The organism is Saccharopolyspora karakumensis (assembly GCF_004349225.1).
In the GTDB taxonomy this organism is placed as follows: Bacteria; Actinomycetota; Actinomycetes; order Mycobacteriales; family Pseudonocardiaceae; genus Saccharopolyspora; species Saccharopolyspora endophytica.
This window is the reverse complement of the sequence record NZ_SMLA01000043.1, coordinates 1-55,257: the sequence shown is the minus strand read 5'-3', so window position 1 is coordinate 55,257 and position 55,257 is coordinate 1. Positions and strand designations below refer to the sequence as shown.

Genomic DNA, 55,257 nt, shown 5'->3' with positions numbered 1-55,257 from the left:
CCGATGAGGATCAGGTCGACAACTGCCCCGGGTCGCCGTCAGCAGAGGGTGGGGTCGATGTGACGCCTGAGGGCGGTGTCGTCGAAGCCGGTGACCGACATCTCGCCGGGCACGGCGCGCTTCGCCGAGGAAGCCCATCGCGCCCTCTTCTGCAACAGCGACACGGAACCAGATGACCCGACTGCCGAACCATGGATACTCCCTCTGCAGGGTGCAGCCAGGGTTCAGCGCGTTTCCTCCGGAAACCAGCACAGCCGCCGCGCTCGACTTCCCGGGAATCATCGGGACGACGCCGAGGCCAACTCGCTTCGTTCTCGCCGGGTCACGGTTGTTCCAAGGACCGCAGCAGTGCTTGCAAGGACAGTTCGCCGAGCGGCTGGCACCGGAACACCGCGCGGCCGTCCTGGCTGATCAACAGCAGCGGCATCGCCGGGAGCTGTTCGAGCAACGGCACGACCACGTCGGGGCGACCGGGCGGCCCGACGTCGAGGACGACGATGTCTGCCCGCGTTCTGCGGATCTCGTCGATGACCGGTTCGTGTCATGCGCTTCGCCGACGATGAAGACATCCGATCGACGGGCGTCGGCCGTTTCGATGATCTCGCGCATCAGCTGGGTGAGTCTGTCCAGGCGGCGTTGCCCGGGTTCTGGTGATATTTGGTTTCGATCCAGGTGACGATCGCCGGCCGCAGTTCGTCACGGGTGTGCCAGAGTCTGGTGTCGAGAAGGTTCTTTCGTAGCAAGGAGTTGAACCCGTGTTGCGCAGCAGCCCGAAATCCTGGTTGTGCACCAGCTCGTGCTCCAGCGACTCGCGGATCTCCTCGATGGCGAGCCGGGCCTGGCCGATTCCACGGCACTGAGTTCCGCGCCAGTGCGGATGAATGTGTGACGTCCCCTCGTGGCGTCCACAGTGGTCGCTGATTGTTTCGTGCGTGCAGCTGCGCATTCTTCGGAGAAGCTGAACATGATGCAGTTCGGGCGAACTGAGGCCAGGCCATCCCGAACGGGCCGAATCCCACGAGGGTCCGGTGCCGACCATTGCACCCGGGTCATCAATGGGGCCGTGATGAGGTATTGGACGGCGAAGACGAGCCGGGGTGATGCTGGGGGACAGCGGGTCGACCCCAGGTGAGATGAGTGAAGCCCGGGGATTGCGAAGGCCGAACCAGCGAAAGGATGGCTATGAGTCGCCTGTGTCAAACCGAGGGTTTGAGCGAGGAGCAGGACGAGATCGTCAAGTCGGTGCGCACGTTCGTGGAGGAGCAGGTTCGCCCGGTGGCCACCGAGCTCGAGCACGCCGATGAGTACCCGACCGAGATCGTCGAGGGGCTCAAGGAGCTGGGTGTCTTCGGTCTGACGATCCCCGAGGAGTACGACGGGCTGGGTGAGTCGCTGCTGACCTACGCGTTGTGCGTGGAGGAGATCGCGCGCGGCTGGATGAGCGTCTCCGGCGTCATCAACACCCACTTCATCGTGGCCCACATGCTGATGAAGCACGGTACCGAGGAGCAGAAGCGCAGGTATCTGCCTCGGATGGCGACGGGCGAGGTGCGCGGCGCCTTCTCGATGTCCGAGCCGGGGCTGGGCTCGGACGTCTCCGCGGTCAAGACCAAGGCGACCCGCAACGGTGCCGGGTACGAGATCACCGGTCAGAAGATGTGGTTGACCAACGGCGGCTCCTCCAACCTGGTCGCGGTGTTGTGCAAGACCGACGATGGCGCCGAGTCGGTATACAAGAACATGACGACCTTCCTGGTCGAGAAGGAGCCGGGCTTCGGCGAGGTGGCGCAGGGCATCACGGTGCCCGGCAAGATCGACAAGATGGGCTACAAGGGCATCGACACCACCGAGATGGTGTTCGAGGGCCACCGGATCTCGGCCGGCCAGGTCCTCGGTGGCGAGCCCGGCAAGGGCTTCTACCAGATGATGGACGGCGTCGAGGTCGGCCGCGTCAATGTCGCGGCGCGCGCGTGCGGCATCGCCAACCGCGCCTTCGAGCTCGGGATCGGCTACTCGCAGCAGCGCGAGACGTTCGGCAAGCCGATCGCTCAGCACCAGGCCGTGCTCTTCCGCCTGGCCGAGATGGCGACCAAGGTCGAGGCCGCCCACACCATGATGGTGCGCGCGGCCCGGATGAAGGACTCCGGTCGGCGCATGGACGTCGAGGCCGGCATGGCCAAGATGCTCGCCTCGGAGTACTGCAACGAGGTCGTCGAGGCGTGTTTCCGGATCCACGGCGGCTACGGCTACGCCAAGGAGTACGAGATCGAGCGCCTCTACCGCGAGTCCGCGTTCATGCTGATCGGCGAGGGAACCTCCGACATCCAGAAGATGATCATCGGCCGGCGCCTGTTGGACGAGTACAAGCAGTGAAGGCGAGTCGCAGGCGGCGGCGACCTGCCGGGTGACCCCGCCTGATCGCTGGAGGAACCTCGCCTGGCACCGCGGGCAGGTGCGGTGCCGGGCGAGGCGGGTCAGCGGGTAGGTGTGGCCGCGTCCCCGGGCAGGGCCGCCTGGTCGGAGTGCGGCGTCTCTTCGGCCGCAGGGCGACCTAGCAGGGCGCGCGAGCACACGAGCGAGATGGCGGTGGTCACGATGCCGAATGCCACCGGGAGCGCCATGCTGCCGGAGCTGCTGTGGAGCCACTGCAGGATCATCGGGGTGGTGCCGCACAGGGCGCCCGAGAGCCCGTAGGTCAGCGAGATGCCCGTGTAGCGGACCCGAGTGGGGAAGCTCTGGGCCAGCATGCCCGCCATCACCGCGTAGAACATCACGTCGGGGATCGTCGCCAGGACGGCACCGATCATCGCGAGCGTCCAGTTGCCGGTGCCGATCAGCACGAACATCAGGGCGAGCGCTGGGATTTCGAGCCCGAGCAGCAGCGTGACCAGTGCGCGGGGGCTCCAGCGGGTGGCGAGGATGGCGCCGAAGGGCTGCACGAAGAACTGCACCACGCTGGCGATCAGGATGATGCTGAGGAAAGAGTCCTTGGAGAAGTCGAGGGACTTCGTGGCCCACGCGAGGGCGAAGGTGTCGCGGGCGTAGACGACGACGAAGACGCACAGGATGCCGAAGATGCCGAGCATGAGCTCGCGGGAGTTGCTGCGGAAGACCTCGACGACCGGGACCTTGACGACCTCGTTGCGCTCGTGCAGCTGTTTGACCGCGGGCGATTCCTCGAGCTTGAGGCGGATGACCAGGCCGACGACGACCAGCAGCGCGGAGGCGAGGAAGGGCAGGCGCCACGCCCACTCGAGCAGCGCCTCCTCCGGCAGCATGCCGGTCACCGCCAGGAAGCCCAGGGTGGCGAGGATCCGTCCGGCCGGCGAACCCTGCTGCGCGAAGGCGCCGAAGAGGAATCCGCGGTCGGGCCGGGTGTGCTCGGTGGCGATCAGCACCGCGCCACCCCACTCGCCGCCGACGGCCAATCCTTGCAGCATGCGCAGCACGATCAGCAGGACGGGCGCGGCGGCACCGATGGTGGCGTAGGTCGGGAGCAGGCCCACGCCGACGGTGGTGACGCCCATGAGAAGGAGGGTCGAGATCAACGCGCGCTTGCGGCCGATGCGGTCGCCCAGGTGGCCGAACACGGCCCCGCCCAGCGGCCGGGTCAGGAAGCCGACGGCGAAGGTGCCGAACGAGAGCAGCACCGCGACGGCGGGGTCGGCATTGCTGAAGAACAGCGGGCCGAACACCAGCGCGGAGGCCGTGCCGTAGATGTAGAAGTCGTACCACTCGATGGTGGTGCCGACGAAGGCGGCGATACCGGCTTTCCGCGCCATCCGCTCGTCGAGCTGGGGGGCTGTGGACATGGGGGGCTGCTCCTCAGGACGGATCAGGGAAATGCCTCTGCGCGCTGTGGTCGGCCTGTGACCGCACTCACGCTAAAGGCGCCCTTGTTGCCTGTCCAAGACCGAATCTGGACGTGATTGATATCCGGATTCGCAATAGTCGGCGCTCCCGGCGAGCAGGCCGAACGGCGCCGCCGACCGCGTGTTTCGCGTCAGCGGCGCCGAGGTCGGCTTGTGGTGCCGGGAGTCCTGGTCAGGGAACGACGAGCGTGATGCTTTCCGCCACGCAGAGGGGCTGCTCGACGCCGCCCGCTTCAACGGTCCACCTCACCACCACCTGGCTGCCGGCGGGGAGGTGCCGGACTTCTTGGATGCGGGGCGTGGCCCGGACCTTCGACCCCACGGGCACGGGGGCGGGGAACCGCACCTTGCCGAGCCCGTAGTTCAGGCGGGCGGAGCCGGTCTCGATCGCGTAGAGCCGGGCGGCGAACGCAGGCAGCATGGCCAGTGTGAGGTAGCCGTGGGCGATGGTGCCGCCGAACGCCGATGTCGCCGCCCGCTCGACGTCGACGTGGATCCACTGGGGGTCCCCGGCGACGTCGGCGAACTGTTTAAAGCGGACTGCGTGATCTCCGTCCATTCCGCGGTTCCCAGGTCTTCTCCGATGGCCGCCTCGATCGCCGAGAGGTCGGTGAACACGCGCGGCGGCATCAGGCGATCCGCTCGAAGACGGCGGCCAGGCCCTGACCGCCTCCGATGCACATGGTCTCGAGGCCGTAGCGCGCTTGACGGCGGTGGAGCTCACGCGCGAGGGTTCCGAGCATCCGCACACCCGTGGCTCCCACCGGGTGGCCGAGCGAGATGCCGGAGCCATGCACGTTGGTGCGCTCGTGGTCGGCGTCGGTGAACTTCCACTCCCGCATCACGGCCAGGGCTTGGGCGGCGAACGCCTCGTTGAGTTCGATCACCCCCATGTCGGCCAGGGAGAGCCCGGCGCGGGCCAGAGCCGCCTCGGTCGCCGGGACCGGGCCGATCCCCATGACGTCCGGGCGCACACCGGCGGCCGACCAGCTCACCAGCCGCACCAGCGGTCGCAGTCCCAGCTCCTCGGCCGTGTCCGCGGTCGTGACCAGGCACATCGCCGCAGCGTCGTTCTGGCCGCTGGCGTTGCCCGCGGTGACCGTGGCCTCGGGGTCGTCGGCGGACAGGAGCGGGCGCAACCGCGCCAGCGACTCCAGCGAGGTGTCGGCGCGGGGGTGCTCGTCGGTGTCGACGACCACCTCGCCGTTCCTGGAGGACATGGTCACCGGGACGATCTCCTCCACGAGAATGCCCGATTCCTGGGCGGCCACCGCGCGCTGGTGGGAGCTCACCGCGAGCCGGTCCTGCTCCTCGCGGCTGATCGCGTGCTCGCGACGCAGGTTCTCCGCGGTCTCCAGCATGCCGCCGGGAACCGGGTGGAAGCGGCCGCCTGGGGTCTGCCGGCCGCGGGTGAGGCCGTCGTGGATCCGCACGCCGGTCCGCGCACCGCCCCATCGCATGTCGAGGGAGTAGAAGGGCACGTTGCTCATCGACTCGGCGCCGCCGGCGACGACGACCTCGCTCGCGCCGCCGGCGACCTGCATGACGGCGTTGATGACGGCCTGGAGCCCGGAGCCGCAGCGGCGGTCGACCTGCTGACCGCCGACGGTCACCGGGAGCCCGGCGTCGAGACCGACGACGCGTCCGATGGCGGGTGCCTCGGCGTTGGGGTAGCAGTGCCCCAGGATGACGTCGTCGATGCGGTCGGGCTCGATGCCGGTGCGCGACAGCAGCCCCCTCAGCGCGGCCACGCCCAGGTCGACGGGACTGACGTCCTTGAACAAGCCGCCGTATCGTCCGATCGGGGTTCGGACGGGCTCGCAGATCACGACGTCGCGCGCGGTGTGGTTCATCGTTGGGTGCCTTTCGGGGTGTCAAGTGCGAGATCGGCCGACAAGACGACGAGCGTGGTGTCGCCCTTGCGGAGGTGGACCTCGGCGCGGTCATCGGCGGCGAGCGCCACGTTCGCGTGGGCGTTCTCGCCGCAGAACAACGGGGCTGTGTTGCGGTGGGCCAGGTGCCGCACCGAGCGGTCCGGGTGCTCCAGGCGGAGGCACTCGGCGAGCACCAGGGTCGAGAGCGGGCCGTGCACGACGAGTCCGGGATAGCCCTCGACGCGCGTGGTGTAGGGCCAGTCGTAGTGGATCCGGTGCGGGTTGGCGGTTGCGGCGCTGAACCGCATCAGCAGGGTCGGGTCGGTCCGGAAGCGCCAGCCCCCGTCCTCGGGGACGAGCGGTGCGCCGACCGGCTCGGCGTTGGCCGGGACTGTGGGATCGGGAAGGTCCCCCGGCGCGGGTACGGGGGTGGACTCCCGGTAGACGAGGTTCTGCTGTTCCTCGAGCAGCAGCTCGCCGCCGGGTTCGCGGAGACGGATCCCGATCCGGACGATCACCAGGGGCCCGCTCTTGCCGGCCTTCTCCTCGACCGAGTCGACCCGAGCCTCCCGGACCACCTGCGTGCCGACTCGCAGATCGCCGTGCAGCGTGACCTCTCCGCCGGCGAACATCCGGCGCGGAAGGCCTACCGGTGGCAGGAATTCTCCGCGGTGCGGGTGCCCGTCCGCGCCGATGGCCGACGAGTAGGGCCATCGCGGAAGCGCCACCCAATGCCACAGCGGGGGGAGCACATCGCCGGTACCGGGCACGGGTTCGTCGCCGTCCAGCAGTGCCCCGAGAGCGGCGACCGGTGTCGGGTCCAGCGTTTCAACCGCGGTCGTCTCGTGCGCTGTCCAGTCCCGGTAGACCACGGGCTCGTGCTCTGCGCTCACATGAACCGCCCGCCTGTCACCTCGGCCACGGTGCCGGTCATGTAGGACGACAGCGACGAGGCGTAGAAGAGAGCCACGTTCGCCACTTCGGCCGGCTCACCAGGGCGGGCCATCGGTATCTCGGCCATCTTCTGGTCCCAAGCCTTCTCGGGCATGGCCTCGGTCATCGCCGAGCGGATCAGGCCGGGCTGGATGGCGTTGACGCGGACGCCGTGGTGGGCCACCTCCTTGGCGGCTGCCTTGGTCATGCCGACGATCCCCGCCTTGGCGGCCGAGTAGTTGGTCTGTCCGACCATGCCGACCTTGCCGGACAGGGACGAGATGTTGACGATCGCGCCGGACTTCTGCTCCCGCATCCGGGCCGCGGCCAGCCGGGTGCCGTTCCAGCAGCCCTTCAGGTGCACGGCGATCACCTGGTCGAACTGCTCCTCGCTCATCGTGCGCATGGTCGCGTCGCGCGTGATGCCCGCGTTGTTGACGACGACGTCCAGGGAGCCGAAGGTGCTGCGGGCCGTTTCCAACGCCCGTTCCACGTCGGCGGCCGACACCACATCGCACGCCACGCCGAGGGCGTTGTCCGGGTCGAGCCCCTTGGCAGCCGCGTCGGCGGCGCTCCCGTCCAGGTCGGCGATCACGACGCGGGCGCCCTCGGCCGCGAAGCGCTCCGCAATGGCCAGGCCGATGCCCTGGGCTCCGCCGGTGATCAGTGCCGTCTTGTCGTCGAGAAGTGCCATCAGCTGCTCCGATCGTTGCTCGTCGCGGTCCGGTCGCGGGCCACCGTCTGGCTTGCGAACACGTTCTTCTGGATTTCGTTGGTGCCCTCGCCGACGATCACCAGCGGGGCGTCGCGGAAGTAGCGTTCGACGTCGAACTCGCGCGAGTAGCGACGACGACGGGCCGGTTCTGGCGAGGGCCGCGATGTCGTCCTCGTACCAGGGTGTGCCGACCGCGTTGACCCGAACGGCGCAGGGTGCGTCGTGACCGGACCACCAGTCGACGACGTTGCGACGGGCGCCCGGCTTGCGGGTGGGTGCGACGGCGTCCTCGAGGTCGAGCACGACCAGGTCGGCTCGGGCGGCCGCGGCCTTCGAGAAGCGCTCCGGGCGATCCCGGGGAGCGAAGAGCCAGGTTCCCGCGGTTTCGGCGGTCGTGAGCGCGCTTATCGTTGCACCGTCCGTACTTCGCGGGTGGCGATCACGCCGCGGTCGGCGAGGTCGGTGAGCGCCTCGGCGTCGAGGCCGAGGGCGTCGGCGAGCACTGAGCCGGTGTCCTGCCCGACGACGGGTGCCGGTTCCGGGATGGTCCGCCGACCGTCGACGACCAGGGGCGACCCGGGTGCGACGAGACGGCCGACCCCCGGCTGGTCCACAGTGGAGAAGAGCGGGTGCTCGCGCAGCAACCGCGCGTCATCGGCGGCCAGGTCGTTGAAGGTGCGGTACGGCGACCACAGGATGCGGGTGTCCGCGAGGGCCTCGGTCACGTGCGTCGTCGGGTGCTGCTCGAACCACGCGGCGACCAGGCCCGCGAGCACCGTGCGGTGCCGGTAGCGCTCCCCCTCGTCGGAGAAGTCCGCCCCCAATGCCCGGGCCAGCGCGGACACGGCGTCTTCGAGGCCGGTGACCCGGAGCAGGTCGTGCCACTGGCGCGGGGTCAGGGCCACGATCATGAACCGGTCGCCGTCGGCGGTGGTGAAGTCGCGGCCGAACGTGCCGTAGACGTAGTTGCCGGTCGGCTCGCGCCGCACGGACGGCTGGAGCTGCGCCTCGGCGAGGTAGCCCAGGTTCCCCGCGCCTGCGAGGGCGACGTCCTCGAGGGCGACTCGGACCTCTGATCCCTCACCGGTGAGCATCCGCCGTCGTTCGGCGGCGAGCAGGCCGGTGGCGAGGTGGAAGCCAGCGGTGAGATCCCAGGCCGGGACCAGGCTGTTGACCGGTCCGTCGTGGTCTTCGGGCCCGGTGACGAGGGGGAAACCGCTGGACGCCTGGACGGTGTAGTCGACGGCGGTGCCGCCGTCGTGCCTTCCGGTGAGCAGCGCGTGGACGACGTCGGAGCGACGCGTCCGCAGCGCCTGGTACCCGAACTCCGGCCAGCGCTCGCTGTTGGTGACCAGGATGCCGCCCGACGAGCCGCCCGAGACCACCAGATCGGACACGAGTTCGCGGCCCTCGGGCCGGGTGAGGTCGACGGCGATCGCCTTCTTGCCCGGGTTGAGGCCGTTCCAGTAAAGGCTGACGCCTTCATCCGTGAGCGGCCAGCGGGACCGGTCCGGGGCGCCTTCGAGGGGCTCGACGCGGATGACCTCGGCGCCCAGCTGCGCCAGCATGGTGCCGCACAGGGGAGTAGCTACGAAGCTCGAAACCTCGACGACCCGGAGTCCGGCGAGCGGGCCGGTCCCGGGCGCGGCCGACGGGGAGGACGCCTCGACAGGGCTCATGGAATCAGCCTTTCGGAAGTGGGCGGAATGGGATCAGCGGACGCGGGCCGTGTGCTCTTGCGGGCCAAGAGCGAGGTCGCGGTGGCGAGGACGACCGGCACGCCGAAGACGAGGGCGAGCAGCCCGGTCGGGTAGGCGATCGCCACCCAGGAGTAGCCGACGGCCAGTCCGGCGAACCGGAGCGTGTTGTGCAGGCCGAGCGCGACACCGCTCCCGGCGGCGGGGGAGCTCATCAGGCCGTGCCCCGCCGCGGCCTGCACGACTCCGATCGCCGAGCCGGTGAGGGCCAGCGCGACGACCGTGGCCGGCACGGCGAGGTGGCGCGGCACCGTTTCGACGGCGAGGAGGAGGGAGACGAAACCGGCGCCCAGGAGCAGCAATCCGCCGAGCAGGCTGCGCTCGGTCGAGAACCGCTCGGTGATCCGGGAGGACAGGGGCGCGGCCAGGGTCATGGCCAGGGCGAGCGTCAGCATGACCGCACCGATCGAGCCGGGCCCCAGACCCAGGTCGCGACCGAGGTGCAGCGGGGTGGCCACGATGGCCACGCCCAGGCAGCCCATGACCGCGCAGGCGGCGGCGGTGCTGGCGACGTACCGGCGCTCGGTGACCAGACCGGCGGGGATGAACGGCCCGGTCTCGGTGCGACCGAGCAGGCGGTGCCACACCAGCGCGCCCACGCCCACGGCGGCGAAACCGACCGCCACCCAGGCGGATCCCCACTGGCCGAGCCAGCTGACGGCGCCCACGAGGGCGCCGATGCCGATCGTCAAGGTGGCCATGCCCGACGCGTGGAGCGCTGCCGTTGCGCCGGGGACCGCCGGCACGACTGTCAGGCAGAGCACCAGCAGCACGAGGCTGAGGGCCGCGTGTGTGAGGAAGACCCACCGCCACCCGAGCGCGTCGGCGACCAGCCCGCCCAGCGGCGGACCGAGGGACTGCCCCACCCCCATGGCGGCGGCCCAGCCCGCCATCGCCCGGGCCCGGTGCTGGGCCCAGTGGCGGCCGAGCACCTGCTGCACCGCCGGCGGCACCGCGGAGCAGGCGACCCCCTGCAGGGCACGCATCACGACGAGGAAAGCCAAGTCCTGGCTGAACGCCGCACCGGCCTGGGCGGCCGCCATCAGCAACAGCGACCAGCCCAGTACCTGCCGCGAACCGAAGCGCTGGCACATCCACCCCGACAGCGGTGCGCAGAGCACCATCGCGAGCGTGAAAGCGCTGACGGCGAAGACGATCCCGCGCGGCGAGGCACCGATCGCGTGCGCGATGACGTTGATCGGTGCGCTGATGATCGTGCTCGCCAGCGTGCCCAGCGTCGTGCACGCGAGCAGCGCGGCGTACGCCGTTCGCGACGGGTCGGGGGCGGGAGCGACCTCCCTCATCGCAGGTAGAGCCGGACCGTGTCGATCTCTTCCCGCAGGAGCCGGACCTCCTCGGCCGTGGGGCGCGCGGTCTTCCGCACGTCGTCGGCGACTGGGATGTTCCAGCCGGTCGCGTCGCGCACTTCGTCGGCGGTGTGGCCGGGGTGGACTTCGCTGATCACCAGTTCGCCGAGCTTGTCGGGGCGGCGCAGCACGGCCATCGGGGTGATGACCGTCGAGACGCCGTGCCCAGGCGGCTCCATCCGAGGATCCTCGGCGTGCGCTCGGACGGGGCTGGGTGAGGTGCAGAAGTCCAGCTGCGCCGGGAGTGAACCCGGGTCGTGGCGGCGGAGCACCACGACGCACTCGGCGGCGTTGGACATGATCTCGGCGGCTCCGCCGGCTCCGGGCAGCCGCACGGCGGGCTTGTCCCAGTCACCGATGAAGCTGGTGTTGAGGCTGCCCCACCGGTCGACCTGCGCCGCCCCGAGGAAGCCGACGTCGACGTGGCCGCCCTGGAGGACGTAGCCGAACAGCGCCGGCATGCCGAGCGCGGCCGCCGCCCCGGAGACGAGCACTGAATCGGCGATGCCCTCGGCCAGGCCCTCCGGCTGGGCGCCGCAGATGCCGGATTCGTAGACCAGCTCGACGTCCGGGTTGGTGGTCCGGCGGGCCAGCTCGACCGCGAGCGTCGGCAGGCCGACGCCGGCGAAGACGCGGTGCCTGCCGGCGAGTTGCCGCGCCGCGACGGCGGCGAGGAACTCGGTGGTGGACGGTGCGACGTCCGACAGCGCCTCGGCTTCGGAGCCGACGGGCAAGCTGCTCATGCGATCACCTGCCGGCGGCCGAAGTCCACGGGCTGGGAGGGACGCGGGGCGACCCGCACGGTCTCCCACCGCTCGGAGCCCAGCTTCGCCAGGTACGCGGCCCGGTCGGGAACCTGGTGCACCCACTCGTCGAGCCACTTCACGAGCGCGTCGCGGTCCCTGCTGATCGGCGTCCACTCGCGGTAGAAGGCGTTGTCGCGGTCGTAGTGGCCCTGCGCGTACGACGGGTGGGCGCCACCGGGGCACTCGACCACGGCCGACACGGCGTGCGAGGGCAGGACGGTGCGGTTGGGGTCGGAGCGGACCACGTCCTCGTCCACGATCTCCTCGACCGTGACGATCACGGCCCGCGCGGCGTAGGCAGCCTCCTGCTGCGCCCCGGTGATGCCCCACATCTGGACGTTGCCGGAGCGGTCGGCGCGCTGGGCGTGCACGATCGTCACGTCCGGCCGCAGGGCGGGGACGACGTAGATGTCAGGGCCGCCGTAGGGGTCGGCGATCTTGCGGATCATCGGGTTGAGCCCGGGGAGGTCGCTGCCCGCGTAGGAGCGCAGCGGGAGGAACGGCAGTCCGGCGGCTCCGGCCTGGTAGCGGCACACCATGCCGTAGTGGCTGTACTCCTCGACCTCGAGCGGCGCCGGTTCGGAGCGCTCGACGCGTCGGCGCACCTCGTGCAACGACCCGGCCGAGCCGCTCGCGAAGAACGACGCGATCAGCCGGCGGACGCATCCGGCGGCGATCATCTGGTCGGCCAGGAGGTCCGGGGTCATCCGGCAGAAGGTGAGGTCCGCGATGCCCTGGCGGATGATCTCGTGGCCGGCCGCGAAGGGGATGAGGTGCCCGAAGCCCTCCAACGCGACGGTCATCCCGTTCTCGACGTGCGCGGCCACGGCCGATGGCAGATCGGTGACCTTGTCTGGGGCTGGCATCGGGCTCCTCGCGTAGCAGGATCGGACGGACCCAATCTGCCGCCGTTCGTACGGGGAACTCCAATACTTCTTGCACCACCCATTGTTGACGACTGCGCATCAATGGGACGCGGAAGATATCGAGAACGGGGAGACGTCGCGGCATCATGCCCGTGTGGACACCAAGCTCACCGTTCCGGCGCACGCCGCCTCGCTGACCCTGCCCGATCTCCTCGGACTGCTGGAACTCGCGTGCTCCGACGACCCGCGGAACCGGGTGAGCACCTGGATCGGCCGGCCGCAGCCGCATCCCGAGGACCGGGTCTTCGGGGGCTTGCTGCTGGCGCAGTCGCTGGTGGCGGCCGGTCGCACCGCCGACCCCGAGCAGCGGGTGGTGAGCCTGCAAGCCGACTTCGTGGCCGGTGTGCCCACTGGAGGAGAGCTGCGGTGGGAGGTGGAGCGGGTTTCCGAGGCACCGTCGCTGTGCACGCGCCGGTCGCGCCTGGTCGACGACGCGGGCAACGAGCTCTTCTGCGCGGTGTCCAGGTGGGCGCGCGTCCGCGAGGACCAGCCGTCGTACTCGGCGGCGCGGCCGGTCGAAGCTCCCAACCCGGAGGGGTTGCCGGACCTCGCCGACCGCTTCGCCGACGATGAGCGCATCCCGCCGTGGTGGCGGATGGCGCGGCCGGTGCACTTCCGCCACGTGGAGGACCCGCCTTACCTCGCTGCGACCGGGGAGGGCGACCGGCGGACCACTTTCCTGCGCGCCGCCGGGTCGCTGCCGGAGGAGCACGTCCTGCGCGCGGCACTGGCGGCCTACGTGACCGACATGAGCGTGCTCGAGCCCGCGTTCGTGGCGCTCCGCGCGGCCCGCCACGCTCCCGGTGCCCGGATCCTCAGCCTGACGCACGCGCTGACGTTCCACGCCCAGCCCGACCTGGGCGAGTGGCACCAGTTCGACTGCCGGGTGGAGTCGGTGGCGAACGGACGGGCGCACGGCGTCGGCGAACTCTTCGACCCGTCGGGCCGTCACGTCGCCACGGCCGCGCAGGTCGGCCTGCTCAAGGTCGTCCGCTGACGACTCAAGTGGCGCACGGAGTCCAGACGGCATGTCAGGTCCCGCTACCGCACCGCCGAGCAAAACGAGTTCGACACAAGGATTCGGCAAAAGCTCAGGTCAAGCTCGGTGTAGGGAGTGCTTCCTCGGACGCGTCGAGGACGGCCTTGAGGGCCGGGTTGGTGTCGCCGTGGCGCCAGATGAGCCGGGAGTAGGTGGCCGCCATCCCTTCCTCGAGCGGGATCGCGCGGATGCCTTCCTGAACCACGTTCTCGACCGCCACGTCGATGGAGAAGGTGATGCCGACTCCGGCCGAGACCAGGGCCATGGCGGTCCACGAGTCCGGGGCGGTCTGCACGATGTTGGGGGCGTAACCAGCGGCATGGGCCTTGCGGATGAAGCTGTCGCGCACGCTCGAGGCCGGGTCCGCCGGCAGCATCACGAAGGGTTCGTGGCGCAGCTCGGCCATGCTGACCCGCTGCCGATCCGCCAGGGGGTGTTCCTCGGGGACGACGATCACGTGGTGCTCGACCGTCAATATCCGATGCTCGATGCCGGGTGGCTCGATCGTCCACCGCACGATCGCGAGGTCCAGGTCTCCGTCCATGACCGCGCGCAGGGCCGCGTCGTTGAAGGTCCTGCTGCGCAGGCTCAGTTCGATGCCGGGGTGCTTCTCCCGCACGCTGCGGCCGAGCTGGCCGACGAGCAGGTACGACGACGGGCCTGCGAAACCCATCCGCACGCGGCCGGTCTTGCCCCGGCCTGCGGACTGCACCGCTCGCCGGGCCACCCGGAAGCCGTCGACGATCTGGCGGGCCGGCTCGACGAGCGCCTCTCCGGCGCTGGTCAACCGAACGCTGCGGGTGGTGCGGTCGAACAGCTGCGCATCGAGGTCCCGCTCCAGCTGCTTGATCGTGCGGCTCAGCGGCGGCTGAGCGATGTGCAGCCGGTCGGCGGCGCGGCCGAAGTGGAGCTCCTCGGCGACGGCGAGGAACGCCTGGAGGTGGTGCAGGTCCATGACGAGCACTTTTGCGCACGGGGCAACAATGCCGCAAGCATTAGGTATTGGACGGGCATAAGCGGCCGCGGCCATGCTTGCGGTCATGAGCACCGATCTCCTCCCGCTCGAGGGCATCACCGTGGTCGCCCTGGAGCAGGCCGTCGCGGCGCCGCTCGCGACCCGCCACCTCGCCGACCTCGGAGCGCGGGTCATCAAGCTGGAGCGGGTCGGGGAGGGTGACTTCGCCCGAAACTACGACCACGCCGTGCACGGCCTGGCGTCGCACTTCGTGTGGCTCAACCGCGGCAAGGAGTCCGTGGCGCTGGACCTCAAGTCCGCGGAGGGCGCCGACATCGCGCGTCGTCTGGTGGCGGAGGCGGACGTGTTCCTGCAGAACGCGGCCCCCGGCGCGGCCGAGCGACTCGGCCTGGGCGCTGACGATCTCGCGGCCCGGCACCCGCGCCTGGTGGTCGCGGAGATCTCCGGCTACGGCACCGGCGGGCCGCTGAGCGGCCGGAAGGCCTACGACATGCTGATCCAGGCCGAGTCCGGCCTGATCTCGGTCACGGGTACGCCGGAGACCGCGACCAAGACCGGTGTTCCCTCCGCCGACATCGCGGCCGGTCTCTACACTGCTCAGGCCGTCGTGGCGGCGCTGTTCCGGCGCGAGCGCACCGGACGCGGTGGCGTCGTCGACATCTCCATGTTCGATGCCACCGTCGAGTGGCTCGGCCACCCGATGTACATGCAGATGTACGGCGGTCGGCAGATCCCGCGGATGGGGCTCAGCCACGCCTCGATCGCGCCCTACGACGCGTTCCCGACCGGCGATGGGGAGATCCTGATCGGCGTCCAGAACGACCGGGGCTGGCGGGCGCTGGTCACCGAGGTCTTCGAACGGCCGGACCTCGCCGAACATCCGCGGCTGGTCACCAACCCGTTGCGGGTCCGGCACCGGCAGGAGTGCGACGCGGTCGTGGCGGAGCAGACCCTGCGCTTCACCACGGCCGAGCTCGACACCCGGCTCGCCGCGGCCGGCGTCCCGGCCGCCCAGGTCAACGACATGGCCGGGTTGGTCGACCACGCCCAGCTCGCGTCCCGCGACCGGTGGCGCGAGGTGGCGACGCCGGCGGGTCCGGTGCGAGCCGTGCTGCCCCCGATGACTTTTCGCGACGTCGAGCTGAAGATGGGTGACATCCCCGAGCTCGGCGCGCACACCGACAGGGTGCTGGGCGAGCTCGGCATCGACCTCGCCGCCCGGGACCGGCTCGCCGTTTCCGGCGTCGTCGGCCGCCCGGCCGACGTGCCCGACGCCGCCTCCTGACCTCGCTGATCCGCCGCCCCCACTGCCCTAGGAGCTTCTGCCATGGAACCCGACGAGTTCACCTCGGTCCTCGAGGCCGTCCGCGCGTTCGTCCGCAAGGAGGTCGTCGCCGCGGAGGATGAGATCGAGGAGACCGACAAGATCCCGGACCGGCTGCGTCGGAAGGCCGCGCAGATGGGGCTGTTCGGCTACGCCATCCCGGAGGAGTACGGCGGCCTCGGCTTCAGCATGTCCGAGGAAGTGCGGCTGGCGATGGAACTGGGGTGGACGACGCCCTCGTTCCGCTCGATGTTCGGCACCAACAACGGCATCGCGGGTCAGGTGCTGGTCAACTGCGGTACCGAGCGCCAGAAGGACGCCTACCTGCCGGCGCTGGCCGGCGGCGAGCAGATCGCGTCGTTCGCGCTCACCGAACCGGAGGCGGGTTCGGACCCGAGCGGGCTGACCACCCGTGCCGCGCGCGACGGTGACGACTACGTGATCAACGGCCAGAAGCGGTTCATCACCAACGCGATCTGGGCGGACCTGCTCATGGTCTTCGCCCGCACCGGCGACGTGAGCGAGGGGGCGCGCAACATCTCGGTCTTCGTCGTGCCGACCGGTGCCGACGGAGTCAGGATCGGCCCGAAGGACCACAAGATGGGGCAGCGCGGTGCCGTGACGTCCGAGATCTTCTTCGACGACGTCCGGGTCCCGGCCGGGAACCTCATCGGAGAGGTCGAGGGCGAGGGCTTCTCGGCCGCGATGCGCTCCCTGGCGAAGGGACGGCTGCACATCGCCGCTCTCACCGTCGGTCTGTCGGACCGGCTCATCGACGAGAGCCTGCGCCACGCCACGACGAACGGCCAGGGCGGGCAGAAGCTCGCCGAGTTCCAACTGGTCCAGGCGATGCTCGCGGAGAGCCGCACCGATGCCTACGCCGGGCGGGCGATGGTGCTCGAGGCGGCCCGCAACTGGGACGACGGCAGCGATCGCCGGCTGGCTCCGTCGATGTGCAAGCTCTTCTGCACCGAGGCGGTCGACCGGATCGCCGACCGCGCCGTGCAGGTCCACGGCGGCCTCGGGTACATGCGCGAGGTGCCGGTCGAGCGGTTCTACCGCGACGCACGGCTGTTCCGGCTCTACGAGGGGACCAGCGAGATCCAGAAGCTGATCATCGCCAAGCAGATGATCAAGGGGTTCGCGGCATGAGCGCCGTCGTCGTCGAGGACCGCGGACCCGTCCGCGTCCTCACCATCGACCGGCCCGCGCGCCGCAACGCGCTCGACCTCGACGACCGGCTCGAACTGCTCGACGCGCTCAAGACCGCCGACCGCGAGGCCCGGGCGATCGTGCTCACCGGCGCGGGCACCGTCTTCTGCGCCGGCGGGGACATCCGGTCGATGTCCCAGGACCCGGAGGTCGCACGACAGCGGCTCGAGGTCGTCAATGCCGTGGTGCGCCAGATGGTCACCGGTGAGCGCCCCATCGTGGCCGCCGTCGAGGGCGGCGCCTTCGGCCTCGGCCTCGCCCTGGCCTCGGCCTGCGACGTGGTCGTCGCGGGTCGCTCGGCGACCTTCTCGACATCCTTCGCGAAGATCGGGCTGGCGCCGGACACCGGGCTGTCCTACACGCTGCCGCTGCGAGTGGGGCGGGGGAGGACCCGGGAGTTGCTGCTGACCGCGCGCACCTTCGACGCGACGGAGGCCGAGCGCATCGGCGTGGTGGAGACCCTCGTCGACGACGGTGCCGCGCTCGAAGCAGCTGCCGCCGCCGCGACCGCGCTGGCGGAGTTGTCGGCGCCCATGGTCGCCGGCGTGCGCCACCTGCTGGCGCAGCCCGACCAGAGCCTCGAAGGCCTGCTGGCGGCTGAAGCGGACACGCAGGTCGAGCTGCTGGGCGGACCGCAATTCGCCGAAGGGAGAGCAGCCTTCCTCGAACGCCGCCGCCCGGACTTCCTGAACAGCTGAGGTCGAGACGTCATTTCAGAAGCTTGCGCAACTCTGCTTTTTGAATCTTCCCTGCGGCGGAGGTGGGTAGCGCGTCGACGATTTCGATGTCGCGGATCTTCTTGTAGGGGAGGACTCGTTCGGCGACGAACGCCTTGAGCTGGTCGGTGTCGAGCACCGCGCCGCATCGCGGGACGACGAAGGCGACGGGTTCCTCGCCGACCGAGGGGACCGATCGGCCCACGACCGCGACCGAGCTGATGTCGGGATGGGTGTGCAGCAGCTCTTCGAGTTCGCGGGGGTAGACGTTGTAACCCTTGTAGATCAGCATCTCCTTGGCCCGATCGGCGATGAAGACGAACCCGTCCTCGTCCCGGTAGCCGAGATCACCGGTGCGGAGCCATCCGTCGGCGAATTGCTCGGCGGTCGCCTCGGGGTGATCGAGGTAGCCACTGGTCACCTGCGGTCCGTGCACCCACAGCTCGCCGACCTCGTTCGGTGGCAGCAAGCTGGTGCCCTCGCCGGGAGCGCGAACCTCCACCACCGTGTCCACCACGGGCAGGCCGACACTGCCGATCTTGCGCTTGGCGCCGCGCAGCAGTGGAGACGCGGTGACCAGGCAGGTCGCCTCGGTCAGGCCGTACCCCTCCGAGACCACAGCGGAGGGGAACGCGGCTTGCAGACCTTCCAGCGTCGCCTGATCGATCGGTGCGGCCCCGGACGAGAGCGCCAAGGTGGAGGACAGATCGTGGTTCTCCAAAGCGGGGCAGTCCAGGATCTGGTGCCACATCGCCGGGCTGCCGGTGATGTAGGTGGCGCGGTGCCGTTCGATGGATTCCAGCAGCCGCTCCGGTGAGAAGCGTCCGGTCAGCACGAGGGTGGTCCCGCACATGAGCAGGAAGTTCATGTTGATCAGCGCGTGCGCGTGGAAGAGCGGTGACACCACGACGGAAACGGCGTCGCCTGGTCGCACACAGGGCTCGGGAACGCCGTCGATCGCGCGCAGTTGGCACTCCCGGCCGTCGGCGATGATCAGGTGCGCTGCGCGCCAGGCGGTCATCTGAGCGGTGTTGGCCACGACGTTGCGGTGCAGCACGCGGACGCCCTTGGAGACGCCGGTCGTGCCACCGGTGTAAGCGAGGTGGGCGACGTCTTCCCCGGTCACCGTGACCGCAGGCGGCACGGCGGAGTGCCCGGCCACGAACTCCGGTACCGGGACGCTCCCGTCTCCCACTGGCATCGGCTCGTGCGAGGGCGCGCAGGAGCTCGGCGGTGCCACCAGGACTGTCCGGACGGAAGTGCCGGTCCGGGCCTCGCGCAGGCTCGCCGCATGCGCCGGGTGGGTGACAACGGCCGTGGCGTCGGTGTCACGAAGCTGTCTGCGCAGCCCCGGCGCCGGCTCCAGCGGGTTCGAGAGGGACACGGCCGCACCGGCGAGCAACGCACCGAAGTAGCTGATGGGAAACCAGATGCTGTTCGCCAGGTGGAGCTGGACCACGTCACCTTCGCGGACGCCCGCGGCCCGCAGGGCGTTGGCGAAGGCGGCCGCCTGCTCGTGCAGCTGCGTGAACGTGAGCCGCTCATCCCCGTCGATCACGGCGACCCGGTCGCCGTAGAGCCTTGCCGCGGCGGCATTCAGGTCCGGCAGCGTCAGGTCCGGGTAGTCGATCGAGGTCGGCATTCCCTGCGGCCAGTACGCGTTCATCGGACGATCCCCTCTGAGACCAACATGGCGATGCCGCCTGGCACCTGCCCGCGGAAAGACGAGGCCTTCGACGAGTCGGGCGCCTCGGTTCGGTTCCGGCGCACCAGGAATCGGATTCCACCACCGCGGCTCGGCCCCGCGCAAAGACGGAGCCCCGTACGGTTCCATCATCAAAACCTATATGCGCAGGTGACAAACCCATTGCCCGAGCGTATGGTGCGGCCAGTGGATCTGCGCCTCGTCAGGTACTTCCTCGCCGTGGTCGACCACGGCGGGATCACCAAGGCCGCTCAGGCGCTCTACATCGCGCAGCCTTCGCTGTCCCAGGCGATCCGCGCGCTCGAACGCGAGCTCGGCGTCGAGCTCTTCGACCGATCCCGCCGCCAGCTCACCCTGACCTCGGACGGGGAGGCTTTCGCGGGGCCCGCGCGCAACATCCTGATCGCTGCCGATAGCGCCAGGGCCAAAGTACGGTCCGTGCGCGATCTAGTCGCCGGCCGGTTGGAGATCGCCACCGTCTCGACGCTGGCGGTGGACCCGATGGCGGATCTGACCAGCAGGTTGCTGAGCCGCCATCCCGACATACTCGTCAACGTCCTGGATCCCGGCAGCCCTGCCGGGGTCGTGAGCCGGGTCCGGCGGGGGGAAGCCGAGTTCGGCCTGGTCGAGCTTCCGGTGAAGGGCGATGAGGTGCTGCAATCCCGCGAGCTGTGGGAACAGGACATCACCCTCGTCCTCCCGCCGGTGCTGGCGGGAGGACTCCCCGATCCGGTGCCGATCGAAGCGATCGCCGCGATCCCGCTGGTGGTCGAGGTGTCCGACGCGGGGGGCCTTCCGCTCATCGATCACCGGTTGGCGCAGGTGATCGGCAACGTCGCGGTCGAATGCGCGCATCGGCAGGCGATCTGGGATCTGGTCACGCGTGGAGCCGGCGCGACGTTCCTTCCCCGGCGGATCGCTGAAACCCAGTTGCACGGGGTGGTGGTGCGCTCCTTGACGCCGTCGATCAAGCGCACCATCGGGTTGCTGTTCCGCCGAGGTCCGCTCTCCCCTGCCGCTGCGGCCTTCCTCGACGTCGCCGAGGTCATCAGAGCGGAGCGGTCTCGCGAGCGAGTTCCACGAACGCCCGGCCAGCGGGGGACAGGCCCGAAGGTTCGTACACGAGACCGTAAGCGCGGCTGAGGCTCGGTTCGGTCTGACGCACGACAGCTCCCCGTCGCGCTGCGTCTTCGGCCATCGATCGTTCGAGGAAGGTCGCTCCCACTCCGTTGAAGACGAGCGGACACCGTGCCTCGCGGTGCTGGATGATGACCGCCGGCCGGAGCGCTCCGCCCGCTCGGGCGATCGCGGATTCGATGTGCCCGGCGTGGGAGCCGCCGCGCGGGACGACCACGTGAGGAACGTCGGGCAGCGCCGACAACGGCAGTGGGTCGTCGGGCGGTACGTCGGAGCCGGGTGGGCAGACCAGCCACCAGTCCTGCACACCCAGTTCATCCACGGTGAGATCAGCGCTGTCGAGGACGGGCAGGTGGCTCACCACGAGCTCGCAGTGGCCGTCTCTGACCAACGACGGCGCCGAGGCCTCGTCGTGGAGGGTTCCGATGCGCACCGAGATCCCGGGGAACCTCTGCCGGAACGAACTGACCAGCGTTGCGACCGGTTCCACTGAAAGGGCGGCCAGCGCGCGGATGTCCAGCCGCCCGCGCGGCTTTCCTGACGAGTCGGCCAGCGATCCCTCCGCAGTGACGACGGTGCGCAGCATTCTGCGGGCCGGGCCGACCAGGGCGTGTCCTGCAGAGGTGAGCACCATGCCGCGACCGATCCGGTGGAACAGCTCGACGTCGAGCTCGCGTTCGAGCCCGCGGATGGCCTGCGAAACCGTGGGCTGAGCCACGCCGAGCGAGGTCGCAGCCGCGTTGAGGCCGTCGTTGTCCACGACCGCGAGGAAGTACTCGACCTGTTGGAGGTACACGACCTCCACCCTAACCGCGAAAGCGCTTGGTGGGGTTCGACCTGCAGGTATAGGCAGGGCCATTCCCACGGTTCCGTCACCGGTCTTTGACCTGGTGACTCAGGTCACTCAGCGTGCTGAGCAGACAACGGGCGATTCGCCGAAAACACGCACCTCGGGTGCGCAGTCCGCGCCACCTGCGAGATCGCTGCCTCGAAGGGACCGAGACATGTCAACACCCAGCCCCACAGCTCTGACCGCAGAGGCATCGGACCCAGGCGCAGGAACCAGAGGAAAGGCGTGGGGGCTCACCGGGCTCCTGGTCCTGCTCTACGTCGTCAACTGGGCGGACAAGGCGGTCCTGGGCATCGTCGCGCAGCCGCTGGCCAGGGAGCTCGGACTGTCGGCGTCGCAGATCGGCCTGGTCGGCAGCGCGTTCTTCCTGACCTTCACCGTCGGCGGGTTCTTCGCGGGACTGCTGGACAAGTACACGACCCTCAAGTGGTCGATGGTGCTGCTCTCCCTCGGTTGGGCCCTGGCGATGCTCCCGACGGTCTTCGCAGCGACCTTCGCCGTGCTGTTGGTGAGTCGCATGTTCCTGGGCTTCACCGAGGGGCCGTCCTCGGCGCTGATCCACACCGGCACGTACTCCTGGCATCCCCGTGAGAAGCGCGGGCTGCCCTCGGCCTGCATCACCGGTGCGGCCTCCATCGCGAAGATCGCGGTGGCACCCGTTCTGGCTCTCGTGGTCGCCGGATTCGGCTGGCGGGCGGCGTTCCTCGTCCTCGCCGTTACCGGCGTGGCGTGGTGCGCGATCTGGCTGCCGTTCTGGAAGGCCGGACCGTACGGCGAGGAGAAGGCGAGCAAGCAGCCCGGCGGCGGGGCGCCCGACGTCTCCTGGGGGCGGATCGTCCTGACCCCGAGCTTCCTCGGTGGGGCTGCTGCGATCTTCGCGATGTATGCGCTGGTGACCGTCGTGCTGACCTGGCTTCCGTCCTACTTCGAGGTCGGCCTCGGCTACTCAGCGGTGCAGGCCGGGTCGATGTTCGGCTTTCCCAGCATCGCGAGCCTGGTGTTGATGTTCGCGCTGTCGTTCACCAGTGACCGGCTGATCGCCGGTGGTGCGACGTCGCGGATGCTGCGCGGCCTGCTGCCCTCGGCCGGTTTGATGATCTGCGGTGCGGCGATGACCACGTTGCCCTACCTCGACACCCCCTGGGTCGCGGTGGCGGTCGTGTCGGTCGGTTACGCGTTCGGTGCCAGCATCTTCCCGTTGTTCAACTCGGCGATCTCGGAAATCGTCCCTCCGCAGCAGCTCGCGGGCACCCTCGGCGTCTTCATGGCGATCATGTCGACGGGCGGGCTGCTCGGTCCCTACCTGACCGGGCTGATCGTCGACAGGGCCGCGTCCGCCGAGGACGGCTACGCGCTCGCCTTCCAGATCTTCGGGATCATCGCTCTCGTCGGCGGAACGATCGCACTCCTGACGGTCAACCCGGAGCGGGACAAGGTCCGCCTGATGGGGGCGCGGGCCGCTGCGACGAGCGCCAACTGACCGCGGGACCGGACGAAGACGCCGCCACGATTCGACCGCAGTGCCGGGGATTCAGCGCCCGCGCTGCGTGCCGAAGGCATTCCGAGCCCGGGCATCCATAGGTCGCGGCTATCAGCCCGTTCCGCACTCGGTCTTTGTGCGGATCGTGAGCAGCGAGAAGGATCCACGGGGAGCCAAGGAGGAACTCACATGAGAGATGCGGTCATCGTCGATGCTGTCCGCACGCCGGTCGGCAAGCGCAACGGAGCGCTTGCGGAGGTTCATCCGGTCGACCTGTCGGCCCACGTGCTCACCGCTCTCGTCGAGCGCACCCAGGTGGAGCCTGCCGAGATCGACGACGTTGTCTGGGGTTGTGTGAGCCAGGCCGGTGACCAGGCCGGCAGCGTCGGTCGGCTCGCCGTGCTCGCCGCGGGGTGGCCCGAATCCGTTCCCAGCACGGTGGTCGACCGCCGCTGTGGCTCCAGCCAGCAGGCCGTGCACTTCGCCGCCGCCGGCATCGCCGCCGGGCACTACGAGTTCGCCATCGCCGGTGGCGTGGAGTCGATGAGCCGCGTACCGATGGGGTCCGCAGCACAAGGTGGCGAACCGTACCCGGCCTCCGTCCTCGAGCGCTACGGCGTGGGCGGATTCAACCAGGGCATCGGCGCGGAAATGGTGGCCGCCAAGTGGGGGTTGTCGCGGCAGCAGCTCGACGAATACGCGTGCCGGTCGCACGCGAGAGCGGCGGCGGCCGTCGACTCCGGGGTGCTCGACGGGCAGCTGGTGCCTGTCGCCGGTGGGCTTCAGAGCGACGAGGGAATCCGGCGTGGCTCGTCAGCCGAGACGCTGGCCGGGCTGAGAACGGCCTTCCGCGAAGACGGCGTGATCACGGCGGGCAACTCCTCCCAGATCTCCGACGGCGCGGGCGCCCTGCTGATCACCTCATCGGAGACGGCCAGATCACGCGGACTTCGGCCGATCGCGCGGGTGCACACCGTCGCGCTGGCCGGCGATGACCCGGTCATGATGCTCACCGCACCGATCGCGGCCACCGCCAAAGCGCTGAAGAAGTCCGGGCTGAGCGTTGACGACATCGGCGCGTTCGAAGTGAACGAGGCCTTCGCGCCGGTTCCCCTGGCTTGGCGAGCGGAAACCGGGGTACCTGCCGAGCGGCTCAACCCGCTCGGCGGGGCCATCGCGGTGGGCCATCCGCTGGGTGGCTCGGGCGCGGTGCTGATGACCCGGCTGTTGCACCACATGGAGAGCCAGGGCCTGGGGTACGGCCTGCAGACGATGTGCGAAGCGGGTGGCATGGCCAACGCCACGATCCTCGAACTGCTCTGAACCTCTGCTCCTCCACGAAGGACTCCACCATGAGAAGGACGATCTACGGTGCGGAGCACGACGCTTTCCGCGAGACGGCGCGCGAGTTCCTCACCAAGGAGGTCGTGCCGCAGTTCCCCGACTGGGAAGCGGCCGGCCTCGTGCCCCGCGAGGTCTTCACCAGGATCGGCGAGCTCGGCGTTCTGGGGATCCAGGTGCCGGAGGAGTACGGCGGAGCCGGAATCGACAGCTTCCTGTACTCCGCGGTGTGGGCGGAGGAGACCGCCGGGGCCTACGTCAACCTCGGCGGCCTGAGCGTCCACTTGAACGTCGTGCTGCCGTACTTCCTCGCCTACTGCGACGAGGAGCAGAAGCGGCGATGGCTCCCCGGCCTGGCCAGCGGCGAGCTGATGACCTCGATCGCGATGACCGAGCCCGGCACCGGGTCCGACCTGGCGGCGATGACGACCAGCGCCGAGAAGCGCGGCGACCACTTCGTCCTGAACGGAGCGAAGACCTTCATCACCGGTGGAATCAACGCCGACCTCGTGATCGTCGTCGCCCGCACGAGCCCCGGCGAGAACCGCCGGGGCGGTCTCTCCCTGCTCGTCGTCGAGGGTGACATGGCCGGGTTCACGCGAGGCCGCAACCTCGACAAGATCGGGCTGAGAACGCAGGACACGGCGGAACTGTTCTTCGACGACGTCCGCGTTCCGGTGGGCAACCTGCTCGGCGAGGAGGCCAAGGCCTTCGACTACCTCACGGGCAACCTCCCCCAGGAGCGCCTGGGCATCGCGGTGGGCGCGCAAGCGGCAGCCGAGGCCGCGCTGACGACGACGCTGGAGTACGTGCAGGAGCGCTCAGCGTTCGGCACCACCGTTTCCTCGTTCCAGAACACCAAGTTCGAACTCGCATCCTGCGCGACGGATGTCGAGGCCGGACGTTCGATGCTGGATCGGGCGCTGGCCGAGCACGACGCCGGGGAACTGTCGCCCGCCGACGCGGCGAAGGTGAAGATCTTCTGCACAGAACTGCAGGGACGGGTGATCGACCGGTGTCTGCAATTGCACGGCGGCTACGGATACATCCGGGAGTACCCGATCGGGCGGCTGTACGCCGATGCCCGGGTCAGCCGGATCTACGGCGGCACGACCGAAGTGCTCAAGACGATCATCAGCAAGTCGTTGGGCCTGTGAGCAGCGCACGAGAAGGGGATTTCGGCATGCGCTTGGAAGGAATGTCCACCGCCATCACGGGCGGCGCGTCGGGGCTGGGGCTGGCCACGGCTCGCCGGTTGGTCGAAGCCGGTGGCGAGGTGACGATCATCGACCTGCCGACCTCCGATGGACCGGAGATCGCGAAGGAACTGGGGGAGGCGGCCCGGTTCGCCGCGGCGGACGTCACCGACACCGAGCAGTTCGCCGCCGCGCTCGATGCCGCCGACGAGCACGGCGCGCTGCGCGGGATCGTGCACTGCGCCGGCGCGGGCCGAAAGGTCCGGCTGTTGGACAGGGAGGGAAACCCCGGGTCGCTCGAGGACTTCGAGTGGGTGATCAAGCTCAACCTGATCGGTTCGTTCAACGCCTTGAGGCTCGGTGCCGCGCGGATGGCCCGCCACGACGCGGTTGACGGCGAACGCGGCGCTATCGTGCTGACCGCGTCGGTGGCGGCCTACGAGGGGCAGATCGGTCAGATCCCGTACACCGCGTCGAAGGCGGGGATCGTCGGGATGACCCTGACAGCGGCACGCGATCTCGCCAGCAAGTCCATCCGCGTGTGCACCATCGCGCCGGGGGTCATGGACACCCCGCTGCTGGCCCGGTTGCGCGACGACGTGCGCACGTCCCTCGAGAACACCGTGCCCAACCCGTCCCGGCTCGGACGCACCGACGAGTTCGGCCACCTCGCCTGCAGCATCCTCGAGAACGGCTACCTCAACGGCGAAACCATCCGCCTCGACGGGGCGATCCGGATGGCTCCGCGCTAGTCGGGAGCCTGTGCAGCGTTGGAGCACACCCCGTCATCGGACGTGAGCTCAAGATCTTCTCCTCTGGTTCGCGGTGTTGCCCGACCTGGTCTGTCGCGCAGAACCCCACCGGGAGAAGGTGACGCTGGAGCAGAACCCCGGGGACGTGGCCGCCGCGTCCTCTCGCTGCACGAGCCGGGCACCCCCGCCAAGTGCATCGAAATGCCGAAGTCGCGGTACGCGTTCTTCCGGGTCGACCAGGGGCGGCACAACGGCGACACCGTCGGGGAAATCGCTCGATCTCGGCTGCGTCGTCGACGAGCAGGACTTCGTCTCCTCGGCCACGGTTGATCGCTCGTTCGCCGAGGTGGGGACCGAGCGACGGTGCTGTGGGGCGAGGAGCCCAACTCGGGCAAGCCCGCGGTCGACCCGCACCGCCAGGTCGAGATCCGCGCCACCGTCGCACCCGCGCCGTACGTCCAGGTAGTCCGCGACTCCTACCGCAAGCCCTGATCAGTCTTGCTCCCCGTACGGATCGAGGCGGTGAACCACCATGCGCAGGCTGCCGGTGCTCAGCCGCCGGTGCCTCCGCCGTGGTCGCCTCCGCTGTCGGTTCCTCTTCCGCTGCCGTCGGGCCCACCGCCTGGGTAGCTGCCGTGCTGCCGGGGGCGAACAAATGTGCGGGGCGAGTGCTTCGGGTTCCTCATCGCCTCCGGCACCGCCACCGCCACCGGGCTCGAACGGATGCGGTGGTGCCGGTTCCGGAACGGAAACGGCTCGAACGTGTTCGGAGGACCTGGCTCCGGTTCCACTGGTGCCTGCTCCACGACCGGAGATTCGGCAGGCCGTGGCTCGGGAGTATCTCCGCCAGGCCAGAACGTGTAGATCAGACCAGCAGCGGCAGCCGCTCCGACCGCCACGACGCCGATCTTCTTGAAGCGGCTCTTGGCGACCTCGGCGCCGACTCGACCAGTGCTGTGCCCGCCAGCCAACTTCGCTATCTGGCTCACCGGCGGGAGTGGATCACCCGACCCCGCCGGAGCGGATGGACCGGGAGTCGGCTGCGCCTCGCCTGGCTTCAGTGTCCAGTCCGGCTTCTTCTGGCCGGTGCGCAACGTGGCCACCTTGTCGGTTGCAGCGTCCGCCGTCGGGGGCTCGCCACTCGGGTGCACCGGCGGGGGTGTCGCAGGCTCGGTGACCGGTAGGTCTGAAACGTCATCACCGGCCCGTTGCCCCGGTTCGTAGTCTTCGATCGGCCTGACGCCGGCATCCACGGGCGGCGTCTGGCGGAAATCGTCCAGCGCGGTCTGATCCGCCCAGGTGCCGGTCTGGTGGTCGTTCAGGAAGTCCTCGCTCGCGTGGGCCCCTCGAGGCGAGTGGTCCGCGCCCTCGATGCGTTGCCTGGTCGCCTCGATTTCCCTCTGCCCGTCCAGGAGTTCGTCCCTGAGTGCGTCCGTCCTCATCGATGTCCTCGACCTTCGACACCGGCACGCCCAGGGAATCCGCCTCCTGCACCTCCGCGCGATGCATATTCCGGTGCATCGCCAGCGCTTTCTGGGCTACTTCCAGCCTCGTTTTCCTGAGCTTCGATGTAGTCGTCCAGGGGGTCGCCCGCCCCCGCTGCACGGGAAGAGTGCCCGGGTGCCGCGAACGATCGGATGCAGCAGCTCCGCGGCCACACCGCCCCGGGAGTGCGGCAGGGGCTCGGCACTTCGTTGATCTTTGTGGCGACTTGCCCAAATGGTTATTGGAACGAGCCCGTTCAGCCGAAGACCTCGCTCCATACTGCTCATCGTGATCGACCAGTTGCAGCACGTGCACGCGGAAACACGAGACCTCCTCGACTCCCTCCAGCGGCGTGTAGATCGCCTCGACGTCGGCCCAGAGTGGAACAGTTCCTTGCGGCGACTTGTCCGCGAACTGGGTGACCAACTCGAACACGCCGTGAACCAAGCGCACGAGCGCGCGGATCAGGCGAAAAGGCGCGACGAGAACATGGTGCGCTTCAAAGTAAGACCACCTCGGCTTCGATAGACCCCCCGAAGACCGAAGCGCCGCGTCGCGCTGAGGTGCAGGCGCGCGCAGCCCGGCGGGTGGTCTGTCCCTTTCCCGGCAGGCGAACTTCTGACAAGGAGCCCTGGAACGTGGCTCCCCTTCGCCGCGGTTCGAATTGAAGGCGTACCTGCCATCGACGGCAGTGGCGATTCCCTCGAGCAGCGGTCCCTGCTCGGCTTTTGCGAGCAGCTCGGTTGCGCTGCTACGAACTTGCCGCAAACGATCTCGCTCCAGCGAATCGGCGCGAAGTGGATCTCAACGTTGGGTCCGGCACGACGTGGCCCTGTTCCAGCCCCAGAAAACGGTCAGTGCCCGGAGATGACCGAACGCGCATGGTCATCGGTGTGGACAACGGCCGCGAGGATGAGCCTGGCGGCGGTGCCGACGTAGGTGATCAGCAACGTGATCAACTGCCAGCGCTGAAGCGACTCGCACATCGCCCTCGCTCCGCCGGATCACTGGGAAAGTGGAGAGCTTGGTTCTGGGGCACGGCCAATGATGACCGGGTTTCTTGATCGGCAGCAACAACGGGGGCTGAGTCGGGGGAAGAGCCGGTGTGCCGTTCCCGTTACGGTCAGGCACACCGGAGTCCCCGAGGTCGAGGAGCGATCAATGCCGCACGTGAACATCAAGCACTTCCCGAAAGAGGTCACCGACGAGCAGAAGCGGAAGCTTGCGGAGTCGATCACGGTGGCCCTGATCGAGCACCTCGGCACCCGGGACGGGGCCGTGTCGGTCACGCTGGAGCCGGTGGAGAAGGAGGTCTGGAACGAGATCGTCGTGGAACCCGAGATCAACGGCCGTCCCGAGCTCCTGATCAAGCGCCCCGACTATCTGCGGGGCCAGGGCTGAGACCGTCGAGGAGCAGGTGCACGTAGGTGTCGGCGACCTCGTCGGCGGTGCCCCGGATCCAGTTGCTGACGCCGTTGAGCATGTCGAGGATGCCCAGAGCCGCGAGTTTCGGGTTCATGGTGCGGAATTCGCCGCTGCGCATGCCTGCGGCGAGGACGTCCTTCACGCGCTGGTTGTAGTGCTGCAGGTACCCGTCGATCTCGGCGAGGCGCTCGGGCGTGAGCGGGGTCCTCTCGTGCTGGCCGACGCGGTATTCGACCCGGCGCCATCGCGGTGACCAGGTCGACGATGTAGCGGGCCTGGCATTCGGCGATGGTGATGAAGCTGCCGCCCGTGGGCAAGCTTCCTGTACCAATTTTTCTCGGCGACCTTCGAGAATTGGCAATCCGAATGGCTGCAGCTCATCTTCCAGGCGATTTTGCTGATGGGCGCCAAGCACTGGTTGTTCCAGGTGGAAGCCAAGGACCTCGCCCGTCTTCACCACGCGCCACGAGCGGGCCGGCTGCGCAAGCGCGGTTTCGCCGAGTCGGTGCCGATGCCGCGGTGGACAGTGGGCACGGCGACGCCGGCCTCAGTTCGGGGGTGGCCCCACGTTGGCGTGACGTCCGGGTACGCGTTGCGCGTGGCGCTGCCCGGGTCCCGGGCCGGTGTGCGCGGCGAGGCGGTCCGCCACGAGTCCTGTGGTCACCGCGTACACGGTCTTGTGGAACAGGTCGACGGCGAGTTCATCACGCGGCCACGTCCACGGCGGGGCACCGACTCCGGTCGCGTTCTCCAACGTTTGGTCGTTGGTCAGGCGCACGACCGCGAACATGGCGGAGGAGAAGGGCCCTCTCAAACCGGCGTGGGCCATGGTGCCGCGGAGAGCTCCGAGGAGGATCCCCTGACCTAGGTGCATGAGGACGTTCATCCCTGCTGGTTCCCGCGCCGTACCCATCAGGCCTGCCAACGTCGCACCCGGCACGTGGGAGTTCGGGCGGCCGGTGAAGCGCTGTTCGAGCTTCTCGCTGAGCGTCATGGCAGCGACGCCGACGGCACCCGCCACGAGACCGTGCACAGCTCCCCGCCGGAAGACCTCCATCGAGGTCCGCTGCCGGCTCGGCCGGGGACGACGCCACATCCTCGCACGCATGCTTGAATTCCCATCCGGAGGTTCCACAGAAGCACCCCCGCCAGTGCCTCACAACTGCGCGAGTCCCGCAATCGGCCGTCGACGTGTCGCCTCGACTGCCACTGAGGAATCCCTCCGAGCAATGCCCGCATCGGACAGGAGGACGGGCGTTTCACCACCGGAGCGCGCGGATACTCGCTGGGTGAGTTCACGCCGACCATCCGGCCGATTCGACCGGGTGTCGGGAGGGAGTGCGGTCATGCCGGAACCCGGAAGCCACCAGTACGACGTCGCGCGCGCCCGGCGGCGCAAGGAGCACAGCGACGAGGGCATGTCGGACGAGACCGCCGACCGGGTCACCCAGCGCGAGCTCCAGCGGGACAACCCTCCGCGACGGCCGGCGGACGATCGCGCGGAAGGCCCGCTGGGCGAGCGGCCGTCGGGCGAGCCCGGCGGCAAGGGACGCGAGCGGGACCGGGAAGGTGGCGGCATACACCTCCGCAGCAGCACCTTCAACGACCACGACCTGCTCCCGCGCTGGTGCAGCAAGGACGGCGAGGACATCGCGCCGACGCTGGAGTGGGACGGCGTGCCCGACGACGCCGTTGAGCTCGCCGTCGTGTGCGCGGACCCGGACGCCCCGAACGGCACGTTCCTGCACTGGCTGGTTTCGTCGCTGCCCCCCTCCGTGGACCGCATCGACCACGGCGAAGCACCCGCGCGTGCGGTGGAATCGCGCAACGACTTCGGCGAGTACGGCTGGTCCGGTCCGATGCCGCCGGTCGGCGATGCCGCTCACCGGTACTTCTTCCACGTCTTCGCCAGCAACCGACCGCTGAACCTCGGTCCCGACTCCGGACTCGACGAGCTGTACCGCGCGTTGGCCGACAGCGAAGTCGCACGAGGAACCATCGTCGGGCTGTACCAGCGTTGATGTCGTCACCACGCGCGGCCACCGGTCGTCGACGACCACACCTGAGTCCGCTGCTCAGGCGGGCGGTGACCGGCCTGCTGGGGCGCCGACACCGATCCGCTCGCGCCCTGGCGTCCAGGCCGGTGGGAGGCCCATGCTGGTTCCGTGACGTCGGAGAAGGTGCTGGGCCCGCTGACGTTGCTGCGGCAGCGTTGGGGAGCCGCGCTGTTCGAACGCGTCGCCGGCTCCGACGGTCCGGCCAAGCGGGCCCGCATCCACGGCTTACCGGGCCCGCGCTGGTTCTCCGAGGACCGTCCGATCCGCCGGGTGCACGCCGATGCCGCCATGTTCGTCGGCGGGCTGCGGGCGCTGCTGCTGCAATCGCTGCACCCGCTGGCCATGGCGGCCGTGGCCGCGCACTCCGGTTACCGGGGAGATCCGTGGGGGCGCCTGCAGCGCACGAGCACCTTCCTCGCGGTGACGACGTTCGGCACCGCATCCGACGCGCAGGACGCGGTGGCCACCGTGCGCCGCGTGCACCAAAGGGTGCGCGGCTCGATCCGCGACGGGCGGACGTACCGGGCCAGCGACCCGCACCTGCTGGGCTGGGTCCACGTCGCCGAGGTGGACAGCTTCCTGCGATGCCACCAGCACTACGGAGCGGTGCCGCTGGACGACGACGCCTGCGACGCCTACATCGACGACATGGCGCGCATCGGCACCGCGCTCGGCGTCGCGGATCCACCGCGCGACCGCGCCGAGCTGGCCGCACGGCTCGCGGCCTACCGCCCGGAACTGCAGGGCACACCCGAAGCTCGGGCGGCCGCTCGTTTCCTGTTGCTCGATCCGCCTGTGCCGGTGGTCGCCCGGGTCCCCTACGCGTTCCTGGCCTCGGCGGCGGTGGCAGAACTGCCCGTGTGGGCGCGGTGGCCGCTGCGCCTGCCCTACCTGCCGGTCACCGAGGCGACGGCGGTCCGCCTCGGCGGGCACGGCATCGTGGGCGCGATCCGCTGGGCGATGACGGCCCCCGCGCAGGCGGGCGACCCGGATCGGGGCTGAGCAGGCTCGCGGCGGTGCTGTCCACGATCGCGCTACCGCCGAGGTCTCCTCGGTGGACGGCGAGGAGATCGAGTCGCATGGTGTTGCGGTGTTCTCAGCATCTCGGCAATCGCAATCGCACCGATTCGAGGTGAGCTGGGCTGGGGTTGCGGAGGAAGCGCGGCTCGATGCGCGCACCCGTGAGCGATTCGGAGCTCGACGCCGCCGGGAGCACCGATCCGCGACTCCGCCACCTTCGGCCCGACCGCGTCCAGCTGCGGAGCCCGTGGTGCCCGGAACTTGCTCACCTGCGTGATCGTCGAGTACCCACCCGGGGTGCTCTGTGTGACGGTCTTTCCGCGGTGCCGGGCTGCCTGCCGCATGCGCTCCTGGAGCGGTCCTGGGTGCGCAGCGCTGGTCGGTGAGCACTGCGCCCACCTGGGCATTACCCGCTGCGAGATGGTCCTGACCCGCGTGCGCGAGGGCCTCATCGACCGGTATTACTGGCTGCCGGCCTAAGCCGGCCTGTCCCTGGTGTCGCTCGAAGAGTGTGTGGCGCGTGCCCCGGCCGGTTGGTCGCCACCGCGGGATCCCGCTCGACTTCCCCGACAGCATCGACGTGGGCGAGCACTGCCCCGACTCCATCCTCGCGACGGTGCACCCCTCCCCGGTTCTGCGCGCCACGGACCGCGAGGCGGCGTGCCGCGAGTTCCGGGACGACCTCCGCGCCGTGGGCGAGGCCCTCGGATGATCGAGCTCCGGGCGACATGGCGAGCCCGGCTGCGCCCCGCCTTCGTTTGCCGCCCACGCGCTCGGGTATGCCTTGGCCCAAGACTAAGAGGAGCGCAGGTTGTGGCAGAACGCGTCACTGGTCCGCTCGGGTGGAGGCTCGTCCACGCTGTGGAGGGCGTGCTGCTCATGGTGCTCGGGGCCGCGGGACTGATCGCGCTGACGGTGCCACCGGAGGACCAGCCGCTCGTGGTGTTCGAACTCAATCCGGCGCATGCCGTTCTCCTGCTCGTCACCGGTGTGCTCGCCGTGGTCTCCACGTGGTCGTTGCGCACGATCCGGTGGTTTGCCGCAGCTGAACTGGTCGTGTTCCTGGTTCTCTTCCTCTACGGCACCGCCCAGAGCACGGCGAACGAGTCGAGCACGATCTTCGCCCTCGACCCACCGGAGAACTTCCTGCACGCCGCGCTCGCGTTGCTGGGCTTCATCGTCCTCTGCGGAGCTTACGTGGTGCCGGGGTCGGCGGGCCGGCGGCGACTGATCACCACCATGCATCGCCCGAAGGCTCGCGAGGCCAGGAGCGGTGAAGAAGACACGCCGCGGTAGCTCCGCCCAGATATCGGTGACCAGCGGGTACACGCCGTCGTGAACCTCCCTGACCGTGAGCGGGGGTGAAGGCACAGACCGTGCGCATCTCGGTCGTCAGTTCGGCGCTTCGACATCGTCTTCGGTACCGGTGACCACGAGGAGGCTGCGTACGTACATGCTTCCTCCCACAAAATTCCCGTCGCGTGGTACCACGATCCTGCGATCTCGAAACGCCATCGGGTCTCCACCAGCCACCCACATGCCGTAACCAGCTCGCTTCCGGAGGTGCGGCAGGGCTTCCCGGCTCAGACTGGAACGCGGAGTGGTCGTCGCAGCGGAGGGACATCGCGGTGTGCGGCCCCGTCGCCGTTTGATGGGTCTCCTCGTCGGGCACCTGAATGCATGAAACACCTATCCGATGTCGCCAGTTGGGTTGTGGATGATCGTGTCGGCTCAGTACCAGGAGTTCACCGACGGTGTGATGCGACGCGCCAGCGTTCCGACGACGCAGGAGGCTCGCGAGGCGAGCACCCATGCGCTCGAGTCCCTGGCGCAGCACCTCGACGGCCTGGACCGAGAACAAGTGGCCTCGGTGCTGCCGCCCACGCTCCGCGACGCCGTCGTCGGGGAGAGCTCCACCCCCGAGGGCAGCACAGCGCCCGATCTCGTGCAGGAGATGTCGCGCCGAGCGTCCTGCCCACCCGAGAGGGCCCGATACCTGCTGGAAGCGGTCCTCTCCGAGATCGTCACCGCCGATCCGGCCTTGGGCGACTCGCTGCGCCACCGCTTGCCGCAGGAGTTCGCACCGCTGTTCACAGCGCCCGGCCAAGGAGCACCACCGGACTTGAACGCCGCGGCTGCCGAGAACAAGCCACGCCCGCTCGATCCGGACGAGCTCGAACGGGCCTTGGGCCAGTTGGAGAACTGGCGCGGCTCCACAGCTGGGATCGCTCGCGAGATTTCCTTACCGCAGGACCGCCAGCGGCCGTTGCTCGCGAGAGTGCGCGCAGCCGAAGAAGAGTTGTCGCACCACGTGAACGTGACGCACCCGGGCGCGGATCTCGTGCGGTTCGAGGTGCGCACGCGTTCCCTGGGCAGCGTCACGGAACTCGACATGCGGCTGGCCGCGCGTATCGATGAGGCGGTCCGAGCCGTCGGTTCCGGTGGTTGAGCGGAACGCAACTTCTGCTGAGAGGGGAACGATCGTGCGGTCTTTGGACATCTACCTCAACGACCACTACGCGGGTGCGGTCGTGGGCGTCGAGCTGGCTCGGCGACGCACGCGCGGGGCTACGAACGAGGAAGAAGCTCGAATCTTGCGGGAGCTCACGGCAGAGATCGACGAGGACCGCCGTTCGCTGCGGAAGATCATGGCATCCCTCGATGTGGACGTTTCCTTGTACAAGGCGTGGGCCGCCTGGATCGGCGAGCGCCTGACCCGGTTGAAGCCCAACGGCTCGGTGTTGACCGTCTCGCCCCTGACGAAGCTGATCGAGTTGGAGTCGTTGCGGCTCGGCGTCGAGGGCAAGGCCAGTGGGTGGCGTTCTCTTCTGGTCGTGGCGCAGCACGACAGCAGGCTCGATTCTGCGGCGATCGAGCGGCTGCACGAACGCGCTCAGGACCAACTCGAAGTGCTGGAGGGACTGCGGATGCACCACGCAACGGAGGTGCTCAGCGGCGCGGACCCACGCGCCGGCACCGACAGCACCGAACCCGCACGGTGAATCTTCGCCCGTGCCACATCCGCTCCACCGAGGTAGTAATGCCCTGCACGTCGTACTGGGCGTACCCTCCGGCACCTCTGCGGGTGTATGCGACGTTGTCTTCGAAGTGCTGCAACGTGTCCAGCGCGGCCTGGCGGTGTGAGTCGACGATCTGTTCCCGGGGTGGCCTCATTGGACAGTGCCCAGGCGACCGACATCGTAGCCGCTGACGCGGGTAGCCGGATGTCGCTCCACCAGGTTTCGCTCGTGTGGAAGGTGGAGACCTGCTGGGCATGCTCTGTCGATCGTCACGGTTTCTGCGCGTGCAGGACGCGCATGCCGTTAGGGCTTGTTTCGTGGTGGCGGATGTCGAGGCCTGCGGTGTTGCATTGGTCGCCCAGCGCTTGGGGGGAGATCCGGAGCTTGGGATAGCTGTCGACCTGCAGGTTCCACGTGTTGTTGTCCTGTGTGTACAGGAGATCGTGGATCTGCGCTGTGTTTTCGTCGATGAAGTCGAGGAAGCAGGTGAGGACCCGGTCGGGGCTGCTGCGCACGGGGATGAAGCGGTCCGGGCCGTGGAGTTCGTGGGTGAGGTCGCGGTAGGTGGCCACGAAGCTTCCGCCGGGGCGCAGCGATGTGGCCACGTCCGTGTTCAGTTCGCGGACATCGGTGTGCGTGGGGAGATGCGGCAGTGTGTCGCCCATGCACGCAATGGCCGTCGTCGAGTCGGGCTCGGTGATGCGGGGGAGAACACCGCGGATGTCGTCGTGAACCGGCTGGATGGTCGTGGTGCAATCGTGGCGGGCATGTTGCTGGAGCTCATCGAGCAGAGCGGCGCTGGTATCGACTGCGGCGACCGAGCTGTAGCCGAGGCGTGCGAGCGCCAGAGTCTGCGGTCCAGGGCCACATCCAAGGTCAACCGCGGTGGCATGCTCGCCTGGGGCGACGGCCAGGCCCAGATCACGGAGCAGTTCGGTCTGCGCGGTCGCTAGTGCCTCGATATCGCCGCCGAGCATCCAGGTGTAGTGCGCGGCGAGTAGGCGATCGTAGTGATCAATCGCGGCGGTCATGGGAACTTTCCTCTCCATCAAGTTCGAATGGGTTCAGGCGATGCGGGGTGGGCTCTCCTCCCGTTCGAGCCGAGAGTGACCAGGGCAACGCCGTTGACGGTGAGCGAGCTCGGCCAGACACATGCCTGCGGGCGTGGTCATCCCATGGGGGTGTCGAGCACCGAGGAGTGGCCGAGCGCAGATTCCCCGGTGAGGACCCAGGCGGCGAGATCGGCGAGGTAGAAGTTCGTCCGGGCCCCAGCCAGCGCGTCGCCGAGCGCGACCCGGTAGGTCTGCGTGGCCTCCTCGTACCGCCGCCGCCCGGCTGGCGTGATGCTCGCGGCGACCGCGCGGCCGTCGTCGACCGCGGCGGTTCGTTGTGCCAGTCCCCGTGTTTCCAGCCGGCCGACCAGGCGCGTGACGCTGCTGTCCTTGAGGCCGATCCGCTCCGCTAGCTCACCCATCCGCAGAGGGTCACTGTCGGACCTGCTGAGCGCGCACAAGGCGCGGTAGTCCGACAACGGCAGCCCATGACCGTGCTGCAAAGCCTCGTCCAGTTCCTTCTCAACGAGGCCCAGCAGCCGTACCGCCATGCACCAGCGTTCGTCCTGCATGTCATCGGCGGCGAGCCGTGCGTCCTCGTTGCCTCGTTCTGAAGCGGCCACGCTCATGACGGTATCTGCTTGCACAAGCAGATAAAAGACTCGTAGTCTGCGGCAGGAACGGACGATCAACGGGAGGCCCGGTGAGCCGGTTCGCGGTGGGCGGAGCGACGCTCGCATTCGATGATGTTAGTCCTGGTGGGGCGACTCCCGTGGTGTTGATCCACGGTCACCCGTTCAATCGCACGCTGTGGGCCCCGCAGACCGACGCGCTTGTGGCGGCCGGGTACCGGGTGATCACGCCCGACCTGCGCGGTTACGGGGACAGCACGGTGACGCCGGGCGAGGTGCTGCTGTCGCGCTTCGCCGATGATCTCGCCGCGCTGCTGGCACACCTGGGCGTCGGCAGCGCGGTGGTCGGCGGTGTGTCGATGGGCGGCCAGGTCGCCATGGAGTTCCACCGGCGCCACCGGCATCGGATCCGGGCGCTGGTGCTCTCCGACACCTCGGCTGAGGCCGAAACCGACGAGGGCAAGCGGTTCCGCAACAACCTGGCAGACCGACTGCTGACGGAGGGCATGGACGGTTACGCCAACGAGGTCATCGACAAGATGCTCGCCGCCTACAACGTGTCGGCACTTCCGGAGGTGGCCGAACACGTCCTCGGGATGATGCGCGCGACCGACCCCTGGGGTGCAGCCGCGGCGCTGCGCGGGCGCGCACAGCGACCGCACTACGGGGAAACCCTCGGCACAGTCGCAGTCCCGACACTGGTCGTGGTCGGCGCCGACGACGTCTACACGCCAGTCGCCGAAGCCAAGGCCATCGGCGACCTCGTTCCGGATGCCGCCGTCAGCGTCATCGACCACGCTGGTCACCTCCCCAACGCTGAACAACCCGAACGCTTCAACACCGTGCTACTGGAGTTCCTGCACGCGCGGCTGGGGTGACCGGGCCGCCATTGTGGCGAGGCAGCCGCCAGACAGGCGGAGGGCGCGCGCATCAGCGTGTCGAGGCCGACCCTCGTAGCCTCAGTGCGCCGCTGACCTGCGGAAACAACGGCGCGGGAGTGCTGCGGAACTGTGGAGCGGCTGTTTTTGACCTTGGCGAGCTCGCCGAGGGCCTCTGGAGCGTGTGGGCAGGGTTCCTCCCGCCGTGCGCTTGGTGAACCATCCCGAGACCACCCGTTACAACCCGCCCCGAAGCCCGCCTACGTCGCTCGCTCGGGCGCCAGCGTTGTCGTCAGCGTTGTTGAGGTGGCCCGGCTGCGGCGTATGGTCTGCTGAATGGGTGATGACGCGTCCCCGCTTCCGTTCGATGCGATCTGGCGGCAGGTCGTGGGGCCCATCGCTGTGCTTGATCTCCAGGCACGTCATGTCGACGTGAATCCTGCTATGTGCCGCATGCTCGGTTATGATCGAGACGAGTTGATCAAGCGGGATCCGGTCGATGTGATCCATCCCGATGACGAACCGGTGGGGCGGCAGAACGTCGACAGACTCCTCGCCGGCGAGTTCGACAGCTTTCCGGTCGAGGTCCGTTTGCTGCACTCCGACGGCAGCGTCCTCTGGGTTCTGGTGCAGACCTCCTTGATCAGGGATGACGAGGGCGCGCCCTCGCTGGTCGTGTGCCAGTTCCACGACATCACCAGGTATCGGGAACTGCTGCTGCTGTGGCGTCAGACGGTGAGCAACGCGCCGATCGGAATGGCGCTGTTGGATCTGGACGGGAGCTGGACCGAGGTCAACGAGAAGTTGTGCGAGCTCGTCGGCTACCACCGGGAAGAGCTGGTCGGCAGTCCGTGCACGGGGCTGGTCGATGATGCCGAGGACCAGTCTCAGCACCGTTCCGCGTTGACCGCACTTCGCGAGGGCCGGGCAACCTCGGCGACCTTGGAGGTGCGGTTCCGCCATCGTGACGGTGATCAGTTCTGGCTTTTGACCCGGCTGAGCGTGGTGCCCGGAGCCGATGACCAACCCGTGTACTTGGTCGGCCAGTACGAGTCGCTGGGCGGGGGAGTGAGGTTGAGCGAGGAACGTCTGGACCGGCTCACCAGGATGGCCCTGCACGATCCGTTGACCGGTCTGGCCAATCGCGCTCTGCTGATCGACCGCCTCGAACATGAGCTGGCCGAGCTCGGGGAACGGGGAGGCGTGCTGGCTGTGCTGATGATCGACCTGGATCGGTTCAAACCGGTCAACGACCGGTACGGGCATCCGGTGGGCGACCAGTTGCTCATCGCCGTGGCGCAGGAGTTGATCAGCGCGGTTCGGGGGACGGACACAGTCGCACGCTTCGGAGGTGATGAATTCGTCGTCGTCGCGCGGGTGCCGGACTTCGCCGAGGCCGACGCGTTGCGTGACCGCGTGGTCCAGCGGCTCGTCAGCGACACGGTCGTGTGCGGGCGGTCGCTGAGCATGTGCGCGAGCGTTGGGCTTTCCACGACGCAGAACCCCAAGACGCCGGGACATTTCCTGATCGACAGGGCCGATCAGGACATGTACCGCGTCAAGCACCGCCACGGCTGAGTCTCGGTGCACCCCGTTGGCGCGATTCCGAGCCCCGTTTCTCGGCGGCCGAAACCGCCCGCTGTCCTGCACGTCGGTGCGGCACAGCCGGCTAGCCGCTGACGATGCGCCGGTGGTTCTGGCGCTGTGATGGTCCGGGTTGCGCCTCGGCGATCCACGGGCCGTCGATGGACGCGTCGAGAACGCCCTGCTCCAGCCACAGGTGCCGGTTTTCGAGCACTTGGCGGGCGAGCACCCGGTCGTCGGCGTCGGTGTTGCGCCAGAGGCGCCCGAACAGGTGCTCGACCCGCCGTCGGGACTGGTTGCAGAAGGCGTCGGCCAGCTCGATCGCTGATTCGTCCTGGGCGTCCGAACGGGCGTAGACGCAGCTGGCGCTCATCGCGTACAGCTCGGCACCGATGTCGACGATGCGGCCGAGGAACAACTGGCGGTGCTCCAGTCGGCCCTGCCAGCGCGACATCCCGTAGAAGATCTGCCGGGCGAGGCGCCGGCTCGCGCGTTCGACGAAGCGCAGGTGTTCGGCCAGCGCCGCGTATTCGTCGAAGCCGTTCGGCACCTGGCCCTTGCCGGTCAGCAGGCTTGGTAGCCACCGCGCGTAGAAGGCACCTGCGCGGGCCGCGGCGCGCGCCTTGTGCTGCAGGTCGGCCTTGGGATCGATGATGTCTCCGGCCACCGACAGGTGCGCGTCGACCGCCTCGCGGGCGATCAGCAACCGCATGATCTCGCTGGATCCCTCGAAGATCCGGTTGATCCGCATGTCCCGGAGCATCTGCTCGGCGGGCACTCCGCGTTCGCCGCGTGCGGCCAGCGACTCCGCTGTTTCGTAGCCGCGGCCACCGCGGATCTGCACGAGCTCATCAGCGACCTGCCAGGACAGTTCGGTGCTGAAGAGCTTGGCCAGTGCGGCTTCGATCCGGATGTCGTGCCGGTCGGCGTCGGCCAGTCGACCGGACACCTCGAGCACGGCCTCCAAAGCGAAGGTCGTGGCGGCGATGAACGAGATCTTGCCGGCGATGGCCTCGTGCTCACCGATCGGCCGACCCCATTGGACGCGTTGTGAGGACCACTCGCGTGCGATGCGCAGGGACCACTTCGATGCCGCCGTGCACAGCGCGGGCAACGAAAGCCGTCCGGTGTTGAGCGTCTTGAGGGCGATCTTGAGTCCATCGCCTTCGCGGCCGATCCGGTTGGTGGCGGGTACGACCACGTCGTGCAGCCGGGTCACGCCGTTTTCGATGCCGCGCAGGCCGAGGAAGGCGTTCCGGTTCTCGACCGTGATGCCCTCGGCGTCCGCCTCGACGACGAACGCCGTGATACCACCCCGATGTCCCTCCGACTCGGGTACTCGCGCCATCACCACGAGCAGGTCGGCCAGCACGCCGTTGGTCGTCCAGAGCTTGACACCGTTGAGCGAGTAACCGCTGCCGTCCTCGCTCGGGACCGCGCTGGTGGCCAGCCGCGCCGGGTCGCTGCCGACGTCGGGTTCGGTGAGCAGGAATGCGGTGATCTCGCGAACGCAGCGCGGCAGGAATTCCTGCTTCTGCTGCTCGGTCCCGAACATCTTGACCGGCTGTGGCACGCCGATGGACTGATGTGCCGAGAGCAGGGCGCCGATCGAAGGATTGGCCGTGCCGACCAGCATCAGCGCGCGGTGGTAGTACACCGCGGGCAGGCCGAGACCTCCGTAGGCGCGGGGGATCTTGATGCCGAAGGCGCCGAGGTCCTTCAGCCCGTTGATCACCTCGTCCGGGATCCACGCATCGCGCTCGATCTGCTGGCCGTCGACCTTCGTCTCGCAGAACACGCGCAGCCGTTCGAGGAACGCTTCTCCCTCGACCGAGGTCTCACCCGCGGGAAGCGGGTCGATCAGGTCGATCCGCAGCCTTCCGAGGAACAGCTCCTTTCCGAAGCTCTGCCGGTCCCAACGGGATTCGCGGGCCTGTTCAGCCACTTGCCGAGCCTGCTCGGCGTTGACCCGCATCTCGTCCTCGTGAACGTCTTCCACCTTGGTCATCTTCGACTCCCAACGCACTAGGGCTGGGGCTGATGTCGGACACGACGGTACTGCCGGTGGGAAACGCGCGATAGTTCGCGAATGCGGCACAACGTCGAGGGGGTCTCGATCATCAGACCATCGACGCTCCGAGGACGACTGTTCCGGTGTCATCTCGGCTGCAATTGCTACCGAGCGTGTATACCGCCCACTCCGTCGAGTAGGTATTGGGCAGCGGTGTAGGTATTTCCTCATTGGGGTGGGATGAACCCCGGGTAAGAGCGCTGCATGCCAAGATCGTTCTACCGCAGCACCACGCGCAGGTGCGCACTGCGAAAGCGGCGGTACGTCGCCCCGAACCGCCGAGCATCCCGTGCGCCGAGATCGAGTGCATGGACCGGGTGGGAACGGTATCTCCGAAGCGGTCGCCGTGCCTGGCGGCGCGTTCGGAATTCAGGTTGGCCTCCACGATGGCTTCAGTGAGAAACGAAGTGAACCCAAGCTGGCACTGGTCGCCGGCGTCAGCTGGGGGAGGGGAAGGGCGACGTTTGGCGAGTGACTCCCATGGCCGCGGTTCGCACTGCTGGCCCCAGCCTGGCGACGTCGGCACGGGAGCTGTGCACGACGACTGACAGCGCGGCGTGCGCGTGTCCGTCGGATGCGAGAACGGGGGCGGCGACGGAGATGGTGCCGAGTGAGTACTCCTGGGCCGCTGCGGCGAAGCCGCGCTCCCGGATCTGCGCCAAAGTGCGACGCAGGACGCCGGGCGTGGTGATGGTGTGCGGCGTGTGACGCGGCAGGCCCTCGGAGATGATCTCCTCGGTGAGTTCGGGTGGAGCGAACGCGAGCAGGGCCTTGCCCATCCCGGTGGCGTGCAGCGGAAGCCTGTCGCCGGATCGCGACGGTGCCTCGACCGCGCGATGCCCGGTGATCTTGTGCAGGTAGACCGCGTGGTGGCCGTCGCGCACAGCCAGGTGAACGTTCTCGTGGGTGACTTCGTAGAGGTCTTCCATGAAGGGCTGGGCGACATCGGCAAGGTTGCGGCGGCCGGGAGCGCGCATGCCGATTTCGAAGAGCCGCAGTCCGATTCGATATCGATCTCCGCGGCGTTCCAGGCCGCCCCATTCGACGAGTTCGGCGAGGAGCCGGTGCGCGGTGGAGGGCGCCAGGCCAGTGCGGCGGCACAGCTGCGCCAGCGACAGGTCGATGTCGTCGGAGCCGAAGGCGTCGAGGACCGCAAGCACTCGGCTGGTGACCGTCCGTCCTGGTTCTCGGATCTGGCCTGGCACGATGACGCCCTCCTACCACCCGGCTAGGTCGACAACGCGGTCTCTGCCGCAGCGGGCACCGTGGTGAGATCTTCTCCCACGATGAGGTTTCCGGTGAACCCGCCGCGGCGCACGTCCTCTGCGAAGGCGTTCACGTCGTGCTCGGTCAGCGGTGCGGGTTCGAGGTGCGTCAGCACCAGGGTGGCCACGCCCGTGCGTTCGGCCATGGTTCCGAGGTGCACGGTGTCGGCGTGGTACTCGGCGATGTAGTCCTTGCCGCGCGCTCGCACGGCTTCGCTGCGGCAGGCTTCGTGCACGAGCACCTGAGCTCCGGCAGCCAGCCGTTCGACCTCAGGGCACACCCGGGTGTCGCCGCTGACGACGACCGCGCCGTCGGCCATGTCGAAGCGGTAGGCCACGGCGGCTTCGACCGGTTCGTGGCGCACGGCGACGGCCGAGATCTCCACGTCGCCGGAACGCCACACGACGGTGGGTTCGGCCGGGGCGTCGAAGGACCGGATGTCCAGCGGCGGCGGTGCGGGGCGTCGGGCGTGCAGTTGGCGGACCTCGATGTCGTCGGCCCAGATGTCGAGCACCCGGTGCGCGAACCGCGAGGTCGGACCTTCCGGTGCCAGCACCACCAGCGGATCGTTGCCGCCCTGCACCCAGCGGGTGAGGACGAGATCGGCCACGCCGACGAGGTGATCGGAGTGGTAGTGGGTCAGCGCGAGCAAGCCGATCTGCGGGCAGCGCACACCGAGCTCGGCCAGTCGCAGCACGGTGCCGCGTCCCGCGTCGACCTGCCCGGTCCACTCGCCGCAACGAAGCAGCGTGCCCGGTCCGGCGCGGCCGGGAACCGGGAGGGGAGTGCCGGTTCCGGTCAGCGTGACAGTCGCATCCATGTGCTGATCCTTCCTGGTGAACTTCTGCGGAAGCGCCATCGCGGCGTCCGCCACGGGATGCTCGTCCGGTTGCGGACGAAGGCGCTAGGCGCGCGTTCTGTTCAACGGAATGCCGGGGTGGGCTTCGTGGTCAGCGCGGTGTGAGGCTGTGCCTACTTCAATGATCCCCGTCACTTCGGTGGCGTGGACACCAGTGACGACGTGCACGCGTTCCCCCGCGACACGAGAACAGGCATGGCGATGGCTCCAATGATGAAGGCATCAGAAGCGTCGGCGACCGGCGACAGCCTGAACACCAAGAACATGCGGAGGATCCTTGCCTCCAGCTTCATCGGAAGTCTGATCGAGTACTACGATTTCCTGCTCTACGCGACGGCCGCAGCCCTGGTGTTCAACAAGGTCTTCTTCGCGGACGCAGGTCCCGGGTTCGCGGCCTTCGCCTCCTTCGGCACGCTCGCCGCCGGGTACGTCTCCCGGCCACTGGGCGGCGCGATCTTCGGCCACTTCGGCGACCGGTTCGGGCGCAAGAACGTTCTGGTCATCTCGATGCTGACCATGGGCGCCGCCACCTGCGTGATGGGCTTGTTGCCCGGCACGGCGGAGATCGGGGTGATCGCACCGGTCCTGCTGATCGTGCTGCGCGTGGTCCAGGGGATCGCGGTGGGAGGCGAATGGGGAGGGGCGATGCTGATCGCGCTGGAGCACGCTCCTGAACGCAAACGCGGATTCGCGGCCAGCTTCGCCAACATGGGTGCCCCGGCGGGAGCGGTGTTGGCCACGCTGGCGGTCAGCGCCGTCACCCTGCTGCCCGACGAGGACTTCCTTTCCTGGGGTTGGCGAATTCCGTTCCTGCTCAGCGCAGTGCTGGTCGTCATCGGACTGACGATCCGGCTCAAGGTCGCAGAAACTCCGCTCTTCCAGCAGCTCGAGGAAACTGCTGAGGAGAAGAAGATCCCGCTGCTGGAGGTGCTCGGTCGCAACCCGAAGAACCTCGTTCTCGGGATCGTCGCGGGGATCAGCATCTATTCGCTGGCCGGCATCGTGACCGTCTGGGCGGTGTCCTTCGCAGTGGAGGCAGGCGCCGATAAGACCGGTGTGCTCAACGCCAAGGCGGCTGCCGCCGCGGGGATGGTCGTGACCGTGATCCTCAGCGCCCGGCTCAGCGACAGGTACGGCCGCCGGTCGGTCATGCTGTTCGGAGTGATCAGCGCTGCGGTGTGCGCGTTCCCGATCTTGTGGTTGGTCGGCAGCGGCACCGTGTGGGGCTATGCCCTCGCTGTCGTGCTCGGGCAGGCGCTGCAGGGCATCATCTTCGGGCCGTTCGGTGCCTTCACCGCTGAGCTGTTCCCCACGCGGACGCGGTACACGGGAGCGTCACTGGCGTACCAGAGCGCCTCGACCTTCGGTGCCGGATTCACCCCGGCGATAGCGGCCGGGCTTCTGGCGGTCAGCGGCGGCAGCCTCGCTCTCCTCGGCGGTGCGTGGATCTGCGTCTTCGCCGCTTCGGCGGTGGCGATCGTGCTCACTCGCGAGGGCCGCGGCCGAGATCTGACGACCATCAGCTGACCCGGAGCTTGGTGAAGGCCGAAGGGCTGCTTCGCAGCCTGGTGCAGGTGCGAGCGCGGTCGATCGAGAGGCCGCTGCCTCGCAGCGCGGAACGGAGCGAAGCGGGTGGGCACTTGCCTGCGGAGGCGTCCGAGGATGGTCAAGAGCGAGCTGCTGCGGCGAGTTCTGCGGCTTTGTCGATCTCGACGCCGCGGTCCGCGACCCGGCCAACCCGGTTCGCATCGATCCTCGCTTCGACTACCGCGACGGGTTGCACTTCAACGACCCCGGTTATGCGGCGATGGCGCGGGCGGTGAATCTCGAGATGCTCCGCGACTGGACCGGAACGCCGCGGTCGCGGGGCCCGATCCGGTCGGGCCCCGCGACCGCGGGCGCCACGTTGTCGCACTTGCAGCACGGCGCGACACCGAGAACAACCGATGAGTTCCCGGGCGCAGCGGACTCGAACGACGAGAAACCGCGGACTTCTCGAGCGAACCGCGAAAATGCTTCGAGGCGACCGCAACGCTGCATGTCAAACCGAGGGAGATCGTTAAGCTCGTGTACTTCGTTGTGGCGGGTCCGCAACGGTGTTCCAGATGATGATCGAGGATTTGGTCAAACAGCCCGGCATTGCGATGTGGTTGATCTTGTCGGGTGTCTTCGCGGGCTGAGGACCTCGCGGGCTGGGATTCGGCGCTTGGTGAGGACGCGGCGGCCAGCCGGATGTGGGCGAGCGGCACACAACAGTCCGCTATGGCGTGAACCGTTTAGCCCGAAGTGGTGACACGGGCTCGCAGCGAGGCATTCGCCGTTGTCGGCTGGGAACCCAGTGGTCGTACGAAGCTCTGCACTGGCGTGTGCGTGACGAGGATGCGAGGGGCGCGGTGGACCTGATTCAGGAGACTCAGCGGTCGCTGTACGCAACGGTGGGCGCGACTGCGTGGATGGTGGGGGTGCTCCGCGATGCGCCCGGCTGGGTCGGGCATGCGTGGCGGGAACGCAATCAGGTTGTGCATCGGCTCAGCGGCGCTTACGAGGCCCTCTCGGAACGCGGGAAGGTCATTATGGGCGGGGCTCAGCAGGAGCTCGAAGTCGGCGCCCAGGAGCTGGACCAAGCCGCGCGCCGGATCCCCGGGGCTGCCGAGGCTGAGGGGGCGGTCGTGGGGGCTTTCATCGGTGAGGCAGACCTTCCGATTGCGCACTACGACAAACTCACGGCGGACGGGGTTGTTCACAAGTTGCCGGGATTGACCCAATTCGAACTGCGAAAGGTCCGCGGCTACGAAACGCGCAACCAGGCACGTGTGACGGTCATCGGGCGCATCGACAAGCTGTGCGAGGAGCAACCTTGGCCGGGATACGACGAGATGACGTTGGACGAGATCCTTCCGAAGGCGCGGGAGTTGCCCGCTGCGGCGCAGACGGACCTGGTCCATTACGAGCGCCGGCACAAGAACCGCCGGACGATCACCGACGCCTTCAGTCACGCCTGAAACGTTCTGAGGTCCCACTGGGCGAGATCGACGAGAGCCCCGTTCCTTCGGTGGCTTCCGAGTGAACGGGGGCATCCTACTTACCGAGCGCGGGGATGAGAAGGGTCGAAAGGCCCGGTCGGTGGGCGGGCTGTTGACTGCATGCTTGTGCTGGTCCTCGGGGTGAGGACCGCTTCCGCACCGCAGCAGCACAGCGAGGAGAACGCTGATGGCGCAGAGCGCAGAGATCGCCGGGCTGTCCGGCGAGGCCACGTTGCAGAACGTGGTGACCGGGCGCGGGGCGTTCGCCGCCGCGCCGTTGGCGTCGCTGATCCCGTCGCCGCGTCCGGCGGGCGAGGGCGTGCGGCTGGTCGTCAGCCGTGGACCCGACAAGGGTGTTGAGATCGTGCTCTCGCTGCCCGTGACCGTGATCGGGCGGCACCGCGATTGCGACATCGTGGTCGATGATGTGACGGCGTCCCGGTATCACGCCGAGTTGGAGGTGCAGAACGGCCGTTGCGTCCTGGTCGACGGTGGTTCGCTCAACGGCACTTTCGTCAACAGGCGCCCGGTGGAATGCGTGGAACTCGCCGAGGGTGACGAGATCTGGATCGGCACGGCCCGGTTCACCTTCCACGCCGGTCCAGCGGTGGACGCCCAGCGCTGACCCGACCGCCGGCGATCACGGTTGGTCACTGCAACCGGGTGGTCGTTTCATCGAGGTTTCAGTTCGGTCGAGCTCGATGATGATGTCCGCCATGTCGGGTTACGTTGCTCGGTATGACATCTGACGCGGACTCCTCAGGCGTCGCAGAACGCAGGCCGACGTGGGGCGCCAGGTTCAAGCAAGTCGGACCGGGCATCATGGCCGCGGCCACCGGAGTGGGGGCTGGTGACCTGGTGGCAACCCTGGTCGCGGGTTCTCGCTACGGGTATGCGCTGTTCTGGGCGGTGATCCTGGGCACCGTGTTCAAGCTGGCGCTCGGGGAGGCGGTCGGCCGTTGGCACCTGGCGTCCAATCGCACGATGCTCGCGGGCTGGCGGACGCTCGGGCGCTGGGCGGTCACCTACTTCGGCATCTACGCCGTGGTCTGGGGCTTCGTCTACGGGGCCACCGCGATGTCGGCTTCAGCGCTGCCGCTGAACGCACTGTTCCCGGTGCTGCCGGTCAGCGGCTGGGCGGTCATCTGCGGCCTGGCGGGTTTGGTGCTGGTCTGGTTCGGCCGCTACGCGGTGTTGGAAAAGCTCATGACGGTGCTGGTCGGCGTCATGTTCGTGACCGTGGTGGGCACCGCGATCCTGGTCGGCCCGAACCTGGTGGAACTCGGTGCGGGCCTGGTGCCGAGGCTGCCGGAAGGCTCCGTGGCCTACGCGTTGGGCCTGATGGGTGGCGTCGGGGGCACCATCACCATGGCCGCCTACGGGTACTGGACCTTCGCGAAGGGTTGGCGCGCGCCGGGTTGGATCCCGTTCATGCGGACCGACAACGCGGTCGGCTACCTCACCACCGGCATCTTCGTGGTGGCGATGCTGGTGGTCGGTGCGGAAATCCTGCTCGGTCACGACCTGACCGAAGGCGACAAAGGTCTGCTGACGCTCGGCGACAGGTTGGCCGCGGATTACGGGCAGTGGGCGCGCATCCCGTTCCTGGTCGGGTTCTTCGCGGTCGCCTTCAGCTCGATCATCGGGGTGTGGAACGGCGTGAGCCTGCTGTTCGCCGACTGGTGGCGCACCTGGCGGTTGCCGAAGGACGCTCCGCCGGAGACTTCGGACGACTACGATCACAAGGCCGGGATGCACAGCACGCCCTACCGGGTCTACCTGCTGTGGGTGACCTTCCCGCCGATGTTGTTGCTGCTGCTGGGCAAGCCGTTCCAGCTGACCATCGTCTACGGGGTGCTGGGCGCCTTCTTCATGCCATTCCTGGCGGGCACACTGCTGGTGCTGCTGAACTCGAAGACGTTGATGCCGGCGGCGCACCGGTCCCGGTGGTTGTCGAACGCGCTGCTGGGGCTCTGCCTGCTGCTGTTCGTCGGTGTCGCGGTCAACGAGATCATCCAACTGTTCGAGTAGCGCCTGCTGCATGTGCTCGTGCCGTCGCCTCCCCGCGTTGGAGGCGACGGCTTCCGCCGATCCAGTGAGCAAGTGAAGGCGCCTGAGGATTGAGCGGTGCGGATCGACTGCGTAGTTCAGAGTGGTCGCCGGTACCGGGCTGATCCTTTTTACAGCTCGTCGTTCAGGGGCAATACTGGCGAGGGGGGAGTACTTCCGCGGGTACTGCCGGTCAGCACGGACACGTCGGGTGTCCCCGGCAGGCCGCTCGGACAGCAGGGCGAAGGAGACCCCGAACCGCTACGCGCTGTTCGGGAGTTGCCATGCCCAGTCTTGTGATCGCGTCTGCTGATCCGTCGGTGGGTTCTGCCTGGATGTGGGCGATCAGCATCGCCGTCCTGTTAGTGCTGCTCGCCCTTGATTTCGCCATCACCCGCAAACCCCACGAGGTCCGACTCCGAGAAGCTCTCGGCTGGTCGGCGTTCTACATCGTCCTCCCTCTTCTGTTCGCTCTGATTCTGTGGGCCTGGTACGGCGGGACTCCGGCTCTGGAGTTCTTCACCGGGTACGTGGTCGAGAAATCCTTGTCGGTCGACAACTTGTTCGTCTTCATGATGCTGTTGGCCGGGTTCGCCGTCCCACCTGCGCTGCAGCAGCGCGTGCTGCTGTACGGCATCGTCGGGGCGCTGGTGCTGCGTGGGATCTTCATCGCCTTGGGCGCTGCTCTCCTGCAGGCGGGTACCTGGGCCTTCCTGCTGTTCGGCGCGATCTTGTTCGTCACGGCGGTCAAGATCCTGCGCGAGGCCCTGGCCGGGACCGCGTTCGACCGCGACGTCTCCCAGCTGAGGTCGGTGCGGTTCCTGCGACGGCTGATGCCTGTCACCGACGACTACCGCGGGCCGCGGATCACGGTGCGCGAGGCGGGACAGCGGGCGTTGACGCCGTTCGCCGTCGTGGTGGTGGCGGTGTTCGCCACCGATGTGGTGTTCGCCGTGGACTCGGTGCCCGCCGTCTACGGCATCACCGAGGACCCGTACCTGGTGTTCGCGACCAACGCCTTCGCTCTGCTCGGGCTGCGCGCCCTGTACTTCGTCCTGCACACCGCGCTGGCCAAGCTCACCCACCTCAACCACGGCTTGGCGATCATCCTCGGGTTCATCGGTCTCAAGCTGGTGCTGCACTGGGCGCACGGGGTGTGGCCCGCAGTCCCGGAGATCCCCACGCCGCTCTCGCTGGTCGTCATCGTGCTCGTCCTCGCGACCGTCACCGCGACCAGCCTCTACGCCCGCCGTTCTCAAGACGTCAAACCCGGGAGCTAACCATGCTCACCACGTCCGTGCTGGAGCTCATCGCCACCGGGATGGTGCTGACCGCGCTCGTGATCACCTGCGCGGTGCTGTCCTCCGCCCGGCCGCCGCGTGGACCGCACCACCACAGCTGACGACGCTGACACGGGGAGGCGTGTCCGACAACCGAAAAGGCCAACGCGGCGAGTGCGTTGATGCCTCGGCGCCCCCATGGCGTTCAGGTCTGCTCGGCACGACCTCGCGCCCTTCGTGCTTGGTGGTGCCGTCGAGCGCGACGATCGGGGAGGCCTCCCGGATGTGGGCGTCGACCAGGTCGACGCCCCTGACCGCCGCCGGGAGCGGCGACTGGGCTCTCTCAGTCGCTGTTGATCTTCTCCAGGCGCTGATACACCTTGTTGCGGGCGCCCAGGATGATCGATGCGAGCAGGGCGGCGAGCAACGAGCCCGCGAGGACCGCGGTCTTGACGTGGTCGGTGCGGGGGTCGCCGGTGTCGAAGGCGAGTTCGCCGATCAGCAACGAGACGGTGAAGCCGATTCCGGCGAGCAGGGCGACGCCGGCGAGGTCCCACCACGACATGCCGGGGTCCAGGCTTGCGCGGGTGAACTTGGCCAGGAGGAACGTCGACCCGAAGATGCCGATGAGCTTGCCCAGGACGAGCCCGGCGACCACGCCGAGAGCGACCGGGTCGGTGACGGCGGAGGCGAGGCGGTCGCCGCTGAGCGATACCCCTGCGGCGAACAGGGCGAACAGCGGGACAGCGATCCCGGCGGAGACTGGCCGCCACTTGTGCTCGAGGCGCTCGGCGATGCCCGTCGGTTCGTTGCCACGGGCCAGGACGGGGACGGTGAATCCGAGCAGGACTCCGGCGATGGTTGCGTGGACGCCGGAGGCGTGAACGAAGAACCACGCCAGCAGCCCCAGTGGTACCAGGGCCCACCACCAGGTCTTGCGCAGTTGGACCAGCAGCCCGAACAGGGCGAGGGGCACCAGCGCGGCCGCGAGCATTCCCGGGTGGAAGCTGTCGGTGTAGAACAGCGCGATGACGGTGATCGCCAGCAGGTCGTCGACCACGGCCAGGGTGAGCAGAAAAGCACGCAACGAGGTCGGCAGGTGTGAGGAGAGCACTGCCAGTACTGCGAGCGCGAAGGCGATGTCGGTGGCCGTGGGGATGGCCCAGCCGCGCAGCGCTGCTCCGTCCGTGCCGATGGTGAGGGCGAGGAAGACCAGCGCCGGTGCGATCATTCCGCATACCGCTGCCACGATCGGCACAGCGGCAGTCCGGGGGTTGCGCAACTCGCCCGAGACGAATTCGCGTTTGAGCTCCAAGCCGATGACGAAGAAGAAGATCGCCAGGAGTCCGTCCGAGGCCCAGTGCGCGATGTCCAGGTCGAGACCCAGGGCGGCGCCACCGGGCCACGGGACGAAGGACCGAGCTGCTTCGTAGGTGTCGTGCCAGGGCGTGTTGGCCCAGATCAAGGCGATCCCCGCGGCGAGCAAGAGGAGGCTGCCGCCTACCGTCTCCGTCCGCAGTACCTGCGCCAGGGTGCGGGCCTCGGGGCCCGAGATGCGGGCGAGCAATGTGCGAGTGGACGTGCGCTCGGCGTTCATGAGTAACCCAACTGATCGGCGTCCTTCGTTGACCTCGCCGACCAGACTTCCCGGCACACCTGTCGTGAAATTCTACGTGAACCGTCCCGTATCCGTCTGGTGCCCTTCGGGCGCCCACCGGCGGGCCGCGACGAGGACCGAACCACAATTGCGGTACTTCCTGCCGTGCTGGTGTTGTCACCGTGGGCCTTGTTGCCCCGGGTACCACCAGTTCGGAGGTGTTTCTGTGGTTTTCGGGCCGGGTGCGGCTCCGGGCAGGGCAGCGGGCAGGCCGCGTTCGGCAGCGGCGCGGTTGATGTCCGACGGAGCGATGATCCCGACCAAAGCTCTGCCGGACAGGACCAGGATGTGCCCGTCAGTGGTCGCGCTGAGGCGGGCCAGCAGCGCTGAGAGCGGCTCGTCGGGTCGGGCGGTGGGAACTCGTTCCATCGGGGCCGCGACCTCGCGCAGCGTCGTCGTCGAACGCTCGGCCTCAGGGACTGCGCGCAACCGGCGAAGGCTGATCACCCCTTCGACCGCTCCCGAGGGGGCCAAGATCGGCATCTCGTGGTGCCGTGGCGGTGCCGATCCGCTCAGGACCCCTTCCACGGTCGAGTGCCCGGAGGCGGTTTCGACCGGGCGGGACATGACCTCGCCGACGAGCGTGCCGGCCAACGCTGAAGCGAGGCGGGCCTGGTGTGTTTCCGCGCCGGCCATGGCCAGCAGGAACAGGCCGAGGAGGATGGTCCACAGTCCCTCAGTTGATTGCCGAACCAGCTGGACGACGCCGCCGAGCACCAGCAGGCCACCCAGCCCGAGCCCAGCGCGTGCCGACCACAGTGCGGCTTGATACCGGTCACCACGCCACCACCACAGCACCGCCCGCAGCACCCGGCCACCGTCCAGGGGCGCTGCAGGAAGGAGGTTGAACACCGCCAACACGAGGTTCAGCAGCGCCAGGTAGCCCAGGACCGCCACGACCAGCACGTGAGCATCTACGAGGTGCACCAGCCACCCCAGCAGGCCGAACACCGAGGCCAGCGCACCGCTGGTCATCGGCCCGATCCCGGCGATGCGCAAGTCCGCGCCTGGTGTGCGTGCCTCGCCGCGCAGCTGTGCGACTCCGCCCAGCAGCCAGAGGGTGATGCCGTCGACGTCCACGGCGTTCCTGCGGGCGACGAGCGCGTGCGCGAGTTCGTGGGTCAGCAGAGAGCCCAGCAGGAGCGTGGCGGCGGCCAACCCCGCGAGGGTGTAGCCGATTGGTGAATGTCCGGGGAAGGCCGCGGGGAGTTGAACGGAGGCGAGACCGAACGCGACCAGCGCGACGATGCCCGCCACGCTCCAGTGCAGTCCTACTCGCACCCCGGCGATGCGCCCCAAGGGGATCGTTGCGTTCATGGCTGCGCTCCGAACCAAGCTGCCGCCCGGTCTGAGTCCCAGTGTGCCCGACTGCGAGCCGGAGGTGGCAGTGCGTCATCCGCTTGGGGTCAGCGGGTGCGCGGGCCAGTCCAGCAGCCGTGCCCCGAGCACGGCGGCCTCCAGCGTGAAGCGCTGGCCGGGATCGGTAGCCGAGTAGCCGGTCAGCTTGCTGACGCGCTCAAGTCGGTAGACCACCGCACGAGTGCTCAAGTGCAGTGCTCGGGCAGCGCCGGGGACGGTGCCGTGCGAGAAGTAGGCATCGAGCGTTTCGACCAGGGGTGCAGCACCGCCTCGGGTGTTGTGCAGTGGCCCGAGGACCGTGGCGATGAGATCGCTCATGGCGGCCCGATCCCGGAGCAGGACTTCGAAGACGAGGAAGTCCGTCGCCTCGACCACGCGGTCGGCGTGGCCCAATCGCTCTGCGAGGTCGATGCTCCGGCATGCCTCGCCGAACGAACGCAGCACGCCTCGCGGGCCGCGGTGGGCCCGTCCCACGCCCACTCGGCAATTCCGAGGGCCGGTCGAGGTGACCTGCTGCGCGAACTCGGTGGAGGCTTCGGGCAGCGAACTGGGAGCGACGCAGACCAGGCGTTCGTCCTTGGTGATGATCAGGAGGTCGTGCTCTCGGAAGCGATTGGTCATGGTTGCACTGACCGTTCGACTCGCAGGTGTCGCTTCGCCGAACGGCTCATCGGCTTTCGCGACGGTGACGATGTGCGCCTCCGCGAGGCGCAGGCCGAAGTGTTGAGCGCGTTCGGCGAGCCGGCCGAGATCGCTGCGTTCGGAGAACAAGTCGTCGATGAACTCACGGCGGCCGGCTTCTTCCTGTCGCAGGGCGATGTGGTGGGCGGTGTCGTAGCCCTCCGCGAGCGCGACGACGGCGTCCGAGGCAGCTTGGAAACATGCTTCGACGAGAACGGTGGCGGCAGCGGTTCCGGGCGTGGCCAGCTCTCTCCAGACCATCCGCGTGCCGCCGAGGTAAAGATCGAGCAGCGATCGGAGAGCAACTCCATGCTCGGCCGCCTGCCTCCCTGCCTCGCGGCGGCTGGCCAGCTCGTCGCCGGTGAGCCGGCGTCCGCTGCTCAGGACGGCGGCGAGCATCTCCGGATAGCCATCGAGATACCGCGTGGACACCCCGGCCATCTGGCCGGCCGATTCGGTGATCGGGGAAAGGTCCGGGCCTTGATCCCGTGCTTCGGTGTCCACGTTTTCCTCCAACACGTTGCAGGAGCCCTGCAATGAAGCACCGCAGATAGTCGTCAGAGGACACCATTGTGTGCGGAAACGTGCAGTGTCAGCATTTTGACTGATGCACTACAAGCACCCCGAGAACTGAGTTCGACAGGGGGCAGAGTGGCGAATGGGGTGATCATGACCGCCGTACCGGAAACCGATCGGAACGGGTCGGAGCGATCGGGCAATGGTTCCACAATTCGTCTCATCTGTGATGGCTGCGGCAGGGCCCGGAGCGACGTGATGGTGCACGGCGATGTGTGGCCGGGCATCTGGCGGCGCAGCTATCGAGACGGTTGGCGCGGTACCGCCTGGTCGTTCGGCCCGCACTACTGCAGCGATTGCAGCGGTCGCCACCAGCGTTGAAACGGGCTGCATCGGAGGCGCGCCATGCTGAGCCGGGACGAACGACGACGATTGAGGGAGATCGAAGACTGGTTCGTCTCCGACGATCCCGCGTTCGCCGAAAGGGTGGCCACCGGGCCGATGCCCTCGTCCACGCAGCAGCGCTTCCTGAGAACATTGATCGCGACCGGCATCGTGATCGTGGTCTTCGGCATCGTCCTGGCCGTTCCAGCATTGGTTTTCCTCGGACTTGCCTGCACGCTCGGCGGAACCGCGCTCAGCGTGTTGCGGCGGCAAGACGAGTCCCGTGACGACCACGAGCGAGACCAGTAGCTGCTCACTGCCGGCAAGATCGGCGTGTGCTGGAGAGCCAACACAAGACTCGGGGGCGGTGGCGTTGCTGAGCGCCGTACTGGTTTCCGCAGGGCAGATCCTGTGGGAGCCCTCATCTTCTGTTCTTGTTCTGCTTCCCAGGCACCAACCCGGGTTGGCCACCGGCGAGCAGGAGCGTTCGCTTCGGTGGACACCCGAGGTGTCGTAACGGCGGTGCTCACGGATCCCCGGTTGGGGCGGCCGGTACGAGAATGACGGTGTCTGACCGGCGTGCAGCGGACACAGAAAGGCGGTGAGCGGGGTGAACCCGTTCGATGATCCCGATGCCACACTTCTGGTGCTGGTCAACGACGAGGGGCAGCACTCGCTGTGGCCCGCGTTCGCCGATGTGCCCGACGGGTGGCGCGTCGCTCACGACCAGGACACGCGCGCGGCCTGCATGGCCTACGTCGAGGAGAACTGGACGGACCTGCGTCCCGCGAGCTTGATCGAGGCCATGGGCGGCTGACCGGCCCACCGCGCGATTCGCGCGGGCACCGCCCTGATTCCTGGACCGATGAAGGAGATCCCGTTGTGACGCAGTCCCTCCCTCCCTGCGAGGACGGCATTTTCGCGTGCGGCGGGAGCCACCCGAAAAGTGATCCCGCAGCGGGGAGAACCCTGAGTCCCGCC

Annotated in this window: 54 protein-coding genes and 3 pseudogenes; 28 read left to right on the top strand and 29 right to left on the bottom strand. The window is 68.5% G+C overall.

Translation table 11 applies throughout. The annotated features are described in order from the left end of the window. Positions 1-38: 38 nt before the first annotated feature. From E1202_RS32660 to E1202_RS32305, 3 genes and pseudogenes are all read right to left on the bottom strand, one after another. On the bottom strand, positions 39-164 hold the full coding sequence (locus E1202_RS32660; RefSeq protein ID WP_268952356.1) for a hypothetical protein: 126 nt from the start codon (positions 162-164) through the stop codon (positions 39-41). A 158-nt stretch (positions 165-322) separates the two neighbouring features. Continuing rightward, positions 323-454 carry a hypothetical protein gene (locus E1202_RS32655; protein WP_268952355.1) on the bottom strand — a complete coding sequence of 44 codons (132 nt, stop codon included), beginning with the start codon at positions 452-454 and terminating at the stop codon, positions 323-325. Between the two features lie 303 nt (positions 455-757). Continuing rightward, positions 758-946 (bottom strand): annotated as a pseudogene (locus tag E1202_RS32305) (hypothetical protein); the annotation flags it as partial. 236 nt (positions 947-1,182) lie between these two features. On the opposite strand from E1202_RS32305, the gene E1202_RS23145 reads away from it, so the two are divergent. Next, positions 1,183-2,373 carry an acyl-CoA dehydrogenase family protein gene (locus tag E1202_RS23145; protein ID WP_132685231.1) on the top strand — a complete coding sequence of 397 codons (1,191 nt, stop codon included), beginning with the start codon at positions 1,183-1,185 and terminating at the stop codon, positions 2,371-2,373. 101 nt (positions 2,374-2,474) lie between these two features. Here the strand turns inward: E1202_RS23145 and E1202_RS23140 are convergent, their stop codons facing one another. The 11 genes and pseudogenes from E1202_RS23140 to E1202_RS23090 form a co-directional block, all read right to left on the bottom strand. Continuing rightward, positions 2,475-3,812: an MFS transporter gene (locus tag E1202_RS23140; protein WP_132685230.1), complete on the bottom strand. Its 1,338-nt coding sequence runs from the start codon at positions 3,810-3,812 to the stop codon at positions 2,475-2,477. A 232-nt stretch (positions 3,813-4,044) separates the two neighbouring features. Further along, positions 4,045-4,431 (bottom strand): MaoC family dehydratase, encoded by a 387-nt coding sequence (locus E1202_RS23135; RefSeq protein WP_328591012.1) that lies wholly within the window; start codon positions 4,429-4,431, stop codon positions 4,045-4,047. Between the two features lie 70 nt (positions 4,432-4,501). Continuing rightward, entirely contained in the window at positions 4,502-5,725 is a 1,224-nt protein-coding gene (locus tag E1202_RS23130) for an acetyl-CoA C-acetyltransferase (RefSeq protein ID WP_132685229.1), read from the bottom strand. Then, complete coding sequence (locus E1202_RS23125; protein ID WP_235878910.1) at positions 5,722-6,639, bottom strand: FAS1-like dehydratase domain-containing protein; 918 nt, start codon at positions 6,637-6,639, stop codon at positions 5,722-5,724. The genes E1202_RS23130 and E1202_RS23125 overlap by 4 nt, the downstream gene beginning before the upstream one ends. Continuing rightward, positions 6,636-7,373, bottom strand: coding sequence for a 3-oxoacyl-ACP reductase FabG (fabG, locus tag E1202_RS23120; RefSeq protein WP_132685228.1), 738 nt, complete (start codon positions 7,371-7,373; stop codon positions 6,636-6,638). The genes E1202_RS23125 and fabG overlap by 4 nt, the downstream gene beginning before the upstream one ends. Continuing rightward, a pseudogene (locus E1202_RS32650) lies at positions 7,373-7,522 on the bottom strand (acyl-CoA dehydrogenase family protein); the annotation flags it as partial. The gene fabG and the pseudogene E1202_RS32650, both read right to left, overlap by 1 nt. Positions 7,523-7,535: 13 nt before the next feature. Continuing rightward, a pseudogene (locus E1202_RS33020) lies at positions 7,536-7,802 on the bottom strand (aldolase/citrate lyase family protein); the annotation flags it as partial. After that, on the bottom strand, positions 7,799-9,073 hold the full coding sequence (locus E1202_RS23105; protein WP_132685227.1) for a CoA transferase: 1,275 nt from the start codon (positions 9,071-9,073) through the stop codon (positions 7,799-7,801). The pseudogene E1202_RS33020 and the gene E1202_RS23105, both read right to left, overlap by 4 nt. Next, entirely contained in the window at positions 9,070-10,455 is a 1,386-nt protein-coding gene (locus E1202_RS23100; protein WP_132685226.1) for an MFS transporter, read from the bottom strand. Before E1202_RS23100 ends, E1202_RS23105 begins: the two co-directional genes overlap by 4 nt. Beyond that, positions 10,452-11,261, bottom strand: coding sequence for a CoA-transferase subunit beta (locus E1202_RS23095; RefSeq protein WP_132685225.1), 810 nt, complete (start codon positions 11,259-11,261; stop codon positions 10,452-10,454). Before E1202_RS23095 ends, E1202_RS23100 begins: the two co-directional genes overlap by 4 nt. Then, a complete protein-coding gene (locus E1202_RS23090; RefSeq protein WP_132685224.1) occupies positions 11,258-12,190 on the bottom strand; it encodes a CoA transferase subunit A in 933 nt (310 codons plus the stop codon). The genes E1202_RS23095 and E1202_RS23090 overlap by 4 nt, the downstream gene beginning before the upstream one ends. Before the next feature lie 154 nt (positions 12,191-12,344). Between E1202_RS23090 and E1202_RS23085 the strand changes: the two genes are divergently transcribed. Further along, positions 12,345-13,247, top strand: coding sequence for an acyl-CoA thioesterase (locus E1202_RS23085; RefSeq protein ID WP_165943954.1), 903 nt, complete (start codon positions 12,345-12,347; stop codon positions 13,245-13,247). Between the two features lie 94 nt (positions 13,248-13,341). On the opposite strand, the gene E1202_RS23080 is transcribed toward E1202_RS23085, so the two are convergent. Beyond that, on the bottom strand, positions 13,342-14,244 hold the full coding sequence (locus E1202_RS23080) for a LysR family transcriptional regulator (RefSeq protein ID WP_132685222.1): 903 nt from the start codon (positions 14,242-14,244) through the stop codon (positions 13,342-13,344). Between the two features lie 85 nt (positions 14,245-14,329). Here E1202_RS23080 and E1202_RS23075 point away from each other — a divergent pair, with 85 nt between their 5' ends. The 3 genes from E1202_RS23075 to E1202_RS23065 are packed head-to-tail and all read left to right on the top strand — an operon-like array spanning position 14,330 to position 17,499. Further along, entirely contained in the window at positions 14,330-15,550 is a 1,221-nt protein-coding gene (locus tag E1202_RS23075) for a CaiB/BaiF CoA transferase family protein (protein ID WP_132685221.1), read from the top strand. Positions 15,551-15,592: 42 nt separating this feature from the next. Then, positions 15,593-16,741 carry an acyl-CoA dehydrogenase family protein gene (locus E1202_RS23070; protein WP_132685220.1) on the top strand — a complete coding sequence of 383 codons (1,149 nt, stop codon included), beginning with the start codon at positions 15,593-15,595 and terminating at the stop codon, positions 16,739-16,741. Then, positions 16,738-17,499: an enoyl-CoA hydratase/isomerase family protein gene (locus E1202_RS23065; protein ID WP_132685219.1), complete on the top strand. Its 762-nt coding sequence runs from the start codon at positions 16,738-16,740 to the stop codon at positions 17,497-17,499. Before E1202_RS23070 ends, E1202_RS23065 begins: the two co-directional genes overlap by 4 nt. 10 nt (positions 17,500-17,509) lie before the next feature. Here the strand turns inward: E1202_RS23065 and E1202_RS23060 are convergent, their stop codons facing one another. Beyond that, the gene (locus E1202_RS23060) at positions 17,510-19,183 is read right to left on the bottom strand and encodes a class I adenylate-forming enzyme family protein (protein ID WP_207918883.1); all 1,674 of its coding nucleotides are present in this window, start codon (positions 19,181-19,183) and stop codon (positions 17,510-17,512) included. Positions 19,184-19,207: 24 nt separating this feature from the next. On the opposite strand from E1202_RS23060, the gene E1202_RS23055 reads away from it, so the two are divergent. Next, positions 19,208-20,365: a LysR family transcriptional regulator gene (locus tag E1202_RS23055; RefSeq protein ID WP_235878909.1), complete on the top strand. Its 1,158-nt coding sequence runs from the start codon at positions 19,208-19,210 to the stop codon at positions 20,363-20,365. Here E1202_RS23055 and E1202_RS23050 read toward each other — a convergent pair. Continuing rightward, positions 20,271-21,155: a LysR family transcriptional regulator gene (locus E1202_RS23050; RefSeq protein WP_132685218.1), complete on the bottom strand. Its 885-nt coding sequence runs from the start codon at positions 21,153-21,155 to the stop codon at positions 20,271-20,273. The two genes, E1202_RS23055 and E1202_RS23050, sit on opposite strands and share 95 nt — an antisense overlap. Before the next feature lie 208 nt (positions 21,156-21,363). Here E1202_RS23050 and E1202_RS23045 point away from each other — a divergent pair, with 208 nt between their 5' ends. From E1202_RS23045 to E1202_RS32645, 5 genes are all read left to right on the top strand, one after another. After that, positions 21,364-22,689, top strand: a complete 1,326-nt coding sequence (locus tag E1202_RS23045) for an MFS transporter (protein WP_132685217.1) — start codon at positions 21,364-21,366, stop codon at positions 22,687-22,689. A 189-nt stretch (positions 22,690-22,878) separates the two neighbouring features. Continuing rightward, entirely contained in the window at positions 22,879-24,012 is a 1,134-nt protein-coding gene (locus E1202_RS23040) for a thiolase family protein (protein ID WP_132685216.1), read from the top strand. A 29-nt stretch (positions 24,013-24,041) separates the two neighbouring features. Next, positions 24,042-25,187 (top strand): acyl-CoA dehydrogenase family protein, encoded by a 1,146-nt coding sequence (locus tag E1202_RS23035; protein WP_132685215.1) that lies wholly within the window; start codon positions 24,042-24,044, stop codon positions 25,185-25,187. A gap of 26 nt (positions 25,188-25,213) precedes the next feature. Then, a complete protein-coding gene (locus tag E1202_RS23030) occupies positions 25,214-25,978 on the top strand; it encodes an SDR family NAD(P)-dependent oxidoreductase (RefSeq protein WP_132685214.1) in 765 nt (254 codons plus the stop codon). Between the two features lie 363 nt (positions 25,979-26,341). Further along, positions 26,342-26,470 carry a hypothetical protein gene (locus E1202_RS32645; protein ID WP_268952354.1) on the top strand — a complete coding sequence of 43 codons (129 nt, stop codon included), beginning with the start codon at positions 26,342-26,344 and terminating at the stop codon, positions 26,468-26,470. Between the two features lie 59 nt (positions 26,471-26,529). On the opposite strand, the gene E1202_RS31555 is transcribed toward E1202_RS32645, so the two are convergent. After that, positions 26,530-27,420, bottom strand: coding sequence for a hypothetical protein (locus E1202_RS31555; protein ID WP_165943953.1), 891 nt, complete (start codon positions 27,418-27,420; stop codon positions 26,530-26,532). Between the two features lie 897 nt (positions 27,421-28,317). After that, positions 28,318-28,449 (bottom strand): hypothetical protein, encoded by a 132-nt coding sequence (locus E1202_RS32640; RefSeq protein ID WP_268952353.1) that lies wholly within the window; start codon positions 28,447-28,449, stop codon positions 28,318-28,320. A gap of 175 nt (positions 28,450-28,624) precedes the next feature. Here E1202_RS32640 and pptA point away from each other — a divergent pair, with 175 nt between their 5' ends. Further along, on the top strand, positions 28,625-28,864 hold the full coding sequence (gene pptA / locus E1202_RS23020) for a tautomerase PptA (protein ID WP_132685213.1): 240 nt from the start codon (positions 28,625-28,627) through the stop codon (positions 28,862-28,864). On the opposite strand, the gene E1202_RS23015 is transcribed toward pptA, so the two are convergent. Beyond that, positions 28,830-29,348 carry a hypothetical protein gene (locus E1202_RS23015; protein WP_132685212.1) on the bottom strand — a complete coding sequence of 173 codons (519 nt, stop codon included), beginning with the start codon at positions 29,346-29,348 and terminating at the stop codon, positions 28,830-28,832. The genes pptA and E1202_RS23015 overlap by 35 nt on opposite strands. 87 nt (positions 29,349-29,435) lie before the next feature. Continuing rightward, positions 29,436-29,945 (bottom strand): hypothetical protein, encoded by a 510-nt coding sequence (locus tag E1202_RS23010; protein ID WP_207918886.1) that lies wholly within the window; start codon positions 29,943-29,945, stop codon positions 29,436-29,438. A 289-nt stretch (positions 29,946-30,234) separates the two neighbouring features. Between E1202_RS23010 and E1202_RS32300 the strand changes: the two genes are divergently transcribed. The 7 genes from E1202_RS32300 to E1202_RS22980 all read left to right on the top strand — a co-directional run bounded on the left by E1202_RS32300 (position 30,235) and on the right by E1202_RS22980 (position 34,967). Further along, positions 30,235-30,909, top strand: coding sequence for a YbhB/YbcL family Raf kinase inhibitor-like protein (locus E1202_RS32300; RefSeq protein ID WP_235878907.1), 675 nt, complete (start codon positions 30,235-30,237; stop codon positions 30,907-30,909). Positions 30,910-31,053: 144 nt separating this feature from the next. Further along, positions 31,054-31,947 (top strand): oxygenase MpaB family protein, encoded by an 894-nt coding sequence (locus E1202_RS23000; protein WP_235878905.1) that lies wholly within the window; start codon positions 31,054-31,056, stop codon positions 31,945-31,947. A 360-nt stretch (positions 31,948-32,307) separates the two neighbouring features. Next, on the top strand, positions 32,308-32,445 hold the full coding sequence (locus tag E1202_RS31550) for a hypothetical protein (protein WP_165943952.1): 138 nt from the start codon (positions 32,308-32,310) through the stop codon (positions 32,443-32,445). A 40-nt stretch (positions 32,446-32,485) separates the two neighbouring features. Next, positions 32,486-32,677, top strand: a complete 192-nt coding sequence (locus E1202_RS22995; protein WP_132685210.1) for a uracil-DNA glycosylase family protein — start codon at positions 32,486-32,488, stop codon at positions 32,675-32,677. Continuing rightward, positions 32,674-33,261 (top strand): DUF4383 domain-containing protein, encoded by a 588-nt coding sequence (locus E1202_RS22990; RefSeq protein ID WP_132685209.1) that lies wholly within the window; start codon positions 32,674-32,676, stop codon positions 33,259-33,261. Before E1202_RS22995 ends, E1202_RS22990 begins: the two co-directional genes overlap by 4 nt. Positions 33,262-33,682: 421 nt before the next feature. After that, the gene (locus tag E1202_RS22985; protein WP_235878903.1) at positions 33,683-34,414 is read left to right on the top strand and encodes a DUF2267 domain-containing protein; all 732 of its coding nucleotides are present in this window, start codon (positions 33,683-33,685) and stop codon (positions 34,412-34,414) included. A gap of 82 nt (positions 34,415-34,496) precedes the next feature. Then, entirely contained in the window at positions 34,497-34,967 is a 471-nt protein-coding gene (locus tag E1202_RS22980; protein ID WP_207918882.1) for a hypothetical protein, read from the top strand. A gap of 287 nt (positions 34,968-35,254) precedes the next feature. Here E1202_RS22980 and E1202_RS22975 read toward each other — a convergent pair whose 3' ends face one another. Together E1202_RS22975 and E1202_RS22970 are read right to left on the bottom strand one after the other, a co-directional pair. Further along, the gene (locus tag E1202_RS22975; RefSeq protein WP_132685207.1) at positions 35,255-36,016 is read right to left on the bottom strand and encodes a class I SAM-dependent methyltransferase; all 762 of its coding nucleotides are present in this window, start codon (positions 36,014-36,016) and stop codon (positions 35,255-35,257) included. Between the two features lie 137 nt (positions 36,017-36,153). Further along, a complete protein-coding gene (locus E1202_RS22970; protein ID WP_207918881.1) occupies positions 36,154-36,660 on the bottom strand; it encodes a MarR family winged helix-turn-helix transcriptional regulator in 507 nt (168 codons plus the stop codon). A gap of 149 nt (positions 36,661-36,809) precedes the next feature. On the opposite strand from E1202_RS22970, the gene E1202_RS22965 reads away from it, so the two are divergent. Both E1202_RS22965 and E1202_RS22960 read left to right on the top strand, forming a co-directional pair. Beyond that, on the top strand, positions 36,810-37,547 hold the full coding sequence (locus E1202_RS22965) for an alpha/beta fold hydrolase (protein WP_235878901.1): 738 nt from the start codon (positions 36,810-36,812) through the stop codon (positions 37,545-37,547). A 336-nt stretch (positions 37,548-37,883) separates the two neighbouring features. Beyond that, positions 37,884-39,125, top strand: a complete 1,242-nt coding sequence (locus E1202_RS22960) for a sensor domain-containing diguanylate cyclase (RefSeq protein ID WP_132685205.1) — start codon at positions 37,884-37,886, stop codon at positions 39,123-39,125. 91 nt (positions 39,126-39,216) lie between these two features. On the opposite strand, the gene E1202_RS22955 is transcribed toward E1202_RS22960, so the two are convergent. The 3 genes from E1202_RS22955 to E1202_RS22945 all read right to left on the bottom strand — a co-directional run bounded on the left by E1202_RS22955 (position 39,217) and on the right by E1202_RS22945 (position 43,288). After that, a complete protein-coding gene (locus tag E1202_RS22955; protein WP_132685204.1) occupies positions 39,217-41,139 on the bottom strand; it encodes an acyl-CoA dehydrogenase family protein in 1,923 nt (640 codons plus the stop codon). A 500-nt stretch (positions 41,140-41,639) separates the two neighbouring features. Continuing rightward, positions 41,640-42,407, bottom strand: a complete 768-nt coding sequence (locus E1202_RS22950; protein ID WP_132685203.1) for an IclR family transcriptional regulator — start codon at positions 42,405-42,407, stop codon at positions 41,640-41,642. 23 nt (positions 42,408-42,430) lie between these two features. Continuing rightward, entirely contained in the window at positions 42,431-43,288 is an 858-nt protein-coding gene (locus E1202_RS22945; protein ID WP_165943950.1) for an MBL fold metallo-hydrolase, read from the bottom strand. A gap of 183 nt (positions 43,289-43,471) precedes the next feature. Here E1202_RS22945 and E1202_RS22940 point away from each other — a divergent pair, with 183 nt between their 5' ends. From E1202_RS22940 to E1202_RS22920, 5 genes are all read left to right on the top strand, one after another. Beyond that, entirely contained in the window at positions 43,472-44,854 is a 1,383-nt protein-coding gene (locus tag E1202_RS22940; RefSeq protein WP_235878899.1) for an MFS transporter, read from the top strand. Positions 44,855-45,720: 866 nt separating this feature from the next. Further along, positions 45,721-46,329: a hypothetical protein gene (locus tag E1202_RS22935; protein WP_132685201.1), complete on the top strand. Its 609-nt coding sequence runs from the start codon at positions 45,721-45,723 to the stop codon at positions 46,327-46,329. A 208-nt stretch (positions 46,330-46,537) separates the two neighbouring features. Further along, entirely contained in the window at positions 46,538-46,975 is a 438-nt protein-coding gene (locus E1202_RS22930) for an FHA domain-containing protein (RefSeq protein ID WP_132685200.1), read from the top strand. 113 nt (positions 46,976-47,088) lie between these two features. Then, positions 47,089-48,381, top strand: coding sequence for an Nramp family divalent metal transporter (locus E1202_RS22925; protein ID WP_132685199.1), 1,293 nt, complete (start codon positions 47,089-47,091; stop codon positions 48,379-48,381). Between the two features lie 302 nt (positions 48,382-48,683). After that, positions 48,684-49,679, top strand: a complete 996-nt coding sequence (locus E1202_RS22920; protein ID WP_132685198.1) for a TerC/Alx family metal homeostasis membrane protein — start codon at positions 48,684-48,686, stop codon at positions 49,677-49,679. Between the two features lie 343 nt (positions 49,680-50,022). Here E1202_RS22920 and nhaA read toward each other — a convergent pair whose 3' ends face one another. From nhaA to E1202_RS22905, 3 genes are all read right to left on the bottom strand, one after another. Beyond that, positions 50,023-51,246 (bottom strand): Na+/H+ antiporter NhaA, encoded by a 1,224-nt coding sequence (gene nhaA / locus E1202_RS22915; RefSeq protein WP_235878912.1) that lies wholly within the window; start codon positions 51,244-51,246, stop codon positions 50,023-50,025. A gap of 207 nt (positions 51,247-51,453) precedes the next feature. Next, positions 51,454-52,653 carry a site-2 protease family protein gene (locus E1202_RS22910; RefSeq protein WP_132685196.1) on the bottom strand — a complete coding sequence of 400 codons (1,200 nt, stop codon included), beginning with the start codon at positions 52,651-52,653 and terminating at the stop codon, positions 51,454-51,456. Between the two features lie 75 nt (positions 52,654-52,728). After that, positions 52,729-53,880 carry a PucR family transcriptional regulator gene (locus E1202_RS22905; RefSeq protein WP_235878897.1) on the bottom strand — a complete coding sequence of 384 codons (1,152 nt, stop codon included), beginning with the start codon at positions 53,878-53,880 and terminating at the stop codon, positions 52,729-52,731. 417 nt (positions 53,881-54,297) lie between these two features. Between E1202_RS22905 and E1202_RS22900 the strand changes: the two genes are divergently transcribed. Next, positions 54,298-54,585 carry a DUF3040 domain-containing protein gene (locus tag E1202_RS22900; protein WP_132685195.1) on the top strand — a complete coding sequence of 96 codons (288 nt, stop codon included), beginning with the start codon at positions 54,298-54,300 and terminating at the stop codon, positions 54,583-54,585. A 301-nt stretch (positions 54,586-54,886) separates the two neighbouring features. Next, positions 54,887-55,093 carry an MbtH family protein gene (locus E1202_RS22895; RefSeq protein WP_132685194.1) on the top strand — a complete coding sequence of 69 codons (207 nt, stop codon included), beginning with the start codon at positions 54,887-54,889 and terminating at the stop codon, positions 55,091-55,093. Positions 55,094-55,257 lie beyond the last annotated feature (164 nt).

What these genes read in the sequence shown, in the direction of transcription:
- E1202_RS23145 (WP_132685231.1), top strand. Translation starts at nt 1,183, where the DNA reads ATGAGTCGCCTGTGTCAAACCGAGGGTTTGAGCGAGGAGCAGGACGAG.
- E1202_RS23140 (WP_132685230.1), bottom strand. Translation starts at nt 3,812, where the DNA reads ATGTCCACAGCCCCCCAGCTCGACGAGCGGATGGCGCGGAAAGCCGGT.
- E1202_RS23135 (WP_328591012.1), bottom strand. Translation starts at nt 4,431, where the DNA reads ATGGACGGAGATCACGCAGTCCGCTTTAAACAGTTCGCCGACGTCGCC.
- E1202_RS23130 (WP_132685229.1), bottom strand. Translation starts at nt 5,725, where the DNA reads ATGAACCACACCGCGCGCGACGTCGTGATCTGCGAGCCCGTCCGAACC.
- fabG (WP_132685228.1), bottom strand. Translation starts at nt 7,373, where the DNA reads ATGGCACTTCTCGACGACAAGACGGCACTGATCACCGGCGGAGCCCAG.
- E1202_RS23105 (WP_132685227.1), bottom strand. Translation starts at nt 9,073, where the DNA reads ATGAGCCCTGTCGAGGCGTCCTCCCCGTCGGCCGCGCCCGGGACCGGC.
- E1202_RS23100 (WP_132685226.1), bottom strand. Translation starts at nt 10,455, where the DNA reads ATGAGGGAGGTCGCTCCCGCCCCCGACCCGTCGCGAACGGCGTACGCC.
- E1202_RS23095 (WP_132685225.1), bottom strand. Translation starts at nt 11,261, where the DNA reads ATGAGCAGCTTGCCCGTCGGCTCCGAAGCCGAGGCGCTGTCGGACGTC.
- E1202_RS23090 (WP_132685224.1), bottom strand. Translation starts at nt 12,190, where the DNA reads ATGCCAGCCCCAGACAAGGTCACCGATCTGCCATCGGCCGTGGCCGCG.
- E1202_RS23080 (WP_132685222.1), bottom strand. Translation starts at nt 14,244, where the DNA reads ATGGACCTGCACCACCTCCAGGCGTTCCTCGCCGTCGCCGAGGAGCTC.
- E1202_RS23075 (WP_132685221.1), top strand. Translation starts at nt 14,330, where the DNA reads ATGAGCACCGATCTCCTCCCGCTCGAGGGCATCACCGTGGTCGCCCTG.
- E1202_RS23070 (WP_132685220.1), top strand. Translation starts at nt 15,593, where the DNA reads ATGGAACCCGACGAGTTCACCTCGGTCCTCGAGGCCGTCCGCGCGTTC.
- E1202_RS23065 (WP_132685219.1), top strand. Translation starts at nt 16,738, where the DNA reads ATGAGCGCCGTCGTCGTCGAGGACCGCGGACCCGTCCGCGTCCTCACC.
- E1202_RS23060 (WP_207918883.1), bottom strand. Translation starts at nt 19,183, where the DNA reads ATGAACGCGTACTGGCCGCAGGGAATGCCGACCTCGATCGACTACCCG.
- E1202_RS23055 (WP_235878909.1), top strand. Translation starts at nt 19,208, where the DNA reads ATGGCGATGCCGCCTGGCACCTGCCCGCGGAAAGACGAGGCCTTCGAC.
- E1202_RS23045 (WP_132685217.1), top strand. Translation starts at nt 21,364, where the DNA reads ATGTCAACACCCAGCCCCACAGCTCTGACCGCAGAGGCATCGGACCCA.
- E1202_RS23040 (WP_132685216.1), top strand. Translation starts at nt 22,879, where the DNA reads ATGAGAGATGCGGTCATCGTCGATGCTGTCCGCACGCCGGTCGGCAAG.
- E1202_RS23035 (WP_132685215.1), top strand. Translation starts at nt 24,042, where the DNA reads ATGAGAAGGACGATCTACGGTGCGGAGCACGACGCTTTCCGCGAGACG.
- E1202_RS23030 (WP_132685214.1), top strand. Translation starts at nt 25,214, where the DNA reads ATGCGCTTGGAAGGAATGTCCACCGCCATCACGGGCGGCGCGTCGGGG.
- E1202_RS31555 (WP_165943953.1), bottom strand. Translation starts at nt 27,420, where the DNA reads ATGAGGACGGACGCACTCAGGGACGAACTCCTGGACGGGCAGAGGGAA.
- E1202_RS32640 (WP_268952353.1), bottom strand. Translation starts at nt 28,449, where the DNA reads ATGTGCGAGTCGCTTCAGCGCTGGCAGTTGATCACGTTGCTGATCACC.
- pptA (WP_132685213.1), top strand. Translation starts at nt 28,625, where the DNA reads ATGCCGCACGTGAACATCAAGCACTTCCCGAAAGAGGTCACCGACGAG.
- E1202_RS23010 (WP_207918886.1), bottom strand. Translation starts at nt 29,945, where the DNA reads ATGGAGGTCTTCCGGCGGGGAGCTGTGCACGGTCTCGTGGCGGGTGCC.
- E1202_RS32300 (WP_235878907.1), top strand. Translation starts at nt 30,235, where the DNA reads ATGCCGGAACCCGGAAGCCACCAGTACGACGTCGCGCGCGCCCGGCGG.
- E1202_RS31550 (WP_165943952.1), top strand. Translation starts at nt 32,308, where the DNA reads ATGCGCTCCTGGAGCGGTCCTGGGTGCGCAGCGCTGGTCGGTGAGCAC.
- E1202_RS22990 (WP_132685209.1), top strand. Translation starts at nt 32,674, where the DNA reads ATGATCGAGCTCCGGGCGACATGGCGAGCCCGGCTGCGCCCCGCCTTC.
- E1202_RS22985 (WP_235878903.1), top strand. Translation starts at nt 33,683, where the DNA reads ATGATCGTGTCGGCTCAGTACCAGGAGTTCACCGACGGTGTGATGCGA.
- E1202_RS22975 (WP_132685207.1), bottom strand. Translation starts at nt 36,016, where the DNA reads ATGACCGCCGCGATTGATCACTACGATCGCCTACTCGCCGCGCACTAC.
- E1202_RS22960 (WP_132685205.1), top strand. Translation starts at nt 37,884, where the DNA reads ATGGGTGATGACGCGTCCCCGCTTCCGTTCGATGCGATCTGGCGGCAG.
- E1202_RS22955 (WP_132685204.1), bottom strand. Translation starts at nt 41,139, where the DNA reads ATGACCAAGGTGGAAGACGTTCACGAGGACGAGATGCGGGTCAACGCC.
- E1202_RS22945 (WP_165943950.1), bottom strand. Translation starts at nt 43,288, where the DNA reads ATGGATGCGACTGTCACGCTGACCGGAACCGGCACTCCCCTCCCGGTT.
- E1202_RS22930 (WP_132685200.1), top strand. Translation starts at nt 46,538, where the DNA reads ATGGCGCAGAGCGCAGAGATCGCCGGGCTGTCCGGCGAGGCCACGTTG.
- E1202_RS22925 (WP_132685199.1), top strand. Translation starts at nt 47,089, where the DNA reads ATGACATCTGACGCGGACTCCTCAGGCGTCGCAGAACGCAGGCCGACG.
- E1202_RS22920 (WP_132685198.1), top strand. Translation starts at nt 48,684, where the DNA reads ATGCCCAGTCTTGTGATCGCGTCTGCTGATCCGTCGGTGGGTTCTGCC.
- E1202_RS22910 (WP_132685196.1), bottom strand. Translation starts at nt 52,653, where the DNA reads ATGAACGCAACGATCCCCTTGGGGCGCATCGCCGGGGTGCGAGTAGGA.
- E1202_RS22900 (WP_132685195.1), top strand. Translation starts at nt 54,298, where the DNA reads ATGCTGAGCCGGGACGAACGACGACGATTGAGGGAGATCGAAGACTGG.